Source organism: Leclercia sp. UBA2479, from assembly GCF_002341985.1.
Lineage (GTDB): Bacteria > Pseudomonadota > Gammaproteobacteria > Enterobacterales > Enterobacteriaceae > Enterobacter > Enterobacter pneumoniae.
The window spans coordinates 57,672-111,230 of sequence record NZ_DDPB01000011.1 but is presented as its reverse complement, the minus strand read 5'-3'; the positions used below and the strand labels follow the sequence as shown (position 1 = coordinate 111,230).

The window sequence follows — 53,559 nt, the reverse complement described above, 5'->3', positions numbered from 1 at the left end:
TCAGCTCACCGTTGCGAGGTCCCGTATAATACGTTTTCCTCATTCAGAGTCAAGCAATTATTTTTCGCTTTTCTCTGTTGGCGTTCATCTCTGAACCCCGCTAACCCGGCGGCCTGTAAGCCGTTGTTCCGTGTCAGTGGAGGCGCATTATAGGGAGTTCTCAGACGTTGACAACCCCTCTTTTAAAAAAAACGTTCAACCGTCTCTTTTTTGCGCAAAATGGTGCTATAGCGCCAGTTTTTCGAGCGTTTCGAAGCCATAACGTTGTAAAACGGGTAAAAGTTGCTCAGTTTCTGCAGTCAATGCCATGCAGTAAGCGATATTCGCATCAGAAGATTTTGCATTTGGCGCTTCATTTTCAAGTAACCATGCTGTTCTTCGTGCAATGGCCGCTCCGGAGTCCACCAGGCGAGTCCCTTCCGGTAACGCGGCAAGCAGTTCATCTTTTAATAGCGGGAAATGAGTACAACCCAATACAACGGTATCTGGTGGTTCAGCCATACGCAGCCACGGGCGCAATATGCGCTGTAACTCTTCCAGCGGCACCGGTTGACCGTGCAGCTTCGCTTCTGCGATTTCGACCAGCTCGGCAGAACCCAGCATGGCTATCTGGCACTCATTGGCAAAGCGCTCAATCAGCTCACGCGTATAAGGACGCTTTACCGTCCCGCGCGTTGCAAGCAAGCCAACCACACCATTGGCCGTCAAACGAGCCGCTGGTTTAATCGCAGGGACCACGCCGACCACAGGGAAGGGAAACTTCTCGCGCAGGGCAGGAAGAGAGACAGTACTCGCCGTATTACAGGCAATAATTGCCAATGCCAGGGGGTAGCGTTGTTGTACGGCCGTGACGATTTCCACTACGCGCTCGACAATAAAGTCTTCGCTCTTCTCTCCGTACGGGAATGCCACGTTATCGAAAGCGTAGATGTAATGAAGGTCCGGCAGGAGATGCCGAACCTCATCATAGACCGACAGCCCACCGACGCCGGAGTCAAACACCAGCACGGTAGGGCGTGGATCAGAAGGTGTAGCTGCCAGACAAGGTGTACTCCCGTCCTGCAGTTTGATAGCCATAAACTGTCTCGTAATCTTTATCGAACAGGTTGGCTATTTTACCACGAACTGTCAGATGAGAGGTGACAGGATATGAAGCTGACAGATCTAAAAGGCTATAAGATGGCATGCGGCGCTGCACGCTCGAGAACTGATTCGAGTTGTTGTTATAGCTTTTACCGAAATATTGATAAGACAGATCCATATCAAACCCGAACATGGCCCAGTCCAGCTGATACTTATATTGCTGGCGAGAGCGATGTGCCAGAACCTCGTTATCAGAGTCTCGACGCGGATCCAGATATTCAGCGCTCAGACGGTGCGTCACCGGGCCTGTTTCAAAGTCACCGCTCAGCTCTACGCCTTTAATCGTAGCGGACTGGGTATTGAAATAGGTCCCCGTGAAGCCAAAATCAGGGGAGTAGTAATCGATCAGATCCTTAATCTTGTTCTGGTAAGCGGCCAGGCGCCAGTTAACAGGCCCGGTTAACCCCTGAACGCCCACTTCGAACTGACCCGATTTTTCCGCTTTCAGATCTGGATTCGAGGTGATGAATAGACGGCTCTGGCCATACATCTGCCCCAGCGTCGGTGCCTGGAACCCCGTTCCGTAAGAGACAGTAAGCTGGTAGTCAGGTACAAATTCCCAGCCTGCGGCCGTCTGCCAGGTGCCATTCCAGCCAAACTGTTCGTTATCGTCCCCACGAACGGAGCCTTCCAGCGTCACCGTGTCCAGCTTCTGCTGAGCAGTCAGGTAATAGCCGGTATTGTCACGCTTATAATCATCGGAATTACTCAGATCCTCTGACGTCAACTTCTGCTGTTGCCAGTCAATGCCCGCGCTTACCGTGCCGTAGCCTACCGCCAGGCTGTTACCCCACTGGACGTTTTTCTGCGTCATATTGTCGAGCGATGTGCCGGCGTTATACATCCCTGACACGCTGGAGTAGTTGTAATCTTTGTATTTCTGATAACTCCCCGTCAGTTGGGTCGAGTAATTATCATGGCTCCATGCCAGACCGGTTTCATAGGTGTGGTTATAAACCTGGCGTTTATCACTCCCCCCCGCATAGCCCGCGTCATAGGCTGTGTTATTACTATAGCCATAACCACGAATGAACCCGGAAATCTCCTGAGTAAAATTATGATTCAGGCCCGCCCAGAAGGTTTTGTTACGGAAACCATCGTCATCGCGGTCACCGGAGTAGGTAGAGGTGGGCTGGACATTAAATCCCTGGGTCTCGGTGAAGGAGCCCGCGATCGTCGCCAGCGTCGCTTCGCCCAGCTGTTGGCGCACAGTAGCATCGTACTGCTGATAATGATGAGACCCCATACTCGCCTGAACTTTGCCGCCAGGCTGTGAATTCTGGGTGATAATATTGACGACGCCACCAATCGCATCGGCACCATAGACTGCCGAACGTGGCCCGCGAATCAATTCAATGCGCTGAACAAGAGAGAGAGGGAGTTGGCTAAAATCAGAAATCCCCGTGATACCGGATTTTGCCAGCGGAATACCGTCAATTAAAACCAGCGTATGGCGAGCTTCCGCCCCGCGAATATAGACGTAGCTTGATTGCCCCATCCCGCCGTTCTGTGCAATTTGCACGCCGGGTAAACGACGCATCACATCAATAAGATCTTTAGACTGCCAGCGGTCGATATCCTCACGGGTTACGATATCCGTTGAGGCTAAGACAGAGTTAACAGGTTGCTCGAAACGGTTTGCCGTCACCACCATCGTGCTGGCGTTATCTTGCGCCCAGCCCGAAAATGCCGTGACGGACAGCGCCGTACACAGCGATATTTTTTTAATCATTGTAAAAAGCATCCACAATATAAGAAGGATGCCGCAGGCCTCATCTATAGCACGCGATGATGAAACCAAATGCGACGTGATCCCGGCAGGTCTTCGGGCTGGGTGACGTTATATGGATGAAGACTTCCCATTTTCACAGTGTCTACAACATTCATCCCGCCAGTCCTTACCGCTGCGCGTCAGCTCCAGATTTCCACTGGATTCCCTTTTCACTCATTGAGACCGGAAATAGAATGCTACAATTAGACACGTATAGATGTCCAGATAGCTATTAGCCATTAAATCTGGACATCCCCTGCACAATCCCTACAATCCCCGCGTAATTCATTCTCACTCAGGACGCATCATGACCCCCGAACACCTCCCGACAGATCAGTACGACGCGCAACTGGCCGAGAAGGTCGTCCGCCTGCAAAGTATGATGACCCCTTTTGCAGCGCCCGTTCCCGAGGTGTTTCGTTCGCCGGTCAGCCACTATCGTATGCGCGCCGAATTTCGTATCTGGCACGATGGCGACGATCTGTATCACATCATTTTCGACCAGCAGACCAAATCCCGAATTCGCGTGGACACGTTTCCCGCAGCGAGTGAATTAATTAATCAATTAATGACGCTGATGATTGAAGGGGTACGTAATAACCCGGTGCTGCGTCATAAACTGTTCCAGATCGACTACCTGACCACGCAAAGTAATCAGGCTATTGTTTCGCTGCTGTATCACAAAGCACTAAACGATGAGTGGCGTGAGCAGGCCGAAGCTCTGCGCGACCCGCTGCGGGCGCAAAACATTAACGTCCACATTATTGGTCGTGCTACCAAAACCAAAATTATGCTCGACCAGGATTACGTCGACGAACGTCTGCCGGTGGCAGGTAAAGAGATGATCTACCGCCAGGTTGAGAACAGCTTTACTCAGCCGAATGCGGCTATGAACGTACAGATGCTGGAATGGGCATTGAATGCGACGCAAGGGTCAACGGGCGATCTGCTTGAGCTTTACTGCGGTAACGGTAACTTCTCGCTGGCGCTGGCACGTAACTTTGAACGAGTGCTGGCAACCGAGATTGCTAAGCCGTCCGTGGCGGCGGCGCAGTACAACATTGCAGCGAACCACATTGATAATGTGCAGATTATCCGCATGGCCGCAGAAGAATTTACGCAGGCGATGAATGGCGTGCGTGAATTTAACCGCTTGCAGGGCATTGATCTTAAGAGCTACCAGTGCGAGACGATTTTTGTCGATCCCCCACGTAGTGGGCTGGACAGTGAAACGGAGAAGATGGTGCAGGCGTATCCGCGTATCCTCTATATCTCCTGCAACCCGGAAACCCTCTGTAAGAATCTGGAAACGTTAAGCCAGACGCACAAGGTTGAACGTCTGGCTCTGTTTGATCAATTCCCCTACACCCACCATATGGAGTGTGGTGTGTTACTGACGGCTAAATAAAACGCTTACTCCGGCAAGTGATGCTTGCGGCTACGCATTTTGATGCCAATCCAGAACACCAGCGCGACAGAGAGTACGGCCGGCAGGAAGTTAGAGCCGATGTCCGGATACTCTGCGCGCACCACGGTGCTATAGAGCAAGACGCCCAGGACAAAAAACGCCGCTGATAGCGCCGGAAGCCCGACCGGCATGGTGCGATTTTGATAACGCTGATGCAGGCAGTACACCGTGAGTACCAGCGCAATCATAGGGAAGATCGAGAATGGCACAATGGAGCTAAAAATAGCGGCAAAAGAACCATTGATAGACAAGCCAGCGATCAATGCCAGCAACAGCGTACCTTTATCCTGACCAGAATGTTTCATTACTCACCTTCGTCGATTTGATGTGCCAACTTTTCTTGTTCACGGCGATACCAGTAATACGCGCCTTTGGAGATCATCCGCAGCTGTAATACCAGTCGCTCTTCGAGTTGCTTACGTTGTTCAATACCCACATCCAGTGCTTCAGCACCTGCACTGAAAACAATCGTGACCATCGCCTCGGCCTGCGCTTCCGTGAAGGCACGCGGCATATGATTTTCGAGTTCAAGATAGTCGGCAAGTTCCGCGATGAAATGCTGAATTTCACGCGCCACGGCGGCACGAAACGCGGCCGAAGTACCGGAACGTTCACGCAACAGCAGACGAAATGCGTTGGGATTGTTGCCAATAAATTCCATAAAGGTAGAGACCGAGGTGCGAATGACACTACCGCCCTTGGCAATACGCTGGCGCGCCTGGCGCATCAGCTGACGCAGCATCAGGCCGCTCTCATCCACCATGGTCAGTCCCAGCTCATCCACATCTCGGAAATGACGATAGAAGGACGTTGGCGCAATTCCGGCCTCGCGCGCCACTTCGCGCAGGCTCAAACTGGCAAAACTCCGCTCAGCACTCAGTTGACTGAATGCCGCTTCCACCAGCGAACGCCGGGTTTTCTCTTTTTGTTGTGCTCTTACGCCCATCACGATAATTGAATCCTTCCAAAGCCCTGCTGGCACTATACCAGAGTTTAAAATTAATCGATTTGCCTGGCTTTGTTAATGATTGTTTACGCGCGGTTTGTGCTCCACTGCGCGAAAAAAGCACAACGATAATTGGGTTACTCTGGCAATGATGTTATGATTCTGTTGCTTTTATGTATAAGAACAGGTAAGCCTTGCCATGCCACATTCCTACGATTACGACGCAATAGTTATTGGTTCCGGCCCCGGCGGCGAAGGCGCTGCTATGGGACTGGTTAAACAGGGAGCCAGAGTAGCGGTGATAGAGCGCTACCATAATGTTGGCGGCGGTTGCACCCACTGGGGCACCATCCCTTCGAAAGCCCTCCGCCACGCCGTTAGCCGCATCATTGAATTCAACCAGAACCCTCTTTACAGCGACCATTCCCGACTTCTTCGCTCCTCTTTTGCCGATATCCTGAATCATGCCGATAACGTGATTAACCAGCAAACACGGATGCGTCAGGGTTTTTATGAGCGTAACCATTGCGAGATCTTGCAAGGAAATGCCCATTTTGTGGATGAACACACGCTGGCGCTGGAGTGCCACGACGGCTCTGTCGAGACCCTCACGGCAGAAAAATTTATTATCGCCTGTGGCTCCCGCCCGTACCGTCCGGCAGATGTCGATTTCTCGCACCCACGTGTCTACGACAGCGACTCCATTCTTAGCCTGCATCATGAACCTCGCCACGTCATCATCTATGGCGCAGGGGTAATTGGCTGTGAATACGCGTCAATCTTCCGTGGCATGGATGTGAAAGTTGATCTCATCAACACCCGTGACCGTCTGCTGGCGTTCCTCGATCAAGAGATGTCCGACTCCCTCTCCTATCACTTCTGGAACAGTGGAGTAGTGATTCGTCACAACGAAGAGTACGAGAAAATCGAAGGCTGCGACGACGGGGTGATCATGCACCTGAAGTCCGGCAAAAAGCTGAAAGCGGATTGCCTGCTCTATGCTAACGGCCGTACCGGTAATACCGACTCTCTGGCGCTGGAAAACATCGGCCTTGAGACCGACAGCCGTGGCCAGTTGAAGGTCAACAGCATGTACCAGACCGCGCTACCGCATATCTACGCGGTTGGTGATGTCATCGGCTATCCGAGTCTGGCATCTGCGGCCTACGATCAGGGACGCATTGCCGCACAGGCACTGGTAAAAGGTGAAGCGACGGCGCATCTGATTGAGGATATTCCGACCGGCATCTATACCATTCCAGAAATCAGCTCTGTGGGTAAAACCGAACAGCAGCTGACCTCCATGAAGGTGCCTTACGAGGTCGGTCGTGCCCAGTTTAAACATCTGGCGCGGGCGCAGATCGTGGGGATGAGCGTGGGTACGCTGAAGATTTTGTTCCATCGCGAGACGAAAGAGATCCTTGGCATTCACTGCTTTGGTGAACGCGCCGCGGAAATCATTCATATCGGCCAGGCCATCATGGAGCAAAAAGGGGGTGGTAACACTATTGAATACTTTGTTAACACCACCTTTAACTACCCGACCATGGCAGAAGCCTATCGGGTCGCTGCACTGAACGGTTTAAACCGCCTGTTTTAACGCATTATCGAAATGGCCATCCATCGCCCCTCGGATGGCCTCTGCCAGCTGCTCATAGCGGCTGCGCAGCGGTGACCCCGGACGATAAACCAGACCAATAGTGCGGCGCGGTTCAGGCTTAACGCACGGCAGATAGACCACGCCGTCACGTTTGCGCTCGCGTGGTACGGCCAGCGCCGGCAGCAGTGTAATACCGCTTCCCGCCGCCACCATGTTGCGCAGCGTCTCCAGGCTGGTTGCGCGGAAGTGAGTATCTTCATCCGCCCCCGCTTCGAAACAGAAGCCCATCGCCTGATCGCGCAGGCAGTGACCGTCTTCCAGCATCAGCAGCTTTTCCCCGGCCAGATCGGCCATCGGCACGCGATCGCGGTTCGCCCACGGGTGATCTTCATAGATCGCCAGCATCATTGGCTCATCAAACAGCGGCACCTCGATAAAGGCTTCGCTCTCTTTCACCAGCGCCAGGATGGCACAGTCGAGCTTGCCACTATCCAGTTGCGCCAGCAGCTGATGGGTTTGCGCTTCGTGGAGATACATTTCGAGTTTCGGGAAGGTCTGATGCAGCAGCGGAATAATCTGCGGCAACAGGTACGGGCCAACGGTAGGGATCAGGCCAATATGCAGCGGGCCGGACATGGTTTCCCCCTGCTGGCTTGCCATTTCCTTGAGCACTTTGACCTCGCGCAGCACGGTACGCGCCTGATCCACCAGCAGAAGACCTGCCTGAGTGAACAGCACTTTACGACTGGTGCGCTCCAACAGCATCACGCCAAGCTCATCTTCCAGTTTGCGGATCTGGCCGCTCAGCGTAGGCTGGCTAACGTGGCAGGAGTCTGCCGCGCGGCGAAAATGACGATGCTCAGCTAACGCCACCAGGTATTCAAGATCACGAATATTCATTATTCATCCTCCGTCGCCACGATAGTTCATGGCGATAGATAGCATAGCAACGAACGATTATCCCTATCAAGCATTCTGTTGAATAATACACCACATAGACGAGGCGGTACGTGTTTGACCCTTGACGTCCCCGCCCGTCAAACGAGTTTCTCTCAAACTCGAACAACTAAAGCCAACGTGAACTTTTGCGGACCCCGTGGTCCGCATTTTTTTTGCATAAAAAAGCCCGGGGATAAAAGCAAAATGGCAACCGAAGTTGCCATTTTTAGTGTTTGCTCCCTCTCCCGTGGGAGAGGGCCGGGGTGAGGGCACCAGCCCGCACCCATCAGACCAGGCGGTTCTTCGCATCCGCAATGGCCTGGGCCACCTGCTTCGGCGATACGCCGCCTTTGGCCGCACGCTTATCCAGGCACGACTGCAGCGCCAGAATCGGATAAACATCCTCTCCAATCACCGCACTGAATTTCTGCAGGTCAGTCAGGGGCAGATCCTCCAGCGGTTTTCCCTGACGGATCGCTTCGACCACCGCTTCGCCCACAATGTGGTGCGCTTCACGGAAGGGTACGCCTTTCGCTACCAGGTAATCTGCCAGCTCGGTCGAGTTGGCATAACCCTGCTGAGCCGCCTCCTGGCAGCGCGGACGTTTCACCTGAATGCCATCCAGAACCAGCGCGCCCATATGGAGACAATCCAGCCAGGTGTCGAGCGCGTCGAACAGCCCCTCTTTGTCTTCCTGCATATCTTTGTTGTACGCCAGCGGCAGCCCTTTCAGGGTCATCATCATGCCGGTCAGCGCGCCCTGCACGCGGCCACACTTGCCGCGGATCAGCTCCAGCGCATCCGGGTTTTTCTTCTGCGGCATCAGAGAAGAGCCGGAGGTCACGCGGTCTGACAGCTCAACAAACCCGGCTTCACCGGAGTTGAAGAAGATGAGGTCTTCGGCAAAGCGCGACAGGTGAACCATCCCGATAGAAGCATTGGAGAGCAGCTCCAGCACGTGGTCGCGGTCAGAGACGCTGTCCAGGCTATTACGGGTGGCGGAGGCAAAGCCCAGCCAGCCTGCCAGCTGTTCACGGTCAATTTCATAAGCGGTGCCAGCCAGCGCACCGCTACCCAGCGGGCTAACATCCAGACGTTTCAGCGTATCCTGCAGACGGCTTTCATCACGTGCCAGCATCTCTACGTAGGCCAGACACCAGTGAGCAAAAGTCACCGGCTGCGCGCGCTGCAGGTGGGTATAACCCGGCATCACCGCGTCCTGGTTGTTCTGCGCGGTCTCCACCAGCGCGCTCTGCAGCTGACGGGTCGCGGCCAGCAGCTCAGCGACGGTCTCTTTACACCACAGCTTCAGATCGGTCGCCACCTGGTCGTTACGGCTACGGCCGGTGTGCAGTTTTTTGCCCAACTGGCCGACTTTGTCGATCAGCTTGCCTTCCACCCAGCTGTGTATATCTTCGGCATCACTCTGGAGGATTTGCTGTGGATCCAGACGCACCTCTTCCAGCAGATTATTCAGCGCCTCTTCCAGCTGCAGCTGTTCGTCTGTGGTCAGTACGCCCACGGTGACCAGCGCTTTGGACCAGGCCACAGAGCCGACGATATCCTGTTCGGCCAGGCGGTAGTCAAAGCGCAAAGAGTCGTTGAACTGTTTGAAACGTTGATCCGCTGCCTGTGTAAAACGCCCACCCCAAAGTGCCATAACATGCTTCCTTTATTCGTTAGTTCTGCCGGGTGTCGCGTCGCGTTCCCGGCCTGCGGTAAATCAATAAATGGTTATGCCAGAATACGCGTGCCAATCGGCGTGCCATTGAACAGCGCCGGCAGTTGCTCAGCGTGGCGCCAGGAGGCGATATCTACCGGGCGGCCCAGCGTGCGGGCAGCATCCAGCGCCGCGTTCACTTTCACAATCATGCCGTCGGTGATAATGCCCTGGTCAATCAGCTGCTCGGCTTTTGCTGCGGTCATCTCCGCGATGCGCTGGCCTTTGCCGTCCAGAATGCCGCTCACGTCAGAGAGCAGGATCAGGTCTGCGCCCAATGTTGCCGCCAGCGCGGTAGCTGCCTGGTCTGCGTTGACGTTCATCAGCTCGCCTTCTTCGGTTACGCCGATAGAGCTCACCACCGGCAGAAACCCGCCTTCCAGCAGAGTGTTGATCAGCTTAGGCGAACCAGGCTGCGCCAGTCCAACGTGGCCGAGCTCTTCATCGAGCTGGGTCACTTTTACGCTGTCGCCATCGCCCAGATAGAGGCCAACGGAAGCAATGTGATGCTTCTTCGCCCACGCCAGCAGCGTTTTATTGGCCGTCCCCGCCAGCGCACCGGTAATGATGTCAATCTGGTCGGCAGGGGTAACGCGCAGGCCGTTTTTCTTTTTCACCGGCAGGTTGAGCCCTTTCATCAACTCATCCACTACGCAGCCGCCACCGTGCACGATCACCAGTGGGCGCTGATGCGACTCACGGTAGTTCACCAGCGCGGTAAAAAGACGCTCCAGCGCTTCTTCACTATCCAGCAGTACGCCACCGAGTTTGATAATTAATGGATTCATCATCACACCTTAAATAAGAGACTGCGTTTCAGGGAAGCCGAAACGAATATTGGCACACTGCATGGCTTGCGCGGCAGCGCCTTTAAGTAAGTTATCCTCTGCCGCCACCACAATGAGATGCTCGCCCTGGACGGCAAAGCCGATATCGCAGAACGGCAGGCCGACGACGTTTTTCAGCGCCGGCACGCCTTTGTCATACAGACGCACCAGCGGTTTATCTGCATAGGCATGCGTAAAGGCCTCTTTCACCTGTTCTTGCGTCACGCCCGGCTGCAGGCGGCAGGTAATGGTTTCGAGGATCCCACGCGGGAAGCTGCCCAGATGCGGAGTAAAAATCACCTCTGCGCCCAGATGGGTGGTAATTTCCGGATGATGGCGATGATTGAACACGCCGTACGGTTGCAGGCTCACTTCACAGAAGCTGTTAGAGATGGCGGCTTTGCGCCCGGCTCCGCTCACGCCACTGGTGGCATTGATCACCGGCCACTGTGTCAGATCCAGCAGATGCGCGTCGATCAGCGGTTTCAACGAAAGCTGTGCTGCAGTCGGATAACAGCCCGGCACGGCAATCAGATTAGCTTCTTTTACTTTCTCTGCGCTCCACTCCGCCAGGCCATACACTGCTTTTTCAAGCAGATCCGGGTGCTGATGCGTGAAACCATAATATTTCTCATAGAACCCGGCGTCATTAACGCGGAACGCGCCAGAAAGGTCGAACACCACGCAGCCGGCCGCCAAAAATTGCGGTGCCAGGTCGTGGCTGACCTCATGTGCGGTGGCTAAAAACACCACGTCCACGCCGTCGGTAAATTCACTGATGTCGGACATCGGCTGCAGCGGCAGATCCACGATGCCCTTAAGCTGCGGATGCAAATCAGAAATTAATTTTCCGGCATCATTGCTTTGCGCTGACACGGTCAAAGCGGTTATGGTCATATGAGGATGGCGATTCACGTAGCTAACCAGCTCTGCGCCCGCATAGCCGCTAGCACCTACAATCAGCGTATTCAACATCGGGTTCCTTTATGCTCAACGTTAGTGTATTTTTATTCACATTTATTGCATGAATATTGATACTATCACGACCTAAGGTATGTCAACAATGAAAATGAATTTGCCACCATTTATCGAGATTTACCGCGCCCTGATTGCCACACCGTCAATCAGTGCAACGGAAGAAGCGCTGGATCAAAGTAATGAGACTTTAATCAATCTGCTTGCAGGCTGGTTCAGCGATCTCGGCTTTAAGGTGGAAGTTCAGCCCGTTCCCGGTACGCGCAACAAATTCAATCTGCTGGCCAGTACCGGCCAGGGCGCTGGTGGTTTATTACTGGCCGGGCATACCGATACCGTACCCTTTGACGATGGCCGCTGGACACGCGATCCCTTCACCCTGACCGAACATGAGAACAAACTCTACGGGCTGGGCACCGCCGACATGAAAGGCTTCTTCGCCTTTATTCTCGACGCACTGCGTGACGTGGACGTGACGACGCTTAAAAAGCCGCTCTACATTCTGGCGACCGCCGATGAAGAGACCAGCATGGCGGGGGCACGCTACTTCTCCGAAAACACCGCAATCCGCCCTGATTGCGCCATCATCGGCGAGCCCACCTCCCTGCAGCCGATTCGCGCCCATAAAGGCCATATCTCCACCGCGGTACGCGTGATGGGTCAGTCTGGCCATTCGAGCGATCCGGCGCGTGGAGTAAACGCCATTGAACTGATGCACGATGCCATTGGCCGCATCATGACGCTGCGTGATGTCCTGAAGGAGCGTTATCACTATGACGCCTTCACCGTCCCTTACCCAACGCTGAATCTTGGCAGCCTGCACGGCGGCGATGCGTCTAACCGCATCTGCGCCTGCTGTGAGCTGCATATGGACATTCGTCCGCTACCCGGCATGACGCTGAGCGATCTCGACGGCCTGCTGAATGAAGCACTGGCCCCGGTAAGCGAGCGCTGGCCGGGCCGTCTGACGGTCTCTGAGCTGCATCCGCCGATCCCTGGCTACGAATGCCCGCCTGACCACCAGTTGGTTGAGGTGGTTGAAAAACTGCTGGGTGAGAAAACCGACGTGGTGAACTACTGCACCGAAGCGCCGTTTATTCAGACCCTGTGCCCGACGCTGGTGCTTGGCCCGGGTTCCATCAACCAGGCCCACCAGCCGGATGAGTATCTGGAAACCCGCTTTATCAAACCTACCCGCGAATTGATAACCCAGGTTGTGCATCACTTCTGCTGGCATTAAAACTGCCTCTTCACCCTGCTCTCTTCCGAAAGAGACGAGGGTATTTAAATACCCTCTCCCCGTGGGAGAGGGTTAAGTGAAGGGAAATTTCCCGCGATCTCCATCACATTCTCATAAGCATCTCTTATCTGACACAAAGCGAATTAAATTTCGTAAATTGCCCGCATTTTTTCGTTTGCTGAACCGTTTTCGCAGCAATTGACGACGGGGGTTTTACGTGGCTTTATAAAGGGAGATGACAAAATAATGTCCGTCAGATTGCTGAAAGGGCATAAACAAAAATGATGGGGTGACTGGGTTTTTATGAACGAACAATATTCCGCGTTGCGTAGTAATGTCAGTATGCTCGGCAAGGTGCTGGGAGATACCATCAAGGATGCCCTGGGCGAGAACATTCTCGACCGTGTTGAAACTATCCGTAAGTTGTCGAAATCTTCCCGCGCAGGAAACGAGGCCAATCGTCAGGAGCTGCTCACAACGCTGCAGAATCTTTCTAACGATGAACTCTTGCCCGTCGCCCGCGCGTTTAGCCAGTTCCTGAACCTGGCGAACACCGCAGAGCAGTACCACAGCATTTCGCCGCATGGCGAAGCGGCCAGCAACCCGGAAGTGATTGCCCGCACGCTCAGAAAACTCAAAGACCAGCCCGATCTCAACGAAGCGACCATCAAAAAAGCGGTTGAATCACTGTCGCTGGAACTGGTGCTCACCGCCCACCCGACCGAGATCACCCGTCGTACGCTGATTCACAAAATGGTGGAAGTGAATAACTGCCTGAAGCAGCTCGATAACAAAGATATTGTCGATTACGAGCGCAACCAGCTGATGCGCCGTCTGCGCCAGCTGATTGCCCAGTCCTGGCATACCGATGAAATTCGTAAGCACCGCCCAAGCCCGGTAGACGAAGCCAAATGGGGCTTTGCGGTAGTGGAAAACAGCCTGTGGGAAGGGGTACCGAACTACCTGCGCGAGCTGAACGAACAGCTGGAAGAGAACCTCGGCTACCGCCTGCCGGTCGATTTCGTACCGGTGCGCTTTACCTCCTGGATGGGCGGCGACCGCGACGGTAACCCGAACGTTACGGCGGATATCACCCGCCACGTGCTGCTGCTGAGCCGCTGGAAAGCGACCGACCTGTTCCTGAAAGATATCCAGGTACTTATCTCCGAACTGTCGATGGTAGAAGCCACTCCGGAACTGCGCGAGCTGGCCGGTGAAGAAGGTGCCAGCGAGCCCTATCGTTACCTGATGAAAAAACTGCGTGGCCAACTCATGGCAACGCAGACCTGGCTGGAAGCGCGCCTGAAAGGCCAGCGCCTGCCGAAACCAGAAGGGCTGTTGAGCCAGAATGAACAGCTCTGGGAGCCGCTATACGCCTGTTATAAATCCCTGCAGGCCTGTGGAATGGGCATCATCGCCAACGGCGAGCTGCTCGACACCCTGCGCCGCGTGAAGTGTTTCGGCGTGCCGCTGGTACGTATCGACGTGCGTCAGGAGAGCACCCGTCATACCGAAGCGCTGGGCGAACTGACCCGCTATCTCGGTATCGGCGACTATGAAAGCTGGTCAGAAGCCGACAAACAGGCATTCCTGATCCGTGAACTGAACTCCAAGCGCCCTCTCCTGCCGCGCAACTGGGAGCCAAGTAACGACACCCGTGAAGTGCTCAATACCTGTAAAGCGATCGTGGATGCACCGAAAGGATCGGTGGCCGCCTACGTGATCTCAATGGCGAAAACCCCGTCCGACGTGCTGGGTGTTCACCTCCTGCTCAAAGAAGCCGGTATCGACTATGCCCTGCCGGTGGCGCCGCTGTTTGAAACCCTCGACGACCTGAACAACGCCAACGACGTGATGACCCAGTTACTGAATATCGACTGGTATCGCGGCTTTATTCAGGGCAAGCAGATGGTGATGATTGGCTATTCCGACTCCGCAAAAGATGCGGGCGTGATGGCGGCATCCTGGGCGCAGTACCAGGCGCAAGATGCGCTGATCAAAACCTGTGAAAAAGCGGGCATTGAACTGACGTTGTTCCACGGTCGCGGTGGTTCTATCGGACGTGGCGGCGCGCCTGCGCATGCGGCGCTGCTCTCTCAACCGCCAGGCAGCCTGAAAGGGGGCCTGCGCGTCACCGAGCAGGGCGAAATGATCCGCTTCAAATATGGTCTACCAGAGGTGACCATTAGCAGCCTGTCGCTCTACACCAGCGCCATTCTGGAAGCCAACCTGCTGCCACCGCCGGAGCCGAAAGAGGCCTGGTGCCGCATCATGGACGAGCTGTCAGATATCTCCTGCGAGATGTACCGCGGCTACGTGCGAGAAAATAAAGATTTCGTGCCTTACTTCCGTTCCGCCACGCCTGAGCAGGAGCTGGGCAAGCTGCCGCTGGGTTCACGTCCGGCCAAACGTCGCCCGACCGGTGGCGTCGAGTCGCTGCGTGCCATTCCGTGGATCTTCGCCTGGACGCAGAACCGCCTGATGCTTCCGGCCTGGCTGGGCGCGGGCGCGGCGCTGCAAAAAGTGGTGGAAGATGGCAAACAGAGCGAACTGGAGAGCATGTGCCGCGACTGGCCGTTCTTCTCTACCCGCCTGGGTATGCTGGAGATGGTCTTCTCGAAAGCCGACCTGTGGCTGGCAGAATACTACGACCAGCGTCTGGTGAAACCCGAGCTGTGGACGCTGGGTAAAGAGCTGCGTGAACTCCTGGAAGGCGATATCAAGGTGGTACTGGATATCGCCAACGACTCTCATCTCATGGCAGACCTGCCGTGGATTGCCGAGTCCATCCAGCTACGCAATATCTACACCGACCCGCTGAATGTGCTGCAGGCAGAGCTGTTATACCGCTCCCGTAAAGCCGAGGAAGAAGGTGCGGAACCGGATCCCCGTGTCGAGCAGGCCCTGATGGTCACCATTGCCGGCGTGGCGGCAGGCATGCGTAATACAGGCTAATCAATAACTTAGGTACCCTCGTGCTATTGTGCGAGGGTTACCTGAAATTTTTCTGTCATAAATAATTCGAATTCAATATATTTTGCCTCTCTTTTATCCCCTTAATGGGTTTCATCCGGCTTCAGGCGGTCTAAATCGCTCTGCTTCAGGTTCCCTTAAGGTTTAGTCGCTACGTTGGCGATACGTTTAAAGACAGGCAACCATCATGCAACTCTCCTCCTCCCAGACTAAACCTGCGTTTAGCTGGAAAGCCCTGGCCTGGGCGCTGCTCTATTTTTGGTTCTTTTCTACCTTACTTCAGGTAACCATTTGCATTAGCGGCTACAGCGGCACCAACGGTCTGCGCGATTCGCTGCTATTCAGCTCGTTATGGCTTATCCCGGTCATACTCTTCCCGGCCCGTATTCGTGCCATTGCGGCAGTCATTGGCGTCGTGCTGTGGGCAACCTCGTTGGCCGCACTGAGTTATTACGTCATTTATGGGCAGGAGTTCTCGCAAAGCGTACTGTTCGTGATGTTTGAATCGAATGCGAACGAAGCCAGTGAATATCTGAGCCAGTACTTCAGTCTGAAAATTATTCTCGTGGCGCTGGCCTATACCGCGACGGCAATTTTCCTGTGGACACGCCTGCGCCCGGTGTATGTTCCTTCGCCATGGCGCTGGGTGGTTCCTTTTGCCTTGCTGTATGGTCTGATTCTGCACCCGATTGTGATGAATAGCGTCATCAACAATAAGCCATTTGAAAAAACGCTCAACGGCCTGGCATCCCGTATGGAGCCGGCAGCGCCGTGGCAGTTTATCTCGGGGTATTATCAGTATCGTCAGCAGTTAACGTCACTGAATAGTCTGCTCAATGAAAATGATGCCCTGCCGCCGCTGGCTAATTTTAAAGACAGCTCGGGCGATGCGCCGCGCACTTTGGTACTGGTGATTGGGGAATCCACCCAGCGTGGCCGCATGAGCTTGTATGGCTATCCGCGTGACACCACGCCGGAGCTGGATGCGCTGCACAAAAGCGATCCTGGTCTGACGGTCTTTAATAATGTGGTGACGTCTCGTCCCTACACCATTGAGATCCTGCAACAGGCGCTGACCTTTGCCAACGAGAAGCACCCGGACCTTTACCTGACCCAACCGTCGCTGATGAACATGATGAAACAGGCCGGGTATAAAACCTTCTGGATCACCAACCAGCAGACGATGACCGCCCGTAATACCATGTTGACGGTCTTCTCTAAACAGACCGACAAACAGTTCTATATGAACCAGCAACGTACCCAGAGTGCGCGTGAATACGACACCAACGTGCTGGCGCCGTTTAAAGAGGTGATGGCAGACCCGGCACCGAAGAAATTCATCATCGTGCATCTGCTTGGAACCCATATTAAGTACAAGTTCCGCTACCCGGAAGACAAAGGCTACTTTGACGGCAAAACCGATCATCTGCCGGCGGGTCTAAGCCCGGAGGAGCAAGAGTCTTATAACGATTATGATAATGCCAACCGTTATAACGACATGGTCGTCGCCAGCCTGATCAAAGATTACAAAGCGACGGATCCGAACGGCTTCCTCCTTTACTTCTCCGATCATGGTGAGGAGGTGTATGACACGCCGCCGCACAAGACTCAGGGTCGTAACGAAGATAATCCAACGCGTCATATGTATACGGTGCCGTTCCTGCTCTGGACGTCAGAGAAGTGGCAAGCCGCACATCCACGCGATTTCTCGCAGGATGTTAACCGTAAATACAGCAGCTCTGAGCTGATTCATACCTGGTCAGATTTGGCGGGTCTAACCTATGACGGATACGATTCTACGCGTTCCATCACCAGCCCGGCATTCAAAGAGACCACCCGCTGGATTGGCAATCCGTATAAGAAAAATGGACTGATTGACTACGATAGCCTGCCGCATGGCGATCAGGTCGGAAACCAGTAACCTGTACAAAAGGCCATCCAGTCAGGGTGGCCTTTTTTTATTCCCAATCTTTTCCCCTTTAGATGTAGCGCAACAAATGCTCGCCTCCCCGGCGGTAGAGTCAGTTTTAACTCACTGCAAAACGCGTTTGTCACCTCACTCTCTAAAGGAGACATGTTATGGACCGTATTATTCAATCGCCAGGCAAATACATCCAGGGCGCGGATGTGCTCTCCCGCCTCGGTGACTACCTGAAACCGCTGGCTCCCCGCTGGCTGGTGGTCGGCGATAAGTTCGTGCTGGGGTTTGCCGAAGAGACTATCCGTCAGAGCTTTAACGAGGCTGAACTGCAGGTTGAAATTGTGCCGTTTGGCGGCGAATGTTCGCAAAATGAAATTGATCGCCTGCGCAAGCTGGCACAAGGGGCAGAGTGCCAGGCCGTGCTGGGCATCGGCGGCGGCAAAACCCTGGATACTGCAAAAGCACTGGCCCACTTTATGGATGTGCCCGTCGCCGTCGCCCCTACCATCGCCTCAACCGATGCGCCATGCAGCGCGCTCTCCGTTATTTATACCGATGAAGGCGAGTTTGACCGCTACCTGATGTTGCCCCATAACCCCAATATCGTCATTGTGGATACCCGCGTGGTGGCCGGTGCCCCGGCACGTCTTCTGGCAGCCGGTATTGGCGATGCGCTGGCCACCTGGTTTGAGGCGCGAGCCTGTTCACGCAGCGGCGCCACCACCATGGCGGGCGGCAAATGTACGCGTGCAGCGCTGGCGCTGGCCGAACTGTGCTACAACACGCTAATTGAAGAGGGCGAAAAAGCGATGCTGGCCGCTGAACAACACGTGGTTACGCCGGCGCTGGAGCATGTGATTGAAGCCAACACCTACCTGAGCGGCGTGGGCTTTGAAAGCGGCGGTCTGGCTGCCGCTCACGCCATCCACAACGGCTTAACGGCCCTGCCGGATGCGCATCACTACTATCACGGCGAAAAGGTGGCGTTTGGGACATTGACTCAGCTGGTGCTGGAGAACGCCCCGGTAGAAGAGATCGAAACCGTCGCGGCGCTATGCCACAGCGTCGGCCTGCCAATTACCCTGGCACAGCTGGATATCAAAACCGATATCCCCGTGAAAATGCGCCTGGTGGCTGAAGCAGCCTGCGCTGAGGGCGAAACGATTCATAACATGCCTGGCGGAGCGACGTCGGATCAGGTTTATGCCGCGCTGCTGGTGGCAGACCAGTATGGCCAACGCTTCCTGCATGAATGGGAATAAACGGCTGATATAAAAAATCCCCGCCGAAGCGGGGATTTTTTTATGACGTCGGTTTACTGCAGATCGAAACGGTCAAGGTTCATGACGCGTCCCCAGGCCGCCACGAAGTCGTTCACAAACTTCTCGTGACCATCGCTGCTGGCGTAAACTTCTGCCAGCGCGCGCAGTACGGCGTTTGAGCCGAACACCAGGTCCGCGCGTGAAGCGGTATATTTCACCTCGCCGCTGGCGCGGTCGCTGCCGGCAAACAGCTCGTTAGAGTCGTCGGTCGCTTTCCACTGTGTCCCCATATCCAGCAGGTTGACGAAGAAATCATTGCTGAGCACGCCCGGACGATCGGTAAAGACACCGTTTTTGCTGCCGTCGAAGTTAGCGCCCAGCACGCGCAGGCCGCCTACCAGTGCGGTCATTTCCGGCGCCGTTAGGGTCAGCTGCTGCGCTTTATCAATCAGCAGGGACTCGGTGGTGGAAACATCAACCTGCGCACGATAGTTACGGAAGCCGTCGGCAATCGGTTCGAGCAGGTTAAACATCTCGATATCCGTCTGATCCTGACGAGCATCCACGCGGCCCGGCGTAAACGGCACAGTAACGTTAACGCCCGCCGCTTTCGCAGCCTGCTCAACGCCCACCACACCCGCCAACACGATGATATCGGCCAGCGACGCTTTATTCGCATTGCGCTGGATGGCTTCCAGCGCCGGTAAGGCACGCACCGCTGCGGCGTTCACATCCCAGTCGCGCTGCGGAGCCAGCGCCAGGCGTGCACCGTTCGCACCGCCGCGTTTATCACCACCGCGGAAGGTGGACGCCGAGGCCCAGGCCACGGAGACCAGTTCGCTCACCGGGAGACCCGCAGCGGCAATCTCTGCCTTCAGGGCATTGATATCTTCCTGCGTCGGGTTATAGACCGGCTTCGGCAGGGGATCCTGCCAGATAAGCTCTTCTTTCGGCACTTCCGGTCCGAGGTAACGTGAAATCGGCCCCATGTCGCGGTGCGTCAGTTTGAACCACGCCCGGGCAAACGCTTCGTTAAAGGCCTGCGGATCGTTCAGGAAGCGACGGGAAATTTTCTCGAATTCCGGATCAAAGCGCAGGGTCAGATCGGTTACCAGCATGGTTGGTTTGCGCTTTTTCGACGGGTCGAACGGGTCCGGCATCACATCCGGTGCGTCGACAGCTTCAAACTGGATCGCCCCTGCCGGGCTGCGGGTCTGCACCCACTCATATTTGAATAAGTTCTCGAAGAAGTAGTTGCTCCACTGGGTCGGCGTTTGTGACCAGATGACCTCCAGCCCGGAGGTAATAGCGTCTGCGCCAATACCGGTGCCGTGCGTGCTGGTCCACCCCAGGCCCTGCGCTTCGATTGGGGACGCCTCAGGATCGGTGCCCACGTGCGTGGCTTCCCCGGCGCCGTGGGTTTTACCCAGCGTGTGCCCCCCGCCAATCAGCGCGACGGTCTCTTCATCGTTCATCCCCATGTTGCCAAAGGTCGCGCGAATAGCCGCCGCCGCTGACAGCGGGTCACCGCTGGCATTTGGCCCTTCCGGGTTAACGTAAATCAGCCCCATTTCTGTCGCCGCTAACGGGCGCTTCGCCAGTGCTTCCGGGTCACGGTGCTTGAGCCAGGCCGTTTCATCACCCCAGTTCACATCCAGATCCGGCTCCCAGACGTCTTCACGCCCGGCGCCAAAACCAAAGGTACGGAAGCCGGAATTCTCCAGCGCCACGTTCCCGGCGAGGATAAAGAGATCGGCCCAGGAGATTTTCTGGCCATATTTTTGTTTGATTGGCCACAGCAGGCGGCGCGCTTTATCCAGGCTGACGTTATCCGGCCAGGAGTTCAGCGGCGCAAAGCGCTGCTGGCCACGTCCGGCGCCGCCACGTCCGTCAACAGAACGATAGGTACCCGCACCGTGCCAGGCCATGCGAATAAAGAGTCCTGCGTAGCTACCCCAGTCGGCAGGCCACCAGGGTTGAGAGTCGGTTAGCAGTGCTTTGAGATCGCCTTTCAGGGCAGAGTAATCAAGTTTGCTAAATTCTTTGCGGTAGTCGAAATCTTCACCCAAAGGGTTCGAACGACTGGAGTGCTGATTAAGAAGATCGATGCGGAGTTGTTTAGGCCACCATTCTTTATTGCCCGTGCCCGCACCCGCGCTATGGTCAACGCCGCCCTGATGGAACGGGCATTTACCCATAGATGACGCTTTATTAGTATCGTCTGACGTGCTCATCGCTGTGCTCCCTTTAGAGTGTTACCGTTACGATATACACCACCAGCGATAAGAGATAGTTGAATTGATCCACAGATTCGATAGTTAATTCCTTTTAACTTATCGCCCGCTTAAAAACCTTGCAAACTATTGGGATATTTTAAAGATCACGCCGGACGAACGCCCAGCGTGTGGCAGATGGCGTAACTCATCTCCGCACGGTTCAGGGTATAGAAGTGGAAGTCTTTCACCCCTTCCCGGCTCAAGATCTTCACCATATCCATCGCGATACTTGCCCCCACCAGCTTGCGGGTTTCTGCATCGTCATCCAGACCTTCGTACATTTTGGACATCCAGTGTGGAATGCGCACGTTGGTCATGTCGGCAAATTTCTTCGCCTGCTTAAAGTTAGAGACTGGCAGAATGCCCGGAATGATTTCAACGTCGATACCCGCAGAGACGCAGCGGTCACGAAAGCGCAAATAACTCTCTACATCGAAAAAGAACTGAGTGATGGCACGACTGGCACCAGCATCCACTTTGCGCTTCAGGTTCAGCAGGTCCGCCTGGGCGCTTTTCGCTTCCGGATGCACTTCCGGATAAGCCGCAACGGAGATATCAAAATCACCGACCTCTTTCAGTAAGGCAACCAGATCGGTCGCGTACATCTCAGGTTTACCGCTTCCCGGCGGAAGATCGCCGCGCAGGGCAACGATATGACGAATACCGTTGTTCCAGTAATCTCTGGCAATCGCACTCAGTTCTTCGCGGGTGGCGTCGATGCAGGTCAGGTGCGGAGCGGCTTCCAGACCGGTTTGCTCTTTAATGCCTTTGATGATGCTGTGCGTACGGTCACGCTCACCGGAGTTAGCCCCGTAGGTTACGGAGACAAACTTAGGCTTCAGGCTGCTAAGGCGATCGATAGAGGCCCACAGGGTTTGCTCCATTTCACTGGTGCGCGGCGGGAAAAATTCAAAAGAGACATTAATCTGGCCATTTACTTCTGCCAGGCTCTGATTCAGGGCTTCCCGCTGGTTGGCGTGAAAAAAGCTCATACCTTACCTCATCAATCGCGTGTGGTTGTTTGTTATGCTGTGAACTTCTATACGTTTAGACGTCCAGATGTAAAAATGACGGAAAAGCGGAGTGGCGTCAACAGAAATAATCATCATTGACGGTGAGGAATACTCAGGGGAGATGAAGGGAGTTCATGGTGGGGTTTGGGTGCAGTCTGTCCACCCTCACCCCGGCCCTCTCCCTCAGGGAGAGGGAGAAGACGGTTCTCTCCCCGGGCGGGGAGAGAACCAGCAAGATTACAGCAGTTGCGCCAGACGGTTGATATCTGACTGAATGGCGCCAGCGGTGACATCGCGCCCCGCGCCAGGCCCACGGATCACCAGTGGGTTATCGCGATACCAGCGGCTTTCAATGGCAAAGACGTTATCACATGGCAGCAGCGCCGCCAGCGGATGCTCCGGACGCACGGCTTCTACCCCGACGCGGGCTTTACCGTTGGCATCGAAGCGCGCCACGTAGCGCAGCACCAGCCCCATCTCACGCGCGGCTTCCAGACGTTGCACCATTTGCGCGTTCAGCTCGTCACCGTTCTCGAAGAAGTGATCGACAGAGCCCTCCTCGCATCCTGCAGGCACAAGCGATTCGACACGTACGGCGCTGGGTTCGATATCGTAGCCCGCTTCACGCGCCACAATGACCAGTTTACGCATCACGTCTTTCCCGGAGAGATCGACGCGCGGATCCGGTTCGGTCAACCCCTGCTGCCATGCCTGATCCACCAGGTCCGTAAAGGGCACGGTACCGTCAAACTGCAGGAACAGCCAGGAGAGCGTACCGGAGAAGATGCCGCTGACAGCCAGGATGCTGTCGCCGCTTTCAATCAAATCACGCACCGTGTGGTTCACCGGCAAACCGGCCCCCACGGTGGCGTTATAAAGCCAGTGGCGACCCGTTTTTTCAAACGCATCGTGGATTTGGCGATATTTATCGGTATTGCTCGCCCCGGCCAGTTTGTTCGCGCTAATCACGTGGAAACCGTGGCTGGCAAAATCCAGGTACTGATCGGCCAGCTGCTCACTGGCGGTGACGTCCAGCACCACTAAATCGTCATACGGATGCGCTCGCATCCACAGGAAGAGCGACTCTTCATCCTGCTCGACCGCTTCGTCGTTAAAGAACGCGAGCGCCCGGCTGGCATCCAGCCCTTCGTAGTTCAGCAAGCTACGGCGGCTGTCCACCACCCCCGCCAGCACAAATTCGAAGCCGGTACGCGCCGACAGGGTTGTCTGCTCGCGAGCAAACAGCTCAAGCCAGCGAGAACCGATGTTACCTTTGCCGAACAGTACCAGGCCAATACGCTTTTCCGCGCGGAACAGCGAGGTGTGTAGCCCCTGAATCAGACTTTCGGTCGGCCCTTTACGCAGCACGGCAACCAGGCTGATGCCCTCTTCCGACTGCCAGGTGAACTCCACCGGCTGGCCTTTCAGTTGCTGCCAGAAACGGTGGCAGTGCAGCGGGTTGCGGGTGACGCCCGCACCGACCATCGCTACCAGCGCCAGCCCCTGGCGCAGACGAAGTTCGCCCGGCAGGCCTGCTTCATCCAGAATTTTTAAGGCGCTGTCCGCCACTTCTGCGGTATAGCAGAACTGCAGCAGCTGACGGTCGTTATGCACGCCAACGGCCAGCGGACGCACCTGAGCACGCTTCAGAACCAGATCGATATCTTTATGCGCCAGCTTAAAGTCCTGACCCGCCGGCACCTGGAACTCAATCAGGCAGATATCATCATGACTGGTCACAATACGTGCGCCGGTACCGGAGGCCAGCACGCGTTCGATGCGGGTAGAGCCCTGATCCGGGGTGTAGCTGCAACGGAGTTGTAGATCGATATCGCTGCCGGAAACCGGCTGCAGGGTGCGCGCATGCAGAACCGGTGCGGCCAGACGCGCCAGCTCGCTGGCTTCGTCCAGACGCAGAAGCGGCAGCAGACAGGCATCTTTAACTTTACGCGGGTCGGCACTGTACACGCCGGCGACGTCGCTCCAGATGGTGACGCGGTTAACCCCCGCCAGCGCACCGATTTGGGTTGCCGAATAGTCAGAGCCGTTACGCCCCAGCAGCACGGTTTCGCCCGCGTTGCTGCGGCTGATAAAACCGGTCACGACGATGCGTTTACCCGGATGCTGTACCAGCAACTGTTGCAGCAGCGGATAGGACAAGCCTTCATCCACCTGCGGCTGCGCAGCGCGTTCGGCGCGCAGGAAGTCACGCGCATCAAGCCAGGCGGCTTCAAGACCTTGTTGTTCCAGAACGGCGGCCATCAGCCGCGCAGACCAGACCTCGCCGTGGCCAACCACTTCAGCGTAAACCGCATCGGTCACGCCGCTATCCAGCAAGCCGGCCAGACGTTCGAGATCGTGAATGAAGGTACTGATCAGGCCATCCGCCACCTCGGCAGGCAGCAAACCGGCAATCAGTTCGCTCTGGTAACGGCGTAATGACTGTTGTACCTGATGCGCAGAGAGACGATCGGTCTGGCTTAATTTCAGCCAGCTAATCAACTGGTTGGTGGTGCTGCCCGCCGCAGAGACAACCATCATGTCCCCCGGCATCGAATATTCCGCCATGATCCCCGCGACCCGCAGGTAACATTTCACATCAGCAAGACTACTACCACCAAACTTATGCAGTTGACGACCCTTCGCCCCTGCCTGCGCTATCACACTCATGATTACCCCTTGGCTGCGACCCGGAAGCCATTTTCCAGATCGGCAATTAAATCTTCACAATCTTCAATACCGGTTGAGATGCGTAGTAGCGTCTCAGCGATCCCGGCGGCGGCACGCGCTTCTGGCGCCATGCCAGCGTGGGTCATTGTTGCGGCGTGGGAGATTAAGCTTTCAACGCCCCCTAATGATTCCGCCAGCGTAAACAGTGACAACCCGCTCAGGAAGCGACGCAGCGTCTGCTCGTCGCCATCCAGTTCAAAACTTAACATCGCACCAAAGCCCTTTTGTTGACGGGCCGCAATCTCGTGCCCCTGATTTTCCGGCAGCGACGGGTGATAGAGCTTTTTCACCAGCGGCTGGGTCTTCAGAAAATCGACAATCGCCTGGGCATTACGCTGCGCCACTTCCATACGCGGCGACAGGGTGCGCAGTCCACGCAGCAGCAGGTAGCTGTCAAACGCACTGCCGGTGACGCCGATGTTATTCGCCCACCATGCCAGTTCGGTGACAAGCTCAGGATCCTTTGCAATCACTACCCCGGCGACCACGTCAGAGTGGCCGTTCAGGTATTTAGTACATGAATGCAATACCAGGTCCGCACCCAGCGCTAACGGATTCTGCAGCGCAGGACTGAGGAAGGTATTATCCACTACAGTTATCGCTCCCGCATCCCTTGAGAGCTGACAAATTTGTGCAATATCGACGACGCGCAACAGCGGATTGCTTGGACTTTCCACTAAAACCAGCTTTGGCTTCTCCGCCAGCGCCTGTTTTAGCGCCTGCTCATCCCCCTGATCGACAAACAAGACGCGGTAGCAACCCCGTTTTGCCAGGCTGTCGAACAGACGGTAACTGCCTCCGTAGCAGTCGTGTGGGGCCACCAGCAGATCGCCAGGTTTCAGGAACACCGTGGTGACAAGATGAATAGCCGACATGCCAGTATTGGTCAGTACCGCGCCGGCGCCGCCTTCCAGTTCTGCCAGCGCACGCTGGGTGACATCACGCGTAGGATTGCCACGACGCGAGTAGTCATGCGCGCGCGGTTCATTAAATCCGGTGAAGTTATAGGTACTGGAGAGATGAATCGGCGGGACGACGCAGCCATACTGCTCGTCGTCATTCAATCCGCTACGCACTGCAATGGTGGCCTGTTTACGCGTCATGGTGAAGGCTTCCTGGCTTAATGGATGAAAAGTCAGGCATCAGAGTAAACATTGATTATATGGACGTCAATACATCTGGACATCTAAACTTCTTTGCGTATAGATTGAGCAATACGCAAATAGCCGTTAAAATTATATGCTTTAGCGCATAACGCAGAGGCAATATCCGTGTCACAGCGGCGTCTCTACGGTAAACTACGCGGGATTATGGCCCCGGCCCCGGCAGTCGCTGCGGCGTTGGCCTCATATTAATGACTTAGAGGATTAAAGGTATCTCATGGCTGAATGGAGCGGCGAATATATCAGCCCATACGCTGAGCACGGTAAGAAGAGTGAACAAGTAAAAAAAATTACGGTTTCCATTCCTCTGAAGGTGTTGAAGATCCTCACCGATGAACGTACGCGTCGTCAGGTGAATAACCTGCGTCACGCCACTAACAGTGAACTGCTGTGCGAAGCGTTCCTGCATGCGTTTACCGGTCAGCCCTTGCCTAACGATGAAGATCTGCGCAAAGAGCGCAGTGATGAAATTCCGGAAGAGGCGAAGGTGATCATGCGTGAACTGGGCATCGACCCGGATACGTGGGAATACTAAGGCAGCCAGGCTGAATCAGCCCTGACGATAAAATGCGATCCCGCTGAGCCGACTCAGCGGGATGGCTTCTTAGAAGTTGTAGCCTAAGCCCATACGAAAACGTGTTTGACGATCGTCGGTTGTCGCCGTGTTGTATCCGGACGCGACATTGCCCACCTCTGCAAAGGGCACCCAGGAATCTATTTTATAGGCCACGCGGAAGTTATATTCGTAATCCTCTTTTTTATTATTATATAGATTTTCATTATCTGCGAACTTATAGAGGCCGTTAAGTTCGAGCATGACATTATCGATATTATAACCCAGCCAAATTTCTGGGCGATAAACCATACGGTCATCTCGCCCCTGCGCATTACGCCGCGTATATTCCGTACGGTAGCGAAATGCTGTCCACCAGTTCTCATTTATAGCGTACTGTACGCGTAAATAGGGCTTATAAATTGCCATATCTTCGCCCATCTCCACGGCAATGCCCGGTTGCCAGAGTAAACCTTGCCAGCCAAACTGATAACTCGCCGTATATTCACTGCTATTACTTTCCATATTATTGAGCGCGTCGTTTGACTGCTTGTTATCAGAACGTGCGACACCCTCGACCGCCACCCCAAAGCCCGTTCCAAAGCGATGTGACATGTACACGCGGTCGTAGTTACGTCCGTCATCATAATACTCGTGTCGGTAATCTACATACCCTGCCTGCGCCGCGCACGATAGAAATGGAAGCAGTAATAAAAGTGGCTTCATTTTCATAACAATTCCCTCGAAGTCTATATTCAATCCTGAATGCCATCGCTAAAAAATGGCAAAATAAAAACAAGACACGAGCGAAGTGTAGAATTACCCGAAGCGGGAAACCTTTTATATTTGGACGCCCAGAATAAATGCGTGGCAAAGAGATCAAGAAAACAAAGATGAATATCACCCTCTGTTAAAGAATAAGCCAGACAAATATTTGAGCGGGAAATATAAAAAGAGAGTAATGGAAAATAATGATTTTTAATTTAAATAAAAAGAAGTTAATTATTCAGGCAGTATATTGCAGGCATAAAAAAAACCGCCCGTAGGCGGTTTCTTCTGGAAGCTTATTTCGCGCCCGGGATGCTGAAACGCTTGTTGAAGCGGTCAACACGGCCACCGGTTGCAACATCACGCTGCTTACCAGTGTAGAACGGGTGGCATTTACCGCACACGTCCAGGTTCAGATCGTGGCCCACGGTGGAGCGGATCTGGATAGCGTTACCGCAAGAGCAGTTTGCAGTAATCATTTCGTATTTCGGGTGAATATCTTTTTTCATGGGAGAACCTCAGTAAAGGCCGCGTCGCTCTTCCAGCCCTAACGCCAGACACCACGCGATGTTGAATGTAAGTTCTTTGGCGTAAAGTACACCAAAGGCGGCGAATCATACAGAATTTAACCAGGCGATGCAAACTGATCCGCACGCCGCCTTTCACTAATGTGTATACTAACGCGCCACTTTTCAAGTCAGGAAGATTCGATGCCCGTTGCTCACGTTGCCCTGCCCGTTCCGCTTCCCCGCACCTTTGATTACCTGCTGCCCGACGGCATGGTTGCTCAGGCTGGCTGCCGCGTGAACGTGCCGTTCGGTAAGCAGCAGCGGGTAGGGATTGTGGTCTCAGTCAGTGAGCAAAGTGAGCTGCCGAGAAGCGAACTGAAAAGCGTGGTCGAGGTGCTGGACGACGAACCCGTCTTCTCCGCCAGCGTATGGCGGTTACTGCTCTGGGCCGCCGATTATTACCACCATCCGCTGGGGGACGTGCTCTTCCATGCGCTACCGATCCTGCTGCGACAGGGCAAAAATGCCCGCCATGCCCCTCAGTGGTACTGGTTTGCCACCGAGCAGGGTCAGGCGGTGGATATCAACAGCCTGAAGCGCTCGCCAAAACAGCAGCAGGCGTTGGCAGCACTGCGTCAGGGGCGTATCTGGCGCCATCAGGTAGAAGATCTGGAATTTAATGACGCCGCGCTGCAAGCGCTGCGTAAAAAAGGGCTGTGTGAACTAGCAAGTGAAGCCCCGGCCATTCAGGACTGGCGTAACGGCTTCTCCGTGGCGGGTGATCGACTGCGGCTTAATACCGAGCAGGCGACGGCGGTAGGCGCTATTCATAGCGCATCGGATCGCTTCTCCGCATGGCTGCTGGCAGGCGTGACGGGCTCAGGTAAAACAGAAGTTTATCTTAGCGTGCTGGAGAACGTCCTTGCTCAGGGCAAGCAGGCGCTGGTGATGGTGCCGGAGATCGGCCTGACGCCGCAAACCATCGCCCGCTTTCGCGAGCGTTTTAATGCGCCGGTTGAAGTGTTGCACTCCGGCCTGAACGACAGCGAGCGTCTCAGTGCCTGGCTGAAGGCGAAAAATGGTGAAGCGGCGATTGTTATTGGTACTCGCTCTTCTCTGTTTACCCCTTTCAAGAATCTGGGCGTCATTGTTATCGATGAAGAGCACGACAGCTCTTATAAACAGCAAGAGGGCTGGCGTTATCACGCCCGCGACCTGGCGGTGTACCGTGCCCATAGCGAGCAGATCCCGATTATTCTTGGCTCCGCCACGCCCGCGCTGGAAACCCTGCATAACGTGCGCCAGCGTAAGTACCATATGCTGCGCCTGACCCGCCGCGCGGGGAATGCCCGACCGGCGACGCAGCATGTGCTCGATTTAAAAGGTCAGCAGGTGCAGGCGGGATTAGCACCAGCGCTGATCGCGCGTATGCGTCAACATCTGCAGGCGGATAACCAGGTCATTCTGTTTCTCAACCGTCGCGGTTTTGCGCCGGCACTGCTGTGCCATGATTGCGGCTGGATCGCCGAGTGCCCGCGCTGCGACCACTACTATACTCTGCACCAGGCGCAGCATCATTTGCGCTGCCACCACTGCGATAGCCAGCGGCCAATACCACGCCAGTGCCCCTCTTGCGGCTCCACACATATGGTGCCGGTAGGGTTAGGCACCGAGCAGCTTGAGCAGGCGCTCAGCCCCTTTTTCCCGGATGTACCTATCTCACGTATTGACCGGGACACCACCAGCCGTAAGGGTGCGCTGGAGCAGCACCTGGCCGAAGTACATCGCGGCGGTGCCCGCATTTTGATCGGCACCCAGATGCTGGCGAAGGGGCACCACTTCCCGGACGTGACGCTGGTTGCGCTGCTGGACGTGGATGGCGCCCTCTTCTCGGCGGATTTCCGCTCTGCAGAGCGCTTCGCCCAGCTGTACACCCAGGTGGCGGGACGTGCAGGACGTGCGGGTAAACAGGGCGAAGTGGTGCTGCAAACTCACCATCCCGAGCATCCGCTGCTGCAGACCTTGCTGCAAAAGGGCTACGACGCCTTTGCCGAGCAGGCGCTGGCAGAGCGGCAATCGCTGCAGTTACCGCCATGGACCAGCCATGTCATTATCCGGGCAGAAGATCATAATAATCAGCAGGCTCCCCTGTTCCTGCAGCAGCTACGGAATCTGTTGCAAGCCAGCCCGCTGGTAGACAATCAGCTCTGGATCCTCGGGCCGGTACCCGCCCTGGCGCCAAAACGCGGCGGACGCTATCGCTGGCAGATTTTGCTTCAGCACCCCTCTCGTATTCGCTTACAGCACATCGTCAGCGGAACCTTAGCGCTCATCAATACCTTACCTGAAGCGCGCAAAGTGAAGTGGATGCTGGACGTCGATCCCATCGAAAGCTGAACCGCAATGAGAGGGGGATCGTAAAATTCAATGTGCATCACACTTTTTATGAAAATTCTGTAACCGATTCCATAAACTATCTGATAAAAAATGGGGTAATTCAGTAGATCGGTGATGCGCCTGTGAGGAGAAGACGTTGAAGTCCAGGAAAGAGGTTGCTCCGGCGACCATGAAAGATGTTGCCCTGAAGGCGAAAGTCTCGACGGCAACCGTATCCCGCGCATTAATGAACCCCGATAAAGTCTCTCAATCTACGCGCAATCGCGTAGAACAGGCGGCTCTTGAGGTAGGTTATCTGCCTCAGGCAATGGGACGTAACGTCAAACGTAACGAATCCCGCACCATTCTGGTCATCGTGCCGGATATCTGCGATCCCTTCTTTAGCGAAATCATTCGCGGTATTGAAGTTACCGCTGCGGCGAAAGGCTATCTGGTGCTGATTGGCGATTGTGCTCATCAAAATCAGCAGGAAAAGACCTTTATCGATTTGATCATTACCAAGCAGATCGACGGCATGTTACTGCTCGGCTCACGCTTGCCTTTCGATGCCAGCATCGAAGAGCAACGCAATCTGCCGCCGATGGTCATGGCTAATGAATTTGCGCCTGAACTGGAGCTGCCGACGGTTCACATTGATAACCTCACCGCCGCCTTTAATGCCGTGAATTATCTGCAAGAGCTGGGGCATAAACGCATTGGCTGCATCGCCGGGCCAGAAGAGATGCCGCTGTGTCACTACCGCCTGCAGGGATACGTCCAGGCGCTGCGCCGTGCGGGCGCAACGGTGGATCCCCACTACATCGCCCGCGGCGATTTTACCTTTGCCGCTGGCGGGCTGGCGTTAGAGACGCTGCTGGCGCTGCCGGAACCGCCAACCGCGGTCTTCTGCCATAGCGATGTGATGGCGCTGGGGGCGCTCTCCTGTGCCAAACGCCAGGGTCTGCGGGTGCCCCAGGATCTCTCCATCATCGGTTTTGATAACATCTCCTTGTCTGAGTTTTGCGATCCGCCGCTCTCAACCGTGGCCCAACCTCGCTTTGAGATTGGCCGTGAAGCGATGCTCCTGCTGCTCGATCAGCTGAATGGCCAGACGGTCAGCAGTGGATCGCGTTTACTGGATTGCGAATTGATCGTTCGCGGTTCTACGCGGGCGCTGACGTAAATCAGACTCCCTTATCTGGTCAAAGGCCCGTCGCTTAAGTAACATGACGGGCTGACAAACGAATAAATACAGCGAAACGATAGTGGCACAACGAGATTATGTACGTCGCGGCCAGCCGGCACCTTCGCGACGCAAAAAGAGTAGCCCAAAGAAACAGCAACGAAACCTGCCTGCTGTCTCGCCTGCGATGATCGCAATTGCCGCGGCTGTCGTGGTGGCTTTTATTGGCGGCCTGTACTTTATTACGCATCATAAAAAAGAAGAGACTGAGGCGCTTCAGGGCAGCAAAGTCGCCGGAAACGGCCTGCCGCCAAAACCTGAAGAGCGCTGGCGTTATATCAAAGAGCTGGAAAGTCGCCAGCCAGGCGTGCGTGCGCCAACCGAACCCTCCGCCGGAGGGGAGGTGAAGAACGCCGATCAGCTAACGAACGAACAGCGTCAGCTATTGGCTCAGATGCAGGCCGACATGCGCCAGCAGCCTACGCAGCTGAACGAAGTCCCGTGGAATGAACAAACGCCCGCGCAGCGTCAGCAAACGTTGCAGCGTCAGCGTCAGGCTCAGGTCCAGCAGCAACAACAGCAGCAGCAGTGGTCGCAAACCCAGCCGGTACAGCAGCCTCGCACGCAGCCGCGCGTGACGGAACAGCCTTATCAGCAGCCGCAGCAGCAAACGCGCACGGTACAGACGCAACCTGCCCAGCAGCCAAAAGCGCAGCCGCAAAAGCAAGCGGCTCAGCCGTATCAGGATTTGCTGCAAACACCAGCGCATACCACCGCACAGCAGCCGAAAACGCAGCAGGCTGCACCGGTTACCAAAGAGACCGAGGCGCCGAAGCAAACGGCTGAGAAAAAAGATGAACGTCGCTGGATGGTACAGTGTGGTTCGTTTAAAGGGGCAGAGCAGGCGGAAACCGTACGTGCCCAGCTGGCGTTTGAAGGATTTGATTCACGCATCACCACCAATAACGGCTGGAACCGCGTGGTAATCGGCCCGGTGAAAGGCAAAGAAAATGCCGATGGCACCATTTCCCGTCTGAAAGTCGCGGGCCACACAAACTGTATCCGACTCGCATCCGGGGGTTGAAACCCCCAAATTCTCCCCCATCTATCATTCTATTAAGCCCTGAGCACTGGCTCAGGGCATCTGTTTCCCGAATTTGTAACCAGGGGGTCTGCTCGTGACAACAATAGTAAGTGTACGCCGTAACGGCCAGGTGGTGATTGCCGGTGATGGCCAGGCCACGCTGGGTAATACCGTCATGAAGGGCAACGTGAAAAAAGTTCGCCGTCTGTATAACGACAAAGTGATCGCCGGTTTTGCGGGCGGTACTGCGGATGCCTTCACGCTGTTCGAGCTGTTCGAACGTAAACTGGAAATGCACCAGGGTCATCTGGTGAAAGCCGCCGTTGAGCTGGCGAAAGACTGGCGTACCGATCGTATGCTGCGCAAGCTTGAAGCGCTGCTGGCAGTGGCGGATGAAAACGCGTCGCTGATCATCACCGGTAACGGTGACGTCGTGCAGCCAGAAAATGATCTGATTGCTATCGGCTCTGGCGGTCCGTATGCCCAGGCCGCAGCCCGCGCACTGTTGGAAAACACCGACATGAACGCGCGCGATATCGCTGTGAAGGCGTTGGATATTGCAGGTGATATCTGCATTTATACCAACCACAACCACACCATTGAAGAATTACCGTCTAAAGCGTAAGGATCGCCCATGTCTGAAATGACCCCACGCGAAATTGTCAGCGAACTGAACAAACACATTATTGGCCAGGACAACGCTAAGCGCTCCGTGGCGATTGCCCTGCGTAACCGCTGGCGCCGTATGCAGCTTGACGAAGATCTGCGCCACGAAGTGACCCCAAAAAACATTCTGATGATCGGCCCGACCGGTGTCGGTAAAACCGAAATCGCTCGTCGTCTGGCAAAGTTGGCCAATGCGCCGTTTATCAAAGTCGAAGCGACCAAGTTCACCGAGGTGGGCTACGTAGGTAAAGAAGTGGATTCCATCATCCGCGATCTGACCGACTCTGCGATTAAAATGGTGCGCGTGCAGTCCATCGAGAAAAACCGTTATCGCGCCGAAGAGATGGCCGAAGAGCGTATTCTCGACGTCCTGATCCCACCGGCGAAGAACAACTGGGGCCAGGCAGAACAGCCTCAGGAGCCCTCTGCAGCACGCCAGGCATTCCGTAAAAAACTGCGCGAAGGCCAGCTGGATGACAAAGAGATTGAGATCGATCTCGCTGCGGCACCGATGGGCGTTGAAATCATGTCTCCACCAGGCATGGAAGAGATGACCAGCCAGCTGCAGTCTATGTTCCAGAACCTGGGCGGCCAGAAACAAAAACCGCGTAAGCTGAAAATCAAAGATGCGATGAAGCTGCTGATTGAAGAAGAAGCGGCAAAACTGGTTAACCCGGAAGAGCTGAAGCAGGACGCGATCGACGCAGTTGAACAGCACGGTATCGTGTTTATCGATGAGATCGATAAAATCTGTAAGCGCGGCGAATCCTCCGGCCCGGATGTTTCTCGCGAAGGCGTACAGCGTGACTTGCTGCCGCTGGTGGAAGGCTGCACCGTCTCCACTAAGCACGGCATGGTGAAAACCGACCATATTCTGTTTATCGCCTCCGGCGCATTCCAGGTGGCGAAGCCCTCTGATCTGATCCCGGAACTGCAGGGTCGTCTGCCAATCCGTGTAGAACTGCAGGCGCTGACCACAGAAGATTTCGAGCGCATCCTGACCGAACCTAACGCCTCTGTAACCGTACAGTACAAGGCGCTGATGGCGACCGAAGGGGTGAATATCGAATTCACCGAAGACGGTATCAAACGTATCGCTCAGGCCGCATGGCAGGTGAACGAAACCACCGAAAACATCGGTGCACGTCGTCTGCATACCGTGCTGGAGCGTCTGATGGAAGATATCTCTTACGATGCCAGCGATCTCAATGGTCAGAGTATTACAATTGATGCCGACTATGTGAGTAAGCACCTTGATGCTTTAGTAGCAGATGAAGATCTGAGCCGTTTTATCCTATAATCGCGTTCATTGCATTTTCATCACAAACGATGGGGCTGAAAAGCCCCATTTTTATTGGCACATAATAACGATGACTGAAATCAGCCGTACGCAAGCCTGGCTAGAAAGCCTGCGCCCAAAGACTCTCCCCCTCGCCTTTGCTGCCATTGTGGTAGGCACGGCCCTCGCGTGGTGGCAGGGTCATTTTGATCCTCTTGTTGCCTTGCTGGCGTTGATTACCGCTGGCTTACTGCAAATTCTCTCTAACCTCGCCAACGACTATGGCGATGCCGTAAAAGGCAGCGACAAACCCGATCGTATCGGACCTTTGCGCGGCATGCAGAAAGGGGTCATTACTCAGGAACAGATGAAGCGAGCCCTGATTATCACCGTGGTGCTGATTTGTCTGTCCGGGCTGGCGCTGGTTTCGGTTGCATCAAAAACCTTTAGCGATTTTATCGGCTTTCTGGTGTTAGGTTTGCTCGCCATTATCGCGGCCATTACCTACACGGTTGGCACCCGACCTTATGGCTACATTGGTCTGGGCGATATTTCAGTGCTGGTCTTTTTCGGCTGGCTGAGCGTAATGGGCAGTTGGTATCTGCAGGCTCATACGCTGATTCCTGCGCTGTTCCTGCCGGCGACCGCCTGCGGTCTGCTGGCGACGGCAGTGCTGAATATTAATAACCTGCGTGATATCGACAGCGACCGCGTGAACGGCAAAAACACCCTGGCGGTGCGTTTAGGCCCGGTGAATGCCCGTCGCTACCACGCCTGCCTGCTGATCGGCGCGCTGGGTTGCCTGGCGTTATTCAACCTGATTTCGCTGCAGAGCGTGTGGGGCTGGCTGTTTATTCTGGCGGCGCCGCTGCTGATTAAACAGGCGCGTTATGTCATGCGCGAACAACGTGCAGAGGCCATGCCGCCGATGCTCGAACGTACTGTAAAAGGGGCGTTGCTGACTAACCTGTTGTTCGTTATCGGTATTGTGCTCAGTCAGACGCTGAGTTAACTGACAAATATCAATTAACAATTGATGATTTTGCCAACAATGCCTTTCGCGCGATATACTGAAATCACTCGCAGCAACAGAGCGTTAAGCCTATGAAATACGATACCTCCGAGCTTTGCGACATCTATCAGGAAGATGTCAACGTCGTGGAACCCCTGTTCTCCAATTTTGGTGGACGGTCGTCATTCGGCGGTCAAATCATCACGGTGAAATGTTTCGAGGACAACGGGTTGCTGTATGATCTGCTCGAACAGAACGGCCGTGGCCGTATTCTGCTGGTCGATGGCGGTGGCTCCGTGCGTCGTGCGTTAATCGATGCCGACCTGGCGCGTCTTGCCACGCAGAACGAATGGGAAGGGATTGTGGTCTACGGCTCCGTGCGCCAGGTGGACGATCTGGAAGACCTGGATATTGGCATCCAGGCTATCGCAGCCATTCCGGTGGGGGCAGCGGGTGATGGCATCGGCGAAAGCGATGTACGCGTCAATTTCGGCGGCGTTACCTTCTTCTCTGGCGATCATCTGTATGCCGACAATACCGGGATTATCCTTTCTGAGGATGCCCTGGATATTGAGTAACGAAAAAGGCCATCGGCAAACCGGATGGCCTTTTTCTTTTATTTGTCCTCACCCGATTCATATTGGGTGATACGAATTTCATACGTTCCCTTCCGCTCCTCGACAGCAATCCCCATCTGAACACGACGGTCGGGATAGCTATCAATATAAGCGTTGAGCTTTTCAGCTATCGACTGGATTTTATCCCCTTCAATATCCGTAAACGTAAGCGTACTGATCTGCAAGCCACTTCCCTCATCGGCGTGACGGGTGAAATACCAGTGCGATGCAAGCCTGGGTGCCTGCCTGAGCGGTTCAGGTGTTAATAAATAATATTGAAGAAAATCTCGTTGCGTGTATTCCTCATCCATGAAGGAACGCGTCATTAAAAGACAATAAAGCATCGCCAGCGCAGAGAACGTTAAAATAAGGAAATATTTCTTCATATGCGCAATTCACGAATGATATGGGGATCGGCCACTGGCTCGATCAATGACATAAAAGCCGGCAGGCTCCCAGAGTAGGGTTGGTGTGTACAGCTTGTATCGGCTGGGTCAGGGAAAAGTAAAGGGAGCACGCTTTTATTCTTAAACTGTCCAACTGGACCATAATAATCCCAGATACGCCATGCCTGCTCTTTGGGACATATATGAAGAAAAGAAGTGTAATCCGTGTAGTCCACTGCCTGGCAAAAGCCGAACAGATTGGAAACTAAATCCTCTGCACTGTATCCGCTGTCGGTTATGACGACATACGGCCAAAAGGCCTGTAATGACTCAAACTGATGTGAAGTACTCATAAAGATGGATAACGCGACCCCCTTTAATACCCTGTCACTCAGCCCTCTTCTCACTAAGAAGCCTCGGTATATACCTGTAGTAGACTGAGCCCCCCACCATTTTTTCGACATACTCTGATGGTAGGTCACTTCAAACCATTCATTATCTCCACCGCGCCGCATCGTCATTTGTTGCCATAAACGTTCGGCTCCAGCGGGATTGGCGTGCCCCAAATCGATCCACCCTAAATTTTCCGTATAAATGAGACCGTACTGAGATTCCCGGGTGATATATCTGTCAGTGTTATCAATAATATCGCTTCGTTTCGTCATCTCGCGTTCCGTGTGAGTTGTCGTATCAAGCGAATCTATTTCGATAAAATAAAAAAGGCACGCATTTAGCGTGCCTTTTGTACGAATTCGGAATTACACTTCTTCCATACGTCCCAGCAGTGCCTGCAGACGATCCTGCCAGCCACTCTGCTGTTCGCGCAGCTGGTTGTTTTCACGCTCCAGCTCTTCACGACCGTGCTGTGCAGCCTGAACATCCTGCGCCAGCGCGTTGTTTTTTTCTTTCAGCTCTTCAATTTCCATCTGCAGCAGCGTGATGGTGTCAATCGCCTGCTGTACTTTCGATTCCAGTTTCTCAAACACTTCTAAAGACATGATCCTACCTCTCCTGAATTGCAAGGCGACGCTTCAATGTAAACGCGCAAGACATATGTTCCGATTGTATGGAGCGCCGTCGCCCCTGTCCAGCGGCAAGCCGCGTAGATCGCGGTTTGACACACTTTTCGGCCTCGTCCTGGTGCATTCGCGTCACCTACCCCTTAATTGTTAATACTTTAGTTAACAAAATGGTCCATCTCATACACCAGACTTATCCTTAAATGCGCTTCATGGCGCGAAAACGCTCATTTTATTGACGCAGCACACACATTTTAAGTTCGATATTTCTCGTTTTTGCTCGTTAACGATAAATTAACACTGTGTCTACAGGACATGGTGGTCAGCGCTAAGCTGACCGCGCTAACAATAACCATTAATTATTCTTCAGGATCCGATTATGAGTGAAACATCAACCTTAAAAGGCCAGTGCATTGCCGAGTTCCTTGGTACCGGGTTGTTGATTTTCTTCGGAGTGGGATGCGTCGCTGCACTGAAAGTGGCAGGTGCCAGTTTCGGGCAGTGGGAAATCAGTATTATCTGGGGTCTGGGTGTGGCGATGGCCATTTACCTGACTGCAGGGGTATCTGGTGCACATCTTAATCCGGCGGTGACCATCGCGCTGTGGCTGTTTGCGTGCTTTGATGGACGCAAAGTGGCTCCGTTTATTCTTTCGCAATTTGCCGGCGCGTTTTGCGCAGCGGCATTAGTTTACGGGCTTTATTACAATCTTTTCATCGACTTCGAGCAGACGCACCACATGGTGCGCGGCAGTGCCGAAAGTCTGGATCTGGCGGGAATTTTCTCCACTTATCCGAACCCGCACATCAATTTCGTGCAGGCCTTCGCGGTTGAAATGGTGATTACCGCTATTCTGATGGGCGTCATTATGGCGCTGGGTGATGACGGCAACGGCATTCCACGCGGGCCGCTGGCACCGCTGCTGATTGGTTTGTTAATTGCGGTAATTGGTGCCTCAATGGGGCCACTGACCGGCTTCGCCATGAACCCGGCGCGCGATCTGGGACCCAAAACCTTCGCCTTCTTCGCGGGCTGGGGCAGTGTGGCCTTTACCGGTGCTAAAGACATTCCTTACTTCCTGGTGCCGCTGTTCGGCCCTATCGTCGGGGCTTCTCTTGGGGCGTTCGGCTATCGTAAGCTGATTGGCCGCCACCTGCCGTGCGACACCTGCGTAGTTGAGGAGAAAGACACCGCCTCTGCTACTGAATCAAAAGCTTCGCTGTAATCTGACTACGGGACTCTAAACATGACCGACAAAAAATATATCGTTGCGCTCGACCAGGGCACTACCAGCTCCCGCGCTGTCGTAATGGATCATGACGCGAATATCGTCAGTGTTTCACAGCGCGAATTTGAACAAATTTACCCGCGTCCAGGCTGGGTGGAACACGACCCGATGGAGATCTGGGCATCACAAAGCTCTACCCTGGTAGAAGTGCTGGCGAAAGCCGATATCAGTTCCGATGAAATTGCCGCGATCGGCATTACTAACCAGCGCGAAACTGCCATTGTCTGGGAGCGCGAGACCGGTAAGCCGATTTACAACGCCATCGTCTGGCAGTGCCGTCGTACCTCCGAGATCTGCGAAAAACTGAAGCGCGACGGCATGGAAGAGTACATCCGCAGCGCTACCGGCCTGGTGGTTGACCCTTACTTCTCTGGCACCAAGGTGAAGTGGATTCTGGATCACGTAGAAGGCTCACGCGAGCGGGCAAAACGCGGTGAATTGCTGTTCGGCACCGTCGATACCTGGCTTATCTGGAAGATGACCCAGGGGCGCGTTCACGTTACCGACTACACCAACGCCTCGCGTACCATGCTGTTTAACATTCACGATCTGGACTGGGACGATAAGCTCCTGGATGCGTTGGATATCCCGCGCGCCATGCTGCCGCAGGTGCGTAAATCATCAGAAGTGTACGGCCAGACCAATATTGGCGGTAAAGGTGGCACCCGTATTCCTATCGCCGGCATTGCCGGGGACCAACAGGCGGCGCTGTTTGGCCAGCTGTGCGTCAAAGAAGGGATGGCTAAGAACACCTACGGCACCGGCTGCTTTATGCTGATGAACACCGGCGAGAAGGCGGTGAAGTCTGAGCACGGCCTGCTGACCACCATCGCCTGCGGTCCACGCGGCGAAGTGAACTACGCCCTGGAAGGGGCCGTGTTCATGGCAGGGGCATCCATTCAGTGGCTGCGCGACGAAATGAAGCTCATCAGCGATGCCTTCGACTCAGAATATTTCGCCACCAAGGTGAAAGACACCAACGGCGTGTACGTGGTGCCGGCATTTACCGGGCTGGGCGCCCCTTACTGGGATCCGTATGCCCGCGGTGCGATTTTCGGCCTGACGCGTGGCGTGAACTCGAACCACATTATTCGTGCCACGCTGGAGTCCATTGCCTACCAGACGCGCGACGTACTGGAAGCGATGCAGGCTGACTCCGGCATTCGTCTGCACGCGCTGCGTGTCGATGGCGGCGCGGTTGCCAACAACTTCCTGATGCAGTTCCAGTCCGATATCCTCGGCACCCGCGTAGAGCGCCCGGAAGTGCGTGAAGTAACCGCGCTGGGTGCGGCTTATCTGGCTGGTCTGGCCGTCGGCTTCTGGCAGAACCTCGATGAGCTGCAAGAAAAAGCGGTAATTGAACGTGAATTCCGCCCGGGTATCGAAACTACCGAGCGTAACTACCGTTACAGCGGCTGGAAAAAAGCGGTGAAACGCGCTCTGGCGTGGGAAGAGCACGACGAGTAATCCTCTATTCCCTCTCCCATCGGGAGAGGGTCAGGGTGAGGGGCGCAGACTGCACCGGTCTCCGCCCCCCTTCCCACTCTGTGATAAACTTCGTGCAATTCCTTTTTGATTGTACGAGTCCCTCATGAAACGTGAACTTGCTATCGAGTTTTCCCGCGTCACCGAAGCTGCCGCGCTCGCAGGCTATAAATGGCTGGGCCGTGGCGACAAAAATACCGCCGACGGCGCTGCCGTCCACGCGATGCGCATTGTACTTAACCAGGTCAACATCGACGGCACCATCGTGATTGGCGAAGGTGAAATCGACGAAGCGCCCATGCTCTACATCGGCGAAAAGGTCGGTACTGGCAATGGCGACGCGGTTGATATCGCCGTCGACCCGATTGAAGGCACCCGCATGACCGCCATGGGGCAGGCCAATGCGCTGGCTGTGCTGGCCGTGGGGGATAAGGGCTCGTTTCTCAATGCGCCCGATATGTACATGGAAAAGCTGATTGTGGGTCCAGGGGCAAAAGGCGCCATTGACCTCACTCTGCCGCTGGAAGATAACCTGCGTAACGTCGCCGCCGCGCTGGGTAAATCTCTCAGTGAACTGACCGTCACCATTCTCGCGAAACCGCGTCACGACGCCACCATTAAGCAGCTACAGCAGCTGGGCGTGCGCGTTTTTGCCATTCCGGATGGCGATGTGGCCGCGTCGATCCTTACCTGCATGCCTGATAGCGAAGTGGATGTCATGTACGGTATTGGTGGCGCACCGGAAGGGGTCATCTCTGCAGCCGTCATTCGCGCGCTGGATGGCGATATGCAGGGCCGCCTGCTGGCACGTCATGATGTGAAGGGCGATACTGAAGAGAACCGCCGTATCGGCGAAGAGGAGCTGGCCCGCTGTGCCGCAATGGGCATCCAGGCCAACGCCGTACTGCAGCTGGATGACATGGCACGCAACGACAACGTTATCTTCTCGGCAACCGGCATTACCAAAGGCGATCTGCTGGATGGCATAACGCGCAAAGGCAATATGGCCACAACCGAAACCCTGCTGATCCGCGGTAAATCACGCACCATCCGCCGGATCCAATCTATTCATTACCTCGACCGTAAAGATCCAAACGTCCAGACGCACATTCTGTAAACCGTTTGATCAAACGAGCTTTCCAGCCGCAACAGGCTGGAAATCTCCGCGATGAGGAAGGAAGATAAAGACAGATATTTGCACAGGAGAAGACCATGGCGGAGTGGGTAACAGCGAAAGTCACCAGGAACACGTTCTGGACCGATGCACTATTTAGTCTTACCGTTCATGCCCCTGTTCACCCCTTTAAGGCCGGGCAATTCGCCAAGCTGGGGCTGGAGATCGACGGTGAACGCGTGCAGCGCGCCTATTCTTACGTTAACGCGCCTGACAATCCCGACCTTGAGTTCTATCTCGTCACCGTGCCCGATGGCAAGCTAAGCCCTCGCCTCGCGGCGCTGAAACCGGGCGATGAAGTGCTGATTGTGAGTGAAGCGGCGGGTTTCTTTGTCCTCGAAGAGATCCCGGACTGCGACACGCTATGGATGCTGGCAACCGGCACGGCCATCGGCCCTTATCTCTCTATTTTGCAGTACGGCCAGGATCTGGAGCGCTTCAAAAATATCGTGCTGGTGCATGCCGCTCGCTATGCCGCAGATTTGAGCTATTTACCCCTGATGCAGGAGCTGCAAAAGCGCTACGAAGGGAAGTTAACCATTCAGACCGTCGTCAGCCGCGAAACGGTTGCTGGCTCGCTTACCGGACGCGTACCGGCGTTAATCAAGAGTGGTGAACTGGAAAACGCCGTTGGCCTGCCGATGACGGCGGAAACCAGCCATGTGATGCTGTGCGGCAACCCGCAGATGGTGCGCGACACCCAGCAATTACTGAAAGAGACCCGGCAGATGGCGAAACACCTTCGCCGCCGACCGGGCCATATGACCGCAGAACACTACTGGTAATCAGCGAAACTTCACGTCCTGCGTCTCTTTACCATACTTATTCTCGCTCTGGGTGCCCACAAAGGCACCCAGGTCGATAATGATCATTACAAAGAGAATGGTCGGTAACAGGCGCCCCACCACCCAGGGTAACATTGACGGCAGCATCGACCAGTTTCCCGCCAGCAGCATCCACGCCAGTATCACCAGCAACGCCCATAGCCCAGAGCGACCGCGATCGTGCAGACGTTTTACCACCACCGATGCCGTAGGCCAGAGCAGGCACACCAGCGCAAAGGCCGCAGTCTGGGTCGTCAGCCAGGCGTTATACGCTGCGGCAAATAAGATCAGCATGGCGGCAATCCACGCGCCAATCCAGATCCAGAAATCACGGCGGCCTATCCGCCCTTTGAAGGAGAACAACCACTGCTGTAGGGTCATGTAAGATTCCTGATTATTATCGCGACGCGTAGTTTAACCTGGAGCCGCATCTTTTTGACAAGCCAGGCGGATACCGTTTTAATCGTGTGCAGTAATAATTTGGGGTTTTATCGATGAAGATGTGGTTTCACCTTGTTTGGCTCTCTTTAACGCTGCTTAGCGCGGGCTTCTCCGTACGCGCTGCCCAAACCCCTGCGCCCGCGACTGCACCCTATGTCATGCCTGGGGCGCCCTCTTTTGATCAGTCTATTAGCCAGTTCCGCGAAACCTTTAATAGCAACAATCCTAAGCTGCCGCTCAATGAATTTCGCGCCATCGATGGTGCGCGCGATACGCCCAATCTCACCCGTGCTGCCAGCAAGATAAACGAGAACCTGTATGCTTCCACGGCGCTGGAACGCGGTACGCTGAAAATCAAAAGTATGCAGGTGACCTGGCTTCCCATTCAGGGGCCAGAGCAGAAAGCGGCAAAAGCGAAAGCGCTGGAATACATGAGTGCCATACTGCGGGCCTTTACCCCGGCGCTGACCAAAATTCAGAGTCAGCAAAAATTGCAAAAGCTACTCACCGCCGGCAAGAGTAAACGCTATTACGCCGAGACAGAGGGCGCGGTTCGCTATGTTGTGGCAGATAACGGCGAAAAAGGCCTGACCTTCGCCGTTGAACCGATTAAGCTGGCGTTATCTGAGTCACTTGGCGGGGCTAATTAATGACGAAAAGCAAAGCCTTTCGGGTGAAAATCTCTATACTGATTCACAGACCATGCTGCCCGGAAGGGTGGCCATATTCCTTAATTCGCTGACTAAGCGTGGAGAATTGAAATGCGACATCCTTTAGTGATGGGTAACTGGAAACTGAACGGCAGCCGCCACATGGTAAACGAACTGGTTGCTAACCTGCGTACAGAGCTGGCTGGCGTGACCGGCTGTGCTGTTGCAATCGCTCCGCCGGATATGTATCTGGACCTGGCTAAACGCGCTGCTGACGGCAGCCACATCGTGCTGGGCGCGCAGAACGTTGACGTTAACCTGTCTGGCGCATTCACCGGTGAAACGTCCGCTGAAATGCTGAAAGATATCGGCGCGAAATACATCATCATTGGCCACTCTGAGCGTCGTACCTATCACAAAGAGTCTGATGAGTTTATCGCTAAGAAATTCGCTGTGCTGAAAGAGCAGGGTCTGATTCCGGTTCTGTGCATTGGCGAAACCGAAGCAGAAAACGAAGCGGGCAAAACCGAAGAAGTTTGCGCACGTCAGATCGACGCGGTGCTGAAGTCTCAGGGCGCAGCGGCCTTTGAAGGCGCGGTTATCGCTTACGAGCCAGTCTGGGCGATCGGTACTGGCAAATCCGCAACGCCTGCACAGGCTCAGGCAGTTCACAAATTCATTCGCGACCACATTGCCAAAGCCGATGCGAAAATCGCTGAGCAGGTAATCATTCAGTACGGCGGTTCCGTGAACGCAGCGAATGCGGCAGAGCTGTTCACCCAGCCGGATATCGACGGTGCACTGGTTGGCGGTGCCTCTCTGAAAGCAGACGCCTTCGCAGTGATCGTGAAAGCGGCTGAAGCAGCAAAACAGGCCTAAAAGCCTTTTTCCTCTCCCCCAACGGGGAGAGGAAACCTAGATTTTTCCCAGCAGGCTAAACCACAGATAATCCAGCGGCAGCAGAATCAGCCAGGTTGCCAACGCCAGCGCAATACAGAGCAACATCCCCGCCTTTGCCGGCACTTTTCCCAGCCCCATCGCAACCACAATCGGCGACGCCTGATACGGCAGCAGCGGCGTGGAGTAGCCCAGCACCTGGATCATAATCACCGACAGCAGCGGAAAGCCGGTGGCATCTGAGAAACTCTGCGCCAGAGTGGTATAGAGCGCAGGAACGCCGTTAGCGGTCATGATAAAGTTCAACGCGGTAGTAATGCCCGTCAGCGCCAGGAAGCTGGTGAAGGGGCTCTCTTTGTCCAGCGGCATCACCTGCAATAGCGCCTCGCCGACCGCGTTGCCGATACCGGTTTGAGTGACGGTGATCGCCAGACCCAGGATACCCGCCACATAGATGCAGGTGCGCATATTCACTCCGGCAGAAAACTCTTCACCGGTGATAAAACCAACACGCGGAAGCATCACGATCACGGCCGCCGCCAGCCCGGTCCAGGCGGGCCCAATGCCGTGCCAGCTCTCGCTTACCCACATCACCAGTACAGCTGCCAGTAGCCATGCCAGGCGCTTCTCATCTCGTCCCATGGGCTCTGACGGCGCCAGATTCTGGGGCGGCTTTGGCGCACCGGGGAACAGCCAGCAAATGAGGCCGATCAGAATCACTCCTTTCAGAATGCCAAGCACCGGGGTATGCAGTAGCAGATACGGCACATAGTTGAGGTGGATGCCATACGACCCCTCCGCTGCGCCGCTCATCACCAGGTTCGGCACGTTAGCAGGCAGGATGGTCGCCGAAAGCTGGAAGGTGCCAAATCCCACCGCCAGCGCCAGGCCAAACCATGCTCGTGAACCGTCTGCAATCCCCGCGCGCTTCGCCATCGCCGCCACAATAGGCATCAGCAGCGCAATACGGCCCATATTGGAGGGCATCACGAACGCCAGCGCATAACTTAATAGCACCACGCTCGCTACCATCAGCATCCAGGAGTCGGTCAATTTAGTCGAGAGTGCTCTCGCCGCCCTGTCTGCCAGCCCGGTTTTGCGGATAGCGACACCAAGCACAAATCCACTGAAAACCAGCCAGAAGGCCGACGAAGCGAAACCGCCAAAAATAACCTCAGGCGGCGCGATTTTGGCGGTCATCGCTGCGGTAAAGAAGAGCAGCGCGGTAATAAATTCTGGTAGAAGGGAGGTGGCCCAGAGCACGATGGTGATGCCAACAATGATCGAGGGCAGGAACAGAGGGTGAGTAAACCAGAGCGACATACCTGTCTCCTGTCGTTTTTTTCAGCAAGTCTACGGCGACAGGCAGCCAGAGACAACGCTATTTATGGTGGGGTCACTGCAGAATATCGCATTGATGATCCTGTAATTCTTCCGCGGATGCGCGGTTAAGCAGTAGCAGGTTGCGCTCGGTCGCCAGCAGGACAAAGGAGCCGTCAGCCTGCTGTGCCATCGCCAGTGCAAAGCGCCCCATGTGGTTGCGCGCTTCCGGCACCTCTTCCGCCAGCATCAAAAAGGGGCTGCGTTTGACCAGTTCGTTTTCCGTCACCCGACGTGCCAAATAGTCGTGCCCCGCCAGCCCGCCGGGAAAGGGAAGCCACTGAGTACTGATTTGCGCCTGATGCGTATCAAGCTTGATGCGCACGTCCGGGCGCAGGCAAGAGATATGAATATGGAAGTGGTTTTGCGTACGCCCGGTTGGCGAATTAATGGTGAGCGAGACGGCGCTGGCGGGCACCTCCGCGCCGCGTTTACGGCTCATAAAATTGCGCGCCTGCCATGCCAGCCAGAAGAAATTAGGCGTATGGGGCTCCAGCAGTAGCGGGCTTTCGGTACCCTTGATGCGATAAGTGGGCATCAGCAGATACTGTAAGGGACCGTTACGATCTTTGAATACCACGTAGCCTGCATCCGTTTTCACCTGCTCGCAGGGCGCGGGCTGGCGATGCTGCTGCTGGTTGGGTACGCACTGCTCAAGCACGATGTGACGAAGGGCATCCGGGTTGCCCGCCTTCATCCAGAACCCAACGCCTGCAGCGCCGACAATGACCACCAGCACCAGTAAGATAAGCCCTGCTCTTTTCATCTCGCGTTCCCTGTTTTGACCAGAAGAAGAGAGTAACGCAAAAAAGTGACCAATAAAAAACCCGGCGGATTTCTCACGCCGGGTCATCGCCTTTTCCGCCAGATCTTAGCGTTTGCTGATCTGGTCGAAGGTACCACCGTTGGAGAAGTGGTCCTTCTGCGCCTTCGCCCAGCCGCCGAACACATCGTCAATGGTGAAGAGCTTCAGTTTCGGGAAGGTGCTTTCATATTTCTTCGCCATAGCCTCATCACGCGGGCGATAGTAGTTCTTCGCCGCAATCTCCTGCCCTTCCGGGGTGTAGAGATATTTCAGATAGGCCTCCGCTACCGCTTTGGTCCCCTTCTTCTCGACCACTTTGTCGACCACAGAGACGGTCGGCTCGGCCAGAATTGACTCGCCCGGGGTCACAATTTCAAACTTGTCTTTACCCAGTTCGTTGGTCGCCAGCAGGGCTTCGTTTTCCCAGGCAATCAGCACATCGCCAATACCCCGTTCAACAAAGGTGTTGGTTGCGCCACGTGCGCCGGAGTCCAGCACTTCCACGTTTTTAAACAACGCCTTCACGAAATCCTGCGCTTTTGCCTGGTCATTGTTGTTGTGATGAAGGGCATAACCCCACGCAGCCAGGTAGTTCCAGCGTGCGCCACCGGAGCTTTTCGGATTTGGCGTGATAACAGAAACGCCCGGTTTAACCAGATCGTTCCAGTCGTGAATCTGTTTCGGGTTACCTTTGCGTACCAGGAACACGATGGTAGAGGTGTAAGGGGCGGAGTTATCCGGCAGGCGTTTGATCCAGTTCTTATCAATACGACCACGCTCTGCAATGGCGTCCACGTCATAGGCCAGCGCCAGGGTGACCACGTCGGCTTCAATACCGTTGATGACGGACGTAGCTTGCTTACCTGAGCCACCGTGAGACTGACGGATCACGACATTATCGCCAGTTTCCTGTTTCCAGTGTGCCGCGAAGGCCTTGTTGTACTGTTCGTACAGTTCACGCGTCGGGTCGTACGACACGTTCAGTAACTGGATATCCTTAGCCAGAACGCTGGTCGAAGCCAGCAATAATGTTAAACCTACGCTCCACTTATTCATCGCCCAACTCTCTAATGTGATATTTGATGAGTGAAGCGTGCCAGAAAGCGGACCATTGATTAAAGAATAAAAAAAGATTGGTTATAGCGGTGAGGAATAAAAGCCCTCTCCGGACGGAGAGGGCCAGAGGATTAATACAGTTTTTTCGCGCAGTCTAACCAGTCACCTTTGAACGGACGCTTCATATTTTCAATTGCGTCGATGATGTCATGGTGAACCAGTTTTTCGTTCTGAATACCGACGCAGCGGCCACCGTGGCCCTGCAGCAGCAGATCGATCGCATATGCGCCCATGCGGGACGCCAGGATACGGTCGTATGGCCCTGGGGAGCCGCCGCGCTGGATGTGGCCCAGTACGGTCGCACGGGTTTCGCGCTTGGTTTCGGTTTCGATGTACTTCGCCAGTTCATCTACATCACAGATGTGCTCAGTGATGGCTACGATGGCGTGCTTCTTACCTTTCGCGATACCGGCTTTGATTTCTGCTACCAGGTCTTCACGGCTGAATTCCACTTCCGGCACTACGACGAACTCACACCCCCCCGCGATGGCCGCAGCCAGCGTCAGGTCGCCACAGTAGCGGCCCATCACTTCAACGATGGAGATACGCTGGTGGGAAGAGGAGGTGTCACGCAGGCGGTCAATCGCTTCAACGACGGTACCCAGTGCGGTGAAGAAACCGATGGTGTAGTCGGTACCTTTAATGTCGTTATCGATGGTGCCCGGCAGACCGATGCACGGGAAGCCCATTTCAGTGAGACGTTTTGCCCCCATGTAGGAGCCATCGCCCCCGATAACAACCAGTGCGTCCAGGCCGCGCTTCTTCATGTTTTCGATCGCCACTTCACGGATGCGATCATCGCGGAACTCAGGGAAACGTGCAGACCCCAGGAAGGTGCCGCCACGGTTAATCATATCGGACACGCTGTAGCGGTCGAGTTGCACCATGCGATCTTCATACAGGCCCAGATAACCATCATAGATACCAAAAACTTCCAGACCTTCCGTCAACGCTGCACGGACTACACCACGAATTGCCGCGTTCATGCCCGGCGCATCACCGCCGCTTGTCAACACACCGATTTTCTTAATCATGACTACCTCTGAACTTAGGAATGCAAAAATGAAATCTGTTGCCGGAAGACGTCTGGCGACCAATTTATACTGCAAATAGTATATCAATCACTTCCGGCTGAATTGATTCAGGTCAGACCCAATGGCGGTAATTTATCCACAAAATGCTGGCCTGGCTCACTTTTTTTACAACGAATTACGAAAGCTCAAATGGTCATTGCCTGACCTGGGTACGACTGAGCAGGGATCCTGATGAATAATGACATCTGAGCCCGGGAAACGCTGCAAAATCGCCTGCTCGACCTGCTCAGCCACCAGATGGGCCTGAACAAGCGGCAGGTTATCTTCCATTTCCAAATGAATCTGTATAAAGCGGGTCGGCCCTGACTGCCGCGTGCGAAGATCGTGCGCCCCGCTGACGCCGGGCCAGGAGATCACGATTTCAAAGATTTCTTGCCGTTCTGCGTCGGGAAGTGCCCGGTCCAGAAGCGCTTGTACCGCTTCATAGCCCATGCGTAACGCACAATATAAAATATACACCCCGATACCTAACGCGAATATTGCATCGGCCCGGTGCCACCCGTACCAGGCGAGACCGAGTGCAATAAGAATAGCGCCATTCATCATAACATCAGACTGATAATGAAGCATATCTGCCCGTACCGCCTGGCTTTGCGTTTTTCGCACCACCCAGCGCTGGAACGTAACAAGAACTAATGTGCTAATAAGCGCGATAACCGTCACCCCAACGCCTACGCCCGGATCTTTCATCGGCGTTGGGTTGAAAAGATGCTGGATGCCGGTCAAAAAGAGAAACAGCGCCGAACCCGAAATAAACATACTTTGCGCCAGCGCGGCAAGGGATTCTGCCTTACCGTGGCCAAAGGTATGTTCTTCGTCTGCGGGTTGCAGCGAGTAGCGCACCACCAGAAGGTTGGTGAGCGAGGCGGCAATATCCACCAGCGAGTCTACCAGTGCCGCCAGAATACTGACCGAGCCGGTGTACCACCACGCGAAAATTTTTATCAGCAGTAATCCCGACGCCATAATCGTCGCTGCGATTGCCGCCCGGCTTACAAGCCGTCCATAGGATTGATTCATAAACACTCCTGTCATGACATGCCGCTAGTATAACGGATGCAGGGGAGCCAATAAGATGAATAAAAAGTTAACGCGCGCGAATTTCAGGCAAAAAAAACCCCCACATCATGTGGGGGAAGACAGGGATGGTGTCTATGGCAAGGAAAACAGGGTTTACTGGTTGCTACGGGTATTGCTACTGAAAAACGTTGAGTCGGAACTCTTCTGCATCCGTGCAACCTCACGCAACTGATCCATCCGTTGCTGATGTTTCTCGTTCAGAACCGCTTGCTGCTCAGGCGTTAGCAGATGGAACATTTGGTTGCGGACCCGGGCCATCTCGACCTGGCGAGCAACCTGCTCTTGCGCCATCTTTTCTGCCTGAACGCGCACAGCGCTTTCATCAAAATTTTCTGCGGTGACAAGGCGGTGCATTGTCTCCATTTCGCTAACATTAACAGGGGGCTGGTCATGTCTTGCCCTCTGCATCAGATCTCGCATCTGTTGACGCTGATGTTCGGTTAAACTTATGCCGTCAAACATATGGCTTTGGCTGCTGGGTTGCGTAATGCCCTCACTGGAGGACTTGTTATCGCCGGTGATGACTCCAGCCGCCTGGCTTAAAGCACTAAACGCCAGTGTTGAGGCCATGACGGCAGCGGTAACTTTGCGCATCACTTGCTCCCAAAATCTTTCGTGTCGCGATTCAACGAGAGACAGTCTACGATTCAGGCTGCAAACATGCGTCAGGGGGTGTAAAACAACGTAAAGTCATGGATTAGATAGCCTTGATGACGTAATTTCTGCCTCGGAGGTATTTAAACAATGAATAAAATCCTGTTAGTTGATGATGACCGAGAGCTGACATCCCTGTTGAAGGAGTTGCTCGACATGGAAGGCTTTGATGTACAAGTTGCCCATGACGGGGAACAGGCGCTGGGTCTCCTTGACGATAGCATTGACTTGCTTTTGCTCGACGTCATGATGCCGAAGAAAAACGGTATCGACACCCTTAAAGAGCTTCGCCAGACACACCAGACACCCGTTATTATGCTGACCGCGCGCGGCAGCGAACTTGACCGCGTCCTCGGCCTTGAGTTGGGCGCAGACGACTATCTACCGAAACCGTTCAATGACCGTGAACTGGTGGCCCGTATTCGCGCGATTCTGCGCCGTTCACACTGGAGCGAGCAGCAGCAGAATACCGATACCGGATCGCCAACCCTTGAAGTAGACTCCCTGAGCCTGAATCCAGGTCGCCAGGAAGCGAGCTTTGACGGCCAGGCGCTGGAGTTGACCGGTACCGAATTCACCCTGCTTTATCTCCTGGCGCAACATCTGGGCCAGGTGGTATCGCGTGAACATCTTAGCCAGGAAGTGCTGGGTAAACGTCTCACGCCGTTCGATCGGGCCATTGATATGCACATCTCTAACCTGCGCCGTAAGTTGCCAGAGCGTAAGGATGGGCATCCGTGGTTTAAAACCCTGCGTGGCCGTGGTTATCTGATGGTCTCCGCTTCATGATAGGCAGCTTAACCGCCCGCATCTTCGCCATTTTCTGGCTGACGCTGGCACTGGTTTTGATGCTGGTCTTGATGCTGCCTAAGCTCGATTCCCGCCAGATGACGGAGCTCCTCGATAGCGAGCAACGTCAGGGCATCATGATTGAGCAGCACGTAGAAGCGGAGCTCGCTATTGATCCGCCCAATGATTTGATGTGGTGGCGCAGGCTTTTTCGCGCCATTGATAAATGGGCACCGCCCGGCCAACGTCTTCTGCTGGTGACCAGCGAAGGGCGCGTGATCGGTGCGGAACGCAGTGAAATGCAGATCATTCGCAACTTTATTGGCCAGGCAGATAACGCCGACCATCCGCAAAAGAAAAAATATGGTCGGGTCGAGATGGTGGGGCCCTTCTCCGTGCGTGACGGGGAAGATAACTACCAGCTTTACCTGATTCGTCCTGCAAGCAATTCCCAGTCCGATTTTATTAACCTGCTATTCGACCGGCCGCTTCTGCTGCTGATTGTCACGATGCTGGTCAGCTCACCGCTGCTATTGTGGCTGGCATGGAGTCTGGCTAAACCTGCACGTAAGTTGAAAAATGCGGCCGATGAAGTGGCGCAGGGTAACCTGCGACAGCACCCTGAACTGGAAGCGGGGCCGCAAGAATTCCTGGCGGCAGGGGCCAGTTTTAACCAGATGGTGACGGCGCTTGAGCGGATGATGACCACCCAGCAACGCCTGTTATCTGACATCTCTCACGAGCTACGCACGCCGCTGACGCGCCTGCAGCTCGGAACCGCCCTGCTTCGCCGCCGTAGCGGAGAGAGCAAAGAGCTGGAGCGTATCGAAACGGAAGCGCACCGTCTGGATAGCATGATCAACGACCTGCTGGTGATGTCTCGCAATCAGCAGAAAAATGCGCTGGTGAGCGAAAAGGTGAAGGCCAATCACCTGTGGCATGAGGTGCTGGACAACGCCGCCTTTGAAGCTGAGCAGATGGGCAAGTCGTTTACCGTTAACTTCCCGCCCGGACCCTGGCCGCTGTACGGTAACCCCAACACGCTGGAAAGCGCGCTGGAGAATATCGTGCGTAACGCCCTGCGTTACTCGCATACGAAGATTGAGGTGGCCTTCTCGGTCGATAAAGACGGCATCACCATTAACGTGGATGATGACGGCCCGGGCGTAAGTCCGGAAGATCGCGAACAGATTTTCCGTCCGTTCTACCGTACCGATGAGGCGCGCGATCGCGAGTCTGGCGGCACGGGGTTAGGTCTGGCGATTGTCGAGACCGCGATGCAGCAGCACAATGGCTGGGTGAAAGCCGACGACAGCCCTCTGGGCGGTCTGCGGTTGACGCTGTGGCTGCCGCTGTATAAACGTTCGTAGCTCCCCCCTCACCCTAACCCTCACCCCATAGGGGAGAGGGGACTGCCCGGTGCGTTTTTTTCACCCTCGCCCCTTTGGGGAGAGGGCCGGGGTGAGGGGCCGTTACCTCCCCCACAATCTCCGCGAATTATCCTCGATCTTCCCGCTAATACGGCGCTTCTGCATCGTTCTGGTCCAGCTGGTGGACAATCCTGCCGCCGACAGCAGGCGATGGTACTGCTCATCGTCAAACGGCATATGCCAGGCGATCGCGCAGGCATCGTACACCGACACATCACTCACGCGGGAAACGAGTTCCAGTGGGGCATCCGTCAGCACTTTCCCCGCCAGCACCACCCGGTAGAGCCAGCCGGTTTTACCGGCACTTTGCAGCCGGGCGGACATATCCTCTATGCCAAAATGGTAGTTAAGTTTGAAGCACGGCGAACGCGGCTGCGTCACCTGAATCAGGGCATCACCCCAGCGGAAGATATCGCCGATAAAGACGTTTTGTTCGGTCAGCCCTTCGGTAGAGAGGTTCTCGCCAAACGCGGGGGCGACGAAGCGCTCCGCCTGCCCGGGGAATTCGTTCATCCAGAAAGCATAATGCTCGCGCGGATAGTGGCACAGCGCGCGCTCCGGCCCGCCGTGAATTTTCTTTTCAGCCTGCTCATCACCCACGAGACCGCGCTCGGTTAAGCTCAGCTCGCCGTCTACCTGTACTTTGCCGATAGCGCTGGGGCGGCTGCCTTCGTACTCCGTTACCTTGCCTGTAAACACGTTGACCGGGTAGTGCATCTCTACTCCTTCAGATACAAAAAAGCGAGTCATCAGACTCGCTTCTCATTCAGGTCAATGCAACCTTATTTTTTAGCAGCGAAACGCGCAGCAGCTTCGTCCCAGTTCACGACATCCCAGAAGGCTTTGATGTAGTCAGGGCGACGGTTCTGGAACTTCAGGTAGTAAGCGTGTTCCCACACGTCCAGACCCAGGATTGGGAAACCGGATGCACCAGAGATTGCTTCACCCATCAGCGGGGAGTCCTGGTTAGCAGTAGAAACTACCGCCAGTTTGTCGCCTTTCAGCACCAGCCACGCCCAGCCAGAGCCGAAAC

The 53,559-nt window shown here is 54.9% G+C and carries 48 protein-coding genes and 1 riboswitch (1 of these 49 cut by a window edge); of the genes, 22 read left to right on the top strand and 26 right to left on the bottom strand.

The genetic code is table 11. The annotated features are described in order from the left end of the window. Positions 1-225 precede the first annotated feature (225 nt). Positions 226-1,077, bottom strand: coding sequence for a glutamate racemase (gene murI / locus B3B59_RS17375; protein ID WP_040078055.1), 852 nt, complete (start codon positions 1,075-1,077; stop codon positions 226-228). Continuing rightward, positions 1,022-2,875 carry a TonB-dependent vitamin B12 receptor BtuB gene (gene btuB / locus B3B59_RS17370; protein WP_286809622.1) on the bottom strand — a complete coding sequence of 618 codons (1,854 nt, stop codon included), beginning with the start codon at positions 2,873-2,875 and terminating at the stop codon, positions 1,022-1,024. The genes murI and btuB overlap by 56 nt, the downstream gene beginning before the upstream one ends. A 67-nt stretch (positions 2,876-2,942) precedes the next feature. Beyond that, positions 2,943-3,117: riboswitch (cobalamin riboswitch) on the bottom strand. Between the two features lie 104 nt (positions 3,118-3,221). Here btuB and trmA point away from each other — a divergent pair. Beyond that, a complete protein-coding gene (gene trmA / locus B3B59_RS17365) occupies positions 3,222-4,322 on the top strand; it encodes a tRNA (uridine(54)-C5)-methyltransferase TrmA (protein WP_286809621.1) in 1,101 nt (366 codons plus the stop codon). 5 nt (positions 4,323-4,327) lie between these two features. Here the strand turns inward: trmA and B3B59_RS17360 are convergent, their stop codons facing one another. Both B3B59_RS17360 and fabR read right to left on the bottom strand, forming a co-directional pair. Beyond that, positions 4,328-4,687, bottom strand: coding sequence for a YijD family membrane protein (locus B3B59_RS17360; RefSeq protein ID WP_046886226.1), 360 nt, complete (start codon positions 4,685-4,687; stop codon positions 4,328-4,330). Then, on the bottom strand, positions 4,687-5,331 hold the full coding sequence (gene fabR / locus B3B59_RS17355; RefSeq protein WP_212478601.1) for an HTH-type transcriptional repressor FabR: 645 nt from the start codon (positions 5,329-5,331) through the stop codon (positions 4,687-4,689). The genes B3B59_RS17360 and fabR overlap by 1 nt, the downstream gene beginning before the upstream one ends. A gap of 196 nt (positions 5,332-5,527) precedes the next feature. On the opposite strand from fabR, the gene sthA reads away from it, so the two are divergent. Beyond that, a complete protein-coding gene (gene sthA / locus B3B59_RS17350) occupies positions 5,528-6,928 on the top strand; it encodes a Si-specific NAD(P)(+) transhydrogenase (RefSeq protein WP_040078049.1) in 1,401 nt (466 codons plus the stop codon). On the opposite strand, the gene oxyR is transcribed toward sthA, so the two are convergent. The 4 genes from oxyR to argC all read right to left on the bottom strand — a co-directional run bounded on the left by oxyR (position 6,911) and on the right by argC (position 11,389). Continuing rightward, a complete protein-coding gene (gene oxyR / locus B3B59_RS17345) occupies positions 6,911-7,828 on the bottom strand; it encodes a DNA-binding transcriptional regulator OxyR (protein WP_286809620.1) in 918 nt (305 codons plus the stop codon). The genes sthA and oxyR overlap by 18 nt on opposite strands. A 325-nt stretch (positions 7,829-8,153) precedes the next feature. Beyond that, entirely contained in the window at positions 8,154-9,527 is a 1,374-nt protein-coding gene (argH, locus tag B3B59_RS17340) for an argininosuccinate lyase (RefSeq protein WP_286809619.1), read from the bottom strand. Between the two features lie 74 nt (positions 9,528-9,601). After that, positions 9,602-10,378, bottom strand: a complete 777-nt coding sequence (argB, locus tag B3B59_RS17335; RefSeq protein ID WP_006808651.1) for an acetylglutamate kinase — start codon at positions 10,376-10,378, stop codon at positions 9,602-9,604. A gap of 6 nt (positions 10,379-10,384) precedes the next feature. Further along, positions 10,385-11,389, bottom strand: a complete 1,005-nt coding sequence (gene argC / locus B3B59_RS17330; RefSeq protein WP_040078044.1) for an N-acetyl-gamma-glutamyl-phosphate reductase — start codon at positions 11,387-11,389, stop codon at positions 10,385-10,387. Positions 11,390-11,477: 88 nt separating this feature from the next. On the opposite strand from argC, the gene argE reads away from it, so the two are divergent. From argE to gldA, 4 genes are all read left to right on the top strand, one after another. Continuing rightward, the gene (gene argE, locus B3B59_RS17325) at positions 11,478-12,629 is read left to right on the top strand and encodes an acetylornithine deacetylase (RefSeq protein WP_286809618.1); all 1,152 of its coding nucleotides are present in this window, start codon (positions 11,478-11,480) and stop codon (positions 12,627-12,629) included. 303 nt (positions 12,630-12,932) lie between these two features. Further along, the gene (gene ppc / locus B3B59_RS17320) at positions 12,933-15,584 is read left to right on the top strand and encodes a phosphoenolpyruvate carboxylase (RefSeq protein ID WP_046886222.1); all 2,652 of its coding nucleotides are present in this window, start codon (positions 12,933-12,935) and stop codon (positions 15,582-15,584) included. 205 nt (positions 15,585-15,789) lie between these two features. Beyond that, complete coding sequence (locus tag B3B59_RS17315) at positions 15,790-17,523, top strand: phosphoethanolamine transferase CptA (protein ID WP_286772204.1); 1,734 nt, start codon at positions 15,790-15,792, stop codon at positions 17,521-17,523. 158 nt (positions 17,524-17,681) lie between these two features. Continuing rightward, positions 17,682-18,785, top strand: a complete 1,104-nt coding sequence (gene gldA, locus B3B59_RS17310; RefSeq protein ID WP_040078039.1) for a bifunctional L-1,2-propanediol dehydrogenase/glycerol dehydrogenase — start codon at positions 17,682-17,684, stop codon at positions 18,783-18,785. 53 nt (positions 18,786-18,838) lie between these two features. Here gldA and katG read toward each other — a convergent pair whose 3' ends face one another. From katG to metB, 4 genes are all read right to left on the bottom strand, one after another. Then, complete coding sequence (katG, locus tag B3B59_RS17305; RefSeq protein WP_286809616.1) at positions 18,839-21,019, bottom strand: catalase/peroxidase HPI; 2,181 nt, start codon at positions 21,017-21,019, stop codon at positions 18,839-18,841. Between the two features lie 146 nt (positions 21,020-21,165). Further along, on the bottom strand, positions 21,166-22,053 hold the full coding sequence (gene metF / locus B3B59_RS17300) for a methylenetetrahydrofolate reductase (protein ID WP_040078036.1): 888 nt from the start codon (positions 22,051-22,053) through the stop codon (positions 21,166-21,168). Positions 22,054-22,311: 258 nt separating this feature from the next. Continuing rightward, positions 22,312-24,744 (bottom strand): bifunctional aspartate kinase/homoserine dehydrogenase II, encoded by a 2,433-nt coding sequence (locus B3B59_RS17295; RefSeq protein WP_046886218.1) that lies wholly within the window; start codon positions 24,742-24,744, stop codon positions 22,312-22,314. 2 nt (positions 24,745-24,746) lie between these two features. Beyond that, positions 24,747-25,907, bottom strand: a complete 1,161-nt coding sequence (gene metB, locus B3B59_RS17290) for a cystathionine gamma-synthase (RefSeq protein WP_040078034.1) — start codon at positions 25,905-25,907, stop codon at positions 24,747-24,749. A gap of 277 nt (positions 25,908-26,184) precedes the next feature. On the opposite strand from metB, the gene metJ reads away from it, so the two are divergent. Then, positions 26,185-26,502, top strand: coding sequence for a met regulon transcriptional regulator MetJ (gene metJ, locus B3B59_RS17285; protein WP_007369220.1), 318 nt, complete (start codon positions 26,185-26,187; stop codon positions 26,500-26,502). Between the two features lie 69 nt (positions 26,503-26,571). On the opposite strand, the gene B3B59_RS17280 is transcribed toward metJ, so the two are convergent. Together B3B59_RS17280 and rpmE are read right to left on the bottom strand one after the other, a co-directional pair. Next, entirely contained in the window at positions 26,572-27,252 is a 681-nt protein-coding gene (locus B3B59_RS17280) for an oligogalacturonate-specific porin KdgM family protein (RefSeq protein WP_233804036.1), read from the bottom strand. A 332-nt stretch (positions 27,253-27,584) separates the two neighbouring features. Then, a complete protein-coding gene (rpmE, locus tag B3B59_RS17275) occupies positions 27,585-27,797 on the bottom strand; it encodes a 50S ribosomal protein L31 (RefSeq protein ID WP_040078031.1) in 213 nt (70 codons plus the stop codon). A gap of 201 nt (positions 27,798-27,998) precedes the next feature. On the opposite strand from rpmE, the gene priA reads away from it, so the two are divergent. The 7 genes from priA to rraA all read left to right on the top strand — a co-directional run bounded on the left by priA (position 27,999) and on the right by rraA (position 35,975). Next, entirely contained in the window at positions 27,999-30,194 is a 2,196-nt protein-coding gene (priA, locus tag B3B59_RS17270) for a primosomal protein N' (RefSeq protein WP_207292630.1), read from the top strand. Positions 30,195-30,330: 136 nt separating this feature from the next. Further along, the gene (cytR, locus tag B3B59_RS17265; RefSeq protein WP_040078029.1) at positions 30,331-31,356 is read left to right on the top strand and encodes a DNA-binding transcriptional regulator CytR; all 1,026 of its coding nucleotides are present in this window, start codon (positions 30,331-30,333) and stop codon (positions 31,354-31,356) included. A gap of 82 nt (positions 31,357-31,438) precedes the next feature. After that, positions 31,439-32,440, top strand: a complete 1,002-nt coding sequence (gene ftsN / locus B3B59_RS17260) for a cell division protein FtsN (RefSeq protein ID WP_046886214.1) — start codon at positions 31,439-31,441, stop codon at positions 32,438-32,440. A gap of 94 nt (positions 32,441-32,534) precedes the next feature. Further along, positions 32,535-33,065: an ATP-dependent protease subunit HslV gene (gene hslV, locus B3B59_RS17255; protein ID WP_003862036.1), complete on the top strand. Its 531-nt coding sequence runs from the start codon at positions 32,535-32,537 to the stop codon at positions 33,063-33,065. Between the two features lie 9 nt (positions 33,066-33,074). Next, positions 33,075-34,406: an HslU--HslV peptidase ATPase subunit gene (hslU, locus tag B3B59_RS17250; protein ID WP_233804039.1), complete on the top strand. Its 1,332-nt coding sequence runs from the start codon at positions 33,075-33,077 to the stop codon at positions 34,404-34,406. Positions 34,407-34,470: 64 nt separating this feature from the next. Next, positions 34,471-35,397 (top strand): 1,4-dihydroxy-2-naphthoate polyprenyltransferase, encoded by a 927-nt coding sequence (gene menA, locus B3B59_RS17245; RefSeq protein WP_207293890.1) that lies wholly within the window; start codon positions 34,471-34,473, stop codon positions 35,395-35,397. Between the two features lie 92 nt (positions 35,398-35,489). Beyond that, positions 35,490-35,975, top strand: a complete 486-nt coding sequence (gene rraA, locus B3B59_RS17240) for a ribonuclease E activity regulator RraA (RefSeq protein WP_046886212.1) — start codon at positions 35,490-35,492, stop codon at positions 35,973-35,975. Between the two features lie 38 nt (positions 35,976-36,013). Here the strand turns inward: rraA and B3B59_RS17235 are convergent, their stop codons facing one another. The 3 genes from B3B59_RS17235 to zapB all read right to left on the bottom strand — a co-directional run bounded on the left by B3B59_RS17235 (position 36,014) and on the right by zapB (position 37,398). Then, on the bottom strand, positions 36,014-36,400 hold the full coding sequence (locus B3B59_RS17235) for a hypothetical protein (RefSeq protein WP_286809612.1): 387 nt from the start codon (positions 36,398-36,400) through the stop codon (positions 36,014-36,016). Next, the gene (locus B3B59_RS17230) at positions 36,397-37,065 is read right to left on the bottom strand and encodes a hypothetical protein (protein ID WP_046886210.1); all 669 of its coding nucleotides are present in this window, start codon (positions 37,063-37,065) and stop codon (positions 36,397-36,399) included. The genes B3B59_RS17235 and B3B59_RS17230 overlap by 4 nt, the downstream gene beginning before the upstream one ends. Before the next feature lie 93 nt (positions 37,066-37,158). Beyond that, positions 37,159-37,398 carry a septal ring assembly protein ZapB gene (gene zapB / locus B3B59_RS17225; protein ID WP_040078018.1) on the bottom strand — a complete coding sequence of 80 codons (240 nt, stop codon included), beginning with the start codon at positions 37,396-37,398 and terminating at the stop codon, positions 37,159-37,161. Between the two features lie 400 nt (positions 37,399-37,798). On the opposite strand from zapB, the gene B3B59_RS17220 reads away from it, so the two are divergent. The 4 genes from B3B59_RS17220 (at position 37,799) to fpr (ending at position 42,151) form a co-directional block, all read left to right on the top strand. Continuing rightward, positions 37,799-38,644, top strand: coding sequence for an MIP/aquaporin family protein (locus B3B59_RS17220; protein ID WP_040078017.1), 846 nt, complete (start codon positions 37,799-37,801; stop codon positions 38,642-38,644). 21 nt (positions 38,645-38,665) lie between these two features. Beyond that, positions 38,666-40,174 (top strand): glycerol kinase GlpK, encoded by a 1,509-nt coding sequence (gene glpK / locus B3B59_RS17215; protein ID WP_040078016.1) that lies wholly within the window; start codon positions 38,666-38,668, stop codon positions 40,172-40,174. A gap of 124 nt (positions 40,175-40,298) precedes the next feature. Continuing rightward, the gene (gene glpX, locus B3B59_RS17210) at positions 40,299-41,309 is read left to right on the top strand and encodes a class II fructose-bisphosphatase (protein ID WP_286809611.1); all 1,011 of its coding nucleotides are present in this window, start codon (positions 40,299-40,301) and stop codon (positions 41,307-41,309) included. A gap of 95 nt (positions 41,310-41,404) precedes the next feature. Further along, on the top strand, positions 41,405-42,151 hold the full coding sequence (gene fpr, locus B3B59_RS17205; protein WP_040078014.1) for a ferredoxin--NADP(+) reductase: 747 nt from the start codon (positions 41,405-41,407) through the stop codon (positions 42,149-42,151). Here fpr and B3B59_RS17200 read toward each other — a convergent pair whose 3' ends face one another. Further along, positions 42,152-42,571 (bottom strand): DUF805 domain-containing protein, encoded by a 420-nt coding sequence (locus B3B59_RS17200; protein WP_040078013.1) that lies wholly within the window; start codon positions 42,569-42,571, stop codon positions 42,152-42,154. Positions 42,572-42,684: 113 nt separating this feature from the next. Between B3B59_RS17200 and B3B59_RS17195 the strand changes: the two genes are divergently transcribed. Both B3B59_RS17195 and tpiA read left to right on the top strand, forming a co-directional pair. Next, positions 42,685-43,281, top strand: coding sequence for a DUF1454 family protein (locus tag B3B59_RS17195; protein ID WP_207292636.1), 597 nt, complete (start codon positions 42,685-42,687; stop codon positions 43,279-43,281). Between the two features lie 111 nt (positions 43,282-43,392). Beyond that, positions 43,393-44,160 (top strand): triose-phosphate isomerase, encoded by a 768-nt coding sequence (gene tpiA, locus B3B59_RS17190; RefSeq protein ID WP_233804073.1) that lies wholly within the window; start codon positions 43,393-43,395, stop codon positions 44,158-44,160. Positions 44,161-44,196: 36 nt separating this feature from the next. Here the strand turns inward: tpiA and B3B59_RS17185 are convergent, their stop codons facing one another. From B3B59_RS17185 to cpxP, 6 genes are all read right to left on the bottom strand, one after another. Further along, positions 44,197-45,501, bottom strand: a complete 1,305-nt coding sequence (locus B3B59_RS17185) for an SLC13 family permease (protein WP_286809610.1) — start codon at positions 45,499-45,501, stop codon at positions 44,197-44,199. Between the two features lie 73 nt (positions 45,502-45,574). After that, positions 45,575-46,324 carry a CDP-diacylglycerol diphosphatase gene (locus B3B59_RS17180; protein ID WP_207292638.1) on the bottom strand — a complete coding sequence of 250 codons (750 nt, stop codon included), beginning with the start codon at positions 46,322-46,324 and terminating at the stop codon, positions 45,575-45,577. Positions 46,325-46,429: 105 nt separating this feature from the next. Continuing rightward, positions 46,430-47,419, bottom strand: a complete 990-nt coding sequence (locus B3B59_RS17175; protein WP_286809609.1) for a sulfate ABC transporter substrate-binding protein — start codon at positions 47,417-47,419, stop codon at positions 46,430-46,432. Between the two features lie 131 nt (positions 47,420-47,550). Then, entirely contained in the window at positions 47,551-48,513 is a 963-nt protein-coding gene (gene pfkA / locus B3B59_RS17170) for a 6-phosphofructokinase (protein WP_040078006.1), read from the bottom strand. 165 nt (positions 48,514-48,678) lie between these two features. Then, entirely contained in the window at positions 48,679-49,593 is a 915-nt protein-coding gene (gene fieF / locus B3B59_RS17165; protein WP_040078004.1) for a CDF family cation-efflux transporter FieF, read from the bottom strand. Between the two features lie 153 nt (positions 49,594-49,746). Then, a complete protein-coding gene (cpxP, locus tag B3B59_RS17160; protein ID WP_040078003.1) occupies positions 49,747-50,247 on the bottom strand; it encodes a cell-envelope stress modulator CpxP in 501 nt (166 codons plus the stop codon). Between the two features lie 150 nt (positions 50,248-50,397). On the opposite strand from cpxP, the gene cpxR reads away from it, so the two are divergent. Both cpxR and cpxA read left to right on the top strand, forming a co-directional pair. Further along, a complete protein-coding gene (cpxR, locus tag B3B59_RS17155) occupies positions 50,398-51,096 on the top strand; it encodes an envelope stress response regulator transcription factor CpxR (protein WP_040078001.1) in 699 nt (232 codons plus the stop codon). Next, positions 51,093-52,466 (top strand): envelope stress sensor histidine kinase CpxA, encoded by a 1,374-nt coding sequence (gene cpxA / locus B3B59_RS17150; RefSeq protein ID WP_040078000.1) that lies wholly within the window; start codon positions 51,093-51,095, stop codon positions 52,464-52,466. Before cpxR ends, cpxA begins: the two co-directional genes overlap by 4 nt. A gap of 102 nt (positions 52,467-52,568) precedes the next feature. Here the strand turns inward: cpxA and yiiM are convergent, their stop codons facing one another. After that, positions 52,569-53,243 carry a 6-hydroxyaminopurine reductase gene (gene yiiM, locus B3B59_RS17145; RefSeq protein WP_286772228.1) on the bottom strand — a complete coding sequence of 225 codons (675 nt, stop codon included), beginning with the start codon at positions 53,241-53,243 and terminating at the stop codon, positions 52,569-52,571. Positions 53,244-53,308: 65 nt separating this feature from the next. Beyond that, positions 53,309-53,559, bottom strand: partial view of a superoxide dismutase [Mn] gene (gene sodA, locus B3B59_RS17140; RefSeq protein ID WP_003861999.1) — the 3' end only. It continues 370 nt past the right edge of the window; 251 of the gene's 621 nt are visible here — the last part of the coding sequence; its start codon lies beyond the right edge, outside the window; the stop codon is at positions 53,309-53,311.

Excerpts from the sequence above, each read along its gene's own strand:
- murI (WP_040078055.1), bottom strand. The coding sequence starts at position 1,077 with ATGGCTATCAAACTGCAGGACGGGAGTACACCTTGTCTGGCAGCTACA.
- btuB (WP_286809622.1), bottom strand. The coding sequence starts at position 2,875 with ATGATTAAAAAAATATCGCTGTGTACGGCGCTGTCCGTCACGGCATTT.
- trmA (WP_286809621.1), top strand. The coding sequence starts at position 3,222 with ATGACCCCCGAACACCTCCCGACAGATCAGTACGACGCGCAACTGGCC.
- B3B59_RS17360 (WP_046886226.1), bottom strand. The coding sequence starts at position 4,687 with ATGAAACATTCTGGTCAGGATAAAGGTACGCTGTTGCTGGCATTGATC.
- sthA (WP_040078049.1), top strand. The coding sequence starts at position 5,528 with ATGCCACATTCCTACGATTACGACGCAATAGTTATTGGTTCCGGCCCC.
- oxyR (WP_286809620.1), bottom strand. The coding sequence starts at position 7,828 with ATGAATATTCGTGATCTTGAATACCTGGTGGCGTTAGCTGAGCATCGT.
- argH (WP_286809619.1), bottom strand. The coding sequence starts at position 9,527 with ATGGCACTTTGGGGTGGGCGTTTTACACAGGCAGCGGATCAACGTTTC.
- argB (WP_006808651.1), bottom strand. The coding sequence starts at position 10,378 with ATGATGAATCCATTAATTATCAAACTCGGTGGCGTACTGCTGGATAGT.
- argC (WP_040078044.1), bottom strand. The coding sequence starts at position 11,389 with ATGTTGAATACGCTGATTGTAGGTGCTAGCGGCTATGCGGGCGCAGAG.
- argE (WP_286809618.1), top strand. The coding sequence starts at position 11,478 with ATGAAAATGAATTTGCCACCATTTATCGAGATTTACCGCGCCCTGATT.
- ppc (WP_046886222.1), top strand. The coding sequence starts at position 12,933 with ATGAACGAACAATATTCCGCGTTGCGTAGTAATGTCAGTATGCTCGGC.
- B3B59_RS17315 (WP_286772204.1), top strand. The coding sequence starts at position 15,790 with ATGCAACTCTCCTCCTCCCAGACTAAACCTGCGTTTAGCTGGAAAGCC.
- gldA (WP_040078039.1), top strand. The coding sequence starts at position 17,682 with ATGGACCGTATTATTCAATCGCCAGGCAAATACATCCAGGGCGCGGAT.
- katG (WP_286809616.1), bottom strand. The coding sequence starts at position 21,019 with ATGAGCACGTCAGACGATACTAATAAAGCGTCATCTATGGGTAAATGC.
- metF (WP_040078036.1), bottom strand. The coding sequence starts at position 22,053 with ATGAGCTTTTTTCACGCCAACCAGCGGGAAGCCCTGAATCAGAGCCTG.
- B3B59_RS17295 (WP_046886218.1), bottom strand. The coding sequence starts at position 24,744 with ATGAGTGTGATAGCGCAGGCAGGGGCGAAGGGTCGTCAACTGCATAAG.
- metB (WP_040078034.1), bottom strand. The coding sequence starts at position 25,907 with ATGACGCGTAAACAGGCCACCATTGCAGTGCGTAGCGGATTGAATGAC.
- metJ (WP_007369220.1), top strand. The coding sequence starts at position 26,185 with ATGGCTGAATGGAGCGGCGAATATATCAGCCCATACGCTGAGCACGGT.
- B3B59_RS17280 (WP_233804036.1), bottom strand. The coding sequence starts at position 27,252 with ATGAAAATGAAGCCACTTTTATTACTGCTTCCATTTCTATCGTGCGCG.
- rpmE (WP_040078031.1), bottom strand. The coding sequence starts at position 27,797 with ATGAAAAAAGATATTCACCCGAAATACGAAATGATTACTGCAAACTGC.
- priA (WP_207292630.1), top strand. The coding sequence starts at position 27,999 with ATGCCCGTTGCTCACGTTGCCCTGCCCGTTCCGCTTCCCCGCACCTTT.
- hslU (WP_233804039.1), top strand. The coding sequence starts at position 33,075 with ATGTCTGAAATGACCCCACGCGAAATTGTCAGCGAACTGAACAAACAC.
- rraA (WP_046886212.1), top strand. The coding sequence starts at position 35,490 with ATGAAATACGATACCTCCGAGCTTTGCGACATCTATCAGGAAGATGTC.
- B3B59_RS17235 (WP_286809612.1), bottom strand. The coding sequence starts at position 36,400 with ATGAAGAAATATTTCCTTATTTTAACGTTCTCTGCGCTGGCGATGCTT.
- B3B59_RS17230 (WP_046886210.1), bottom strand. The coding sequence starts at position 37,065 with ATGACGAAACGAAGCGATATTATTGATAACACTGACAGATATATCACC.
- zapB (WP_040078018.1), bottom strand. The coding sequence starts at position 37,398 with ATGTCTTTAGAAGTGTTTGAGAAACTGGAATCGAAAGTACAGCAGGCG.
- B3B59_RS17220 (WP_040078017.1), top strand. The coding sequence starts at position 37,799 with ATGAGTGAAACATCAACCTTAAAAGGCCAGTGCATTGCCGAGTTCCTT.
- glpK (WP_040078016.1), top strand. The coding sequence starts at position 38,666 with ATGACCGACAAAAAATATATCGTTGCGCTCGACCAGGGCACTACCAGC.
- glpX (WP_286809611.1), top strand. The coding sequence starts at position 40,299 with ATGAAACGTGAACTTGCTATCGAGTTTTCCCGCGTCACCGAAGCTGCC.
- fpr (WP_040078014.1), top strand. The coding sequence starts at position 41,405 with ATGGCGGAGTGGGTAACAGCGAAAGTCACCAGGAACACGTTCTGGACC.
- B3B59_RS17200 (WP_040078013.1), bottom strand. The coding sequence starts at position 42,571 with ATGACCCTACAGCAGTGGTTGTTCTCCTTCAAAGGGCGGATAGGCCGC.
- B3B59_RS17195 (WP_207292636.1), top strand. The coding sequence starts at position 42,685 with ATGAAGATGTGGTTTCACCTTGTTTGGCTCTCTTTAACGCTGCTTAGC.
- tpiA (WP_233804073.1), top strand. The coding sequence starts at position 43,393 with ATGCGACATCCTTTAGTGATGGGTAACTGGAAACTGAACGGCAGCCGC.
- B3B59_RS17185 (WP_286809610.1), bottom strand. The coding sequence starts at position 45,501 with ATGTCGCTCTGGTTTACTCACCCTCTGTTCCTGCCCTCGATCATTGTT.
- B3B59_RS17180 (WP_207292638.1), bottom strand. The coding sequence starts at position 46,324 with ATGAAAAGAGCAGGGCTTATCTTACTGGTGCTGGTGGTCATTGTCGGC.
- B3B59_RS17175 (WP_286809609.1), bottom strand. The coding sequence starts at position 47,419 with ATGAATAAGTGGAGCGTAGGTTTAACATTATTGCTGGCTTCGACCAGC.
- pfkA (WP_040078006.1), bottom strand. The coding sequence starts at position 48,513 with ATGATTAAGAAAATCGGTGTGTTGACAAGCGGCGGTGATGCGCCGGGC.
- fieF (WP_040078004.1), bottom strand. The coding sequence starts at position 49,593 with ATGAATCAATCCTATGGACGGCTTGTAAGCCGGGCGGCAATCGCAGCG.
- cpxP (WP_040078003.1), bottom strand. The coding sequence starts at position 50,247 with ATGCGCAAAGTTACCGCTGCCGTCATGGCCTCAACACTGGCGTTTAGT.
- cpxR (WP_040078001.1), top strand. The coding sequence starts at position 50,398 with ATGAATAAAATCCTGTTAGTTGATGATGACCGAGAGCTGACATCCCTG.
- cpxA (WP_040078000.1), top strand. The coding sequence starts at position 51,093 with ATGATAGGCAGCTTAACCGCCCGCATCTTCGCCATTTTCTGGCTGACG.
- yiiM (WP_286772228.1), bottom strand. The coding sequence starts at position 53,243 with ATGCACTACCCGGTCAACGTGTTTACAGGCAAGGTAACGGAGTACGAA.